Origin of the sequence: Bradyrhizobium sp. CIR48, from assembly GCF_014198315.1 — a bacterium.
In the GTDB taxonomy this organism is placed as follows: domain Bacteria; phylum Pseudomonadota; class Alphaproteobacteria; order Rhizobiales; family Xanthobacteraceae; genus Bradyrhizobium.
This window is the reverse complement of the sequence record NZ_JACIHG010000006.1, coordinates 433,808-491,478: the sequence shown is the minus strand read 5'-3', so window position 1 is coordinate 491,478 and position 57,671 is coordinate 433,808. Positions and strand designations below refer to the sequence as shown.

General features: G+C 64.0%; 45 protein-coding genes and 1 pseudogene (1 of these 46 cut by a window edge). 9 read left to right on the top strand and 37 right to left on the bottom strand.

The window, feature by feature from the left end; genetic code table 11:
* The 3 genes in view from GGD66_RS21275 to lpdA are tightly spaced (at most 4 nt apart) and all read left to right on the top strand, a layout consistent with a single transcriptional unit that may run on beyond the window.
* A protein-coding gene (locus tag GGD66_RS21275) for an alpha-ketoacid dehydrogenase subunit beta (RefSeq protein WP_183258896.1) crosses the window boundary here: on the top strand, window positions 1–847 show its 3' portion. Its footprint begins 167 nt before the window's first position; the window shows 847 of its 1,014 coding nt (coding positions 168–1,014); its start codon lies beyond the left edge, outside the window; the stop codon is at window positions 845–847.
* 1 nt (window position 848) lies between these two features.
* Window positions 849–2,120, top strand: a complete 1,272-nt coding sequence (locus tag GGD66_RS21270; RefSeq protein ID WP_183258895.1) for a dihydrolipoamide acetyltransferase family protein — start codon at window positions 849–851, stop codon at window positions 2,118–2,120.
* Window positions 2,121–2,124: 4 nt separating this feature from the next.
* The gene (lpdA, locus tag GGD66_RS21265) at window positions 2,125–3,522 is read left to right on the top strand and encodes a dihydrolipoyl dehydrogenase (RefSeq protein WP_183258894.1); all 1,398 of its coding nucleotides are present in this window, start codon (window positions 2,125–2,127) and stop codon (window positions 3,520–3,522) included.
* 182 nt (window positions 3,523–3,704) lie between these two features.
* On the opposite strand, the gene GGD66_RS21260 is transcribed toward lpdA, so the two are convergent.
* The 7 genes from GGD66_RS21260 to GGD66_RS21230 form a co-directional block, all read right to left on the bottom strand.
* Complete coding sequence (locus GGD66_RS21260; RefSeq protein WP_409333960.1) at window positions 3,705–4,151, bottom strand: hypothetical protein; 447 nt, start codon at window positions 4,149–4,151, stop codon at window positions 3,705–3,707.
* A 7-nt stretch (window positions 4,152–4,158) separates the two neighbouring features.
* On the bottom strand, window positions 4,159–5,076 hold the full coding sequence (locus tag GGD66_RS21255) for a DUF2950 domain-containing protein (protein WP_183258892.1): 918 nt from the start codon (window positions 5,074–5,076) through the stop codon (window positions 4,159–4,161).
* On the bottom strand, window positions 5,073–6,776 hold the full coding sequence (locus GGD66_RS21250) for a DUF3300 domain-containing protein (protein WP_183258891.1): 1,704 nt from the start codon (window positions 6,774–6,776) through the stop codon (window positions 5,073–5,075). Before GGD66_RS21250 ends, GGD66_RS21255 begins: the two co-directional genes overlap by 4 nt.
* Before the next feature lie 113 nt (window positions 6,777–6,889).
* Window positions 6,890–7,870 (bottom strand): ABC transporter substrate-binding protein, encoded by a 981-nt coding sequence (locus GGD66_RS21245; protein ID WP_183258890.1) that lies wholly within the window; start codon window positions 7,868–7,870, stop codon window positions 6,890–6,892.
* A 108-nt stretch (window positions 7,871–7,978) separates the two neighbouring features.
* Window positions 7,979–9,871, bottom strand: coding sequence for a HAMP domain-containing sensor histidine kinase (locus GGD66_RS21240; protein ID WP_183258889.1), 1,893 nt, complete (start codon window positions 9,869–9,871; stop codon window positions 7,979–7,981).
* Between the two features lie 90 nt (window positions 9,872–9,961).
* A complete protein-coding gene (locus GGD66_RS21235) occupies window positions 9,962–11,194 on the bottom strand; it encodes an HlyD family secretion protein (protein ID WP_183235931.1) in 1,233 nt (410 codons plus the stop codon).
* A complete protein-coding gene (locus GGD66_RS21230) occupies window positions 11,187–11,603 on the bottom strand; it encodes a hypothetical protein (protein WP_049814962.1) in 417 nt (138 codons plus the stop codon). The genes GGD66_RS21235 and GGD66_RS21230 overlap by 8 nt, the downstream gene beginning before the upstream one ends.
* 162 nt (window positions 11,604–11,765) lie before the next feature.
* On the opposite strand from GGD66_RS21230, the gene GGD66_RS21225 reads away from it, so the two are divergent.
* Entirely contained in the window at window positions 11,766–12,218 is a 453-nt protein-coding gene (locus GGD66_RS21225; protein ID WP_018319937.1) for a hypothetical protein, read from the top strand.
* Between the two features lie 40 nt (window positions 12,219–12,258).
* Window positions 12,259–13,059 carry a polyphosphate kinase 2 gene (gene ppk2, locus GGD66_RS21220; RefSeq protein WP_018319936.1) on the top strand — a complete coding sequence of 267 codons (801 nt, stop codon included), beginning with the start codon at window positions 12,259–12,261 and terminating at the stop codon, window positions 13,057–13,059.
* A gap of 54 nt (window positions 13,060–13,113) precedes the next feature.
* Here the strand turns inward: ppk2 and GGD66_RS21215 are convergent, their stop codons facing one another.
* From GGD66_RS21215 to GGD66_RS21195, 5 genes are all read right to left on the bottom strand, one after another.
* Window positions 13,114–13,548, bottom strand: a complete 435-nt coding sequence (locus GGD66_RS21215) for a hypothetical protein (RefSeq protein ID WP_183258888.1) — start codon at window positions 13,546–13,548, stop codon at window positions 13,114–13,116.
* 20 nt (window positions 13,549–13,568) lie between these two features.
* Window positions 13,569–15,269: an aspartate:alanine exchanger family transporter gene (locus tag GGD66_RS21210; RefSeq protein ID WP_183258887.1), complete on the bottom strand. Its 1,701-nt coding sequence runs from the start codon at window positions 15,267–15,269 to the stop codon at window positions 13,569–13,571.
* A gap of 12 nt (window positions 15,270–15,281) precedes the next feature.
* Entirely contained in the window at window positions 15,282–18,035 is a 2,754-nt protein-coding gene (locus GGD66_RS21205) for a decarboxylase (RefSeq protein ID WP_183258886.1), read from the bottom strand.
* A 183-nt stretch (window positions 18,036–18,218) separates the two neighbouring features.
* Window positions 18,219–19,922 (bottom strand): SulP family inorganic anion transporter, encoded by a 1,704-nt coding sequence (locus GGD66_RS21200; protein WP_183258885.1) that lies wholly within the window; start codon window positions 19,920–19,922, stop codon window positions 18,219–18,221.
* The gene (locus GGD66_RS21195) at window positions 19,919–20,599 is read right to left on the bottom strand and encodes a YoaK family protein (protein WP_183258939.1); all 681 of its coding nucleotides are present in this window, start codon (window positions 20,597–20,599) and stop codon (window positions 19,919–19,921) included. The genes GGD66_RS21200 and GGD66_RS21195 overlap by 4 nt, the downstream gene beginning before the upstream one ends.
* 136 nt (window positions 20,600–20,735) lie before the next feature.
* Between GGD66_RS21195 and GGD66_RS21190 the strand changes: the two genes are divergently transcribed.
* From GGD66_RS21190 to GGD66_RS21180, 3 genes are read left to right on the top strand one after another with little or no spacing between them, the layout of a single operon-like run.
* Window positions 20,736–22,424, top strand: coding sequence for an aspartate:alanine exchanger family transporter (locus GGD66_RS21190; RefSeq protein WP_183258884.1), 1,689 nt, complete (start codon window positions 20,736–20,738; stop codon window positions 22,422–22,424).
* Window positions 22,425–22,433: 9 nt separating this feature from the next.
* Entirely contained in the window at window positions 22,434–23,324 is an 891-nt protein-coding gene (locus GGD66_RS21185; RefSeq protein WP_409362379.1) for an alpha/beta hydrolase family protein, read from the top strand.
* A gap of 23 nt (window positions 23,325–23,347) precedes the next feature.
* Window positions 23,348–23,935 (top strand): invasion associated locus B family protein, encoded by a 588-nt coding sequence (locus tag GGD66_RS21180; protein ID WP_183258938.1) that lies wholly within the window; start codon window positions 23,348–23,350, stop codon window positions 23,933–23,935.
* Window positions 23,936–23,950: 15 nt separating this feature from the next.
* Here the strand turns inward: GGD66_RS21180 and GGD66_RS21175 are convergent, their stop codons facing one another.
* Window positions 23,951–24,319 (bottom strand): response regulator, encoded by a 369-nt coding sequence (locus tag GGD66_RS21175; protein WP_283806118.1) that lies wholly within the window; start codon window positions 24,317–24,319, stop codon window positions 23,951–23,953.
* 195 nt (window positions 24,320–24,514) lie between these two features.
* Window positions 24,515–25,138: a response regulator transcription factor gene (locus tag GGD66_RS21170; protein WP_026202278.1), complete on the bottom strand. Its 624-nt coding sequence runs from the start codon at window positions 25,136–25,138 to the stop codon at window positions 24,515–24,517.
* Window positions 25,139–25,447: 309 nt separating this feature from the next.
* On the opposite strand from GGD66_RS21170, the gene GGD66_RS21165 reads away from it, so the two are divergent.
* Window positions 25,448–26,131, top strand: coding sequence for a helix-turn-helix domain-containing protein (locus tag GGD66_RS21165; protein WP_183258883.1), 684 nt, complete (start codon window positions 25,448–25,450; stop codon window positions 26,129–26,131).
* Between the two features lie 30 nt (window positions 26,132–26,161).
* On the opposite strand, the gene GGD66_RS21160 is transcribed toward GGD66_RS21165, so the two are convergent.
* The 23 genes and pseudogenes from GGD66_RS21160 to GGD66_RS41175 form a co-directional block, all read right to left on the bottom strand.
* Complete coding sequence (locus GGD66_RS21160; RefSeq protein ID WP_183258882.1) at window positions 26,162–26,398, bottom strand: hypothetical protein; 237 nt, start codon at window positions 26,396–26,398, stop codon at window positions 26,162–26,164.
* A 23-nt stretch (window positions 26,399–26,421) separates the two neighbouring features.
* Window positions 26,422–26,871: a potassium channel family protein gene (locus GGD66_RS21155; RefSeq protein ID WP_183231536.1), complete on the bottom strand. Its 450-nt coding sequence runs from the start codon at window positions 26,869–26,871 to the stop codon at window positions 26,422–26,424.
* A gap of 379 nt (window positions 26,872–27,250) precedes the next feature.
* On the bottom strand, window positions 27,251–27,676 hold the full coding sequence (locus GGD66_RS41590; RefSeq protein WP_246788939.1) for a hypothetical protein: 426 nt from the start codon (window positions 27,674–27,676) through the stop codon (window positions 27,251–27,253).
* 69 nt (window positions 27,677–27,745) lie between these two features.
* Window positions 27,746–28,444 (bottom strand): transglycosylase SLT domain-containing protein, encoded by a 699-nt coding sequence (locus GGD66_RS21145; RefSeq protein WP_409362378.1) that lies wholly within the window; start codon window positions 28,442–28,444, stop codon window positions 27,746–27,748.
* Between the two features lie 42 nt (window positions 28,445–28,486).
* A complete protein-coding gene (locus GGD66_RS21140; RefSeq protein ID WP_183258881.1) occupies window positions 28,487–28,969 on the bottom strand; it encodes a hypothetical protein in 483 nt (160 codons plus the stop codon).
* 66 nt (window positions 28,970–29,035) lie between these two features.
* A complete protein-coding gene (locus tag GGD66_RS21135) occupies window positions 29,036–29,551 on the bottom strand; it encodes a YbjN domain-containing protein (RefSeq protein ID WP_183258880.1) in 516 nt (171 codons plus the stop codon).
* Window positions 29,552–29,569: 18 nt separating this feature from the next.
* Window positions 29,570–30,616 (bottom strand): peptidylprolyl isomerase, encoded by a 1,047-nt coding sequence (locus tag GGD66_RS21130; RefSeq protein ID WP_210321622.1) that lies wholly within the window; start codon window positions 30,614–30,616, stop codon window positions 29,570–29,572.
* Window positions 30,613–31,212, bottom strand: a complete 600-nt coding sequence (locus tag GGD66_RS21125; RefSeq protein WP_210321621.1) for a hypothetical protein — start codon at window positions 31,210–31,212, stop codon at window positions 30,613–30,615. Before GGD66_RS21125 ends, GGD66_RS21130 begins: the two co-directional genes overlap by 4 nt.
* A gap of 2 nt (window positions 31,213–31,214) precedes the next feature.
* Window positions 31,215–33,053: a putative porin gene (locus GGD66_RS21120; protein ID WP_183258879.1), complete on the bottom strand. Its 1,839-nt coding sequence runs from the start codon at window positions 33,051–33,053 to the stop codon at window positions 31,215–31,217.
* Between the two features lie 53 nt (window positions 33,054–33,106).
* Window positions 33,107–33,826, bottom strand: a complete 720-nt coding sequence (locus GGD66_RS21115) for a TonB C-terminal domain-containing protein (protein ID WP_183258878.1) — start codon at window positions 33,824–33,826, stop codon at window positions 33,107–33,109.
* On the bottom strand, window positions 33,823–34,197 hold the full coding sequence (locus GGD66_RS21110; protein ID WP_183258877.1) for a hypothetical protein: 375 nt from the start codon (window positions 34,195–34,197) through the stop codon (window positions 33,823–33,825). The genes GGD66_RS21115 and GGD66_RS21110 overlap by 4 nt, the downstream gene beginning before the upstream one ends.
* 170 nt (window positions 34,198–34,367) lie before the next feature.
* The gene (locus GGD66_RS21105) at window positions 34,368–34,772 is read right to left on the bottom strand and encodes a biopolymer transporter ExbD (RefSeq protein ID WP_018319914.1); all 405 of its coding nucleotides are present in this window, start codon (window positions 34,770–34,772) and stop codon (window positions 34,368–34,370) included.
* A gap of 5 nt (window positions 34,773–34,777) precedes the next feature.
* Window positions 34,778–36,673, bottom strand: a complete 1,896-nt coding sequence (locus tag GGD66_RS21100) for a DUF2341 domain-containing protein (protein WP_246788938.1) — start codon at window positions 36,671–36,673, stop codon at window positions 34,778–34,780.
* A 92-nt stretch (window positions 36,674–36,765) separates the two neighbouring features.
* Entirely contained in the window at window positions 36,766–38,433 is a 1,668-nt protein-coding gene (locus GGD66_RS21095; protein ID WP_183258875.1) for a ShlB/FhaC/HecB family hemolysin secretion/activation protein, read from the bottom strand.
* A 319-nt stretch (window positions 38,434–38,752) separates the two neighbouring features.
* Entirely contained in the window at window positions 38,753–39,742 is a 990-nt protein-coding gene (locus GGD66_RS21090) for a FecR domain-containing protein (protein WP_183258874.1), read from the bottom strand.
* 419 nt (window positions 39,743–40,161) lie between these two features.
* A complete protein-coding gene (locus GGD66_RS21085; RefSeq protein ID WP_183258873.1) occupies window positions 40,162–40,704 on the bottom strand; it encodes an RNA polymerase sigma factor in 543 nt (180 codons plus the stop codon).
* Between the two features lie 190 nt (window positions 40,705–40,894).
* On the bottom strand, window positions 40,895–41,191 hold the full coding sequence (locus GGD66_RS42060; RefSeq protein WP_312014160.1) for a TonB family protein: 297 nt from the start codon (window positions 41,189–41,191) through the stop codon (window positions 40,895–40,897).
* A 425-nt stretch (window positions 41,192–41,616) separates the two neighbouring features.
* Complete coding sequence (locus GGD66_RS21075) at window positions 41,617–42,420, bottom strand: STN domain-containing protein (RefSeq protein ID WP_092252023.1); 804 nt, start codon at window positions 42,418–42,420, stop codon at window positions 41,617–41,619.
* A gap of 159 nt (window positions 42,421–42,579) precedes the next feature.
* On the bottom strand, window positions 42,580–54,141 hold the full coding sequence (locus GGD66_RS21070; protein ID WP_183258871.1) for a filamentous haemagglutinin family protein: 11,562 nt from the start codon (window positions 54,139–54,141) through the stop codon (window positions 42,580–42,582).
* 195 nt (window positions 54,142–54,336) lie between these two features.
* The gene (locus tag GGD66_RS21065; protein ID WP_246788937.1) at window positions 54,337–55,347 is read right to left on the bottom strand and encodes a DUF4880 domain-containing protein; all 1,011 of its coding nucleotides are present in this window, start codon (window positions 55,345–55,347) and stop codon (window positions 54,337–54,339) included.
* Window positions 55,331–55,933, bottom strand: a complete 603-nt coding sequence (locus tag GGD66_RS21060) for an RNA polymerase sigma factor (RefSeq protein ID WP_183258870.1) — start codon at window positions 55,931–55,933, stop codon at window positions 55,331–55,333. The genes GGD66_RS21065 and GGD66_RS21060 overlap by 17 nt, the downstream gene beginning before the upstream one ends.
* Window positions 55,930–56,532: a secretin and TonB N-terminal domain-containing protein gene (locus tag GGD66_RS21055; RefSeq protein ID WP_183258869.1), complete on the bottom strand. Its 603-nt coding sequence runs from the start codon at window positions 56,530–56,532 to the stop codon at window positions 55,930–55,932. The genes GGD66_RS21060 and GGD66_RS21055 overlap by 4 nt, the downstream gene beginning before the upstream one ends.
* A gap of 357 nt (window positions 56,533–56,889) precedes the next feature.
* A pseudogene (locus tag GGD66_RS41175) lies at window positions 56,890–57,671 on the bottom strand (hypothetical protein); the annotation flags it as partial.

Genomic DNA, 57,671 nt, shown 5'->3' with positions numbered 1-57,671 from the left:
CCCGATCAGCGAGCTCGGTATCGTCGGCATCGCAGTGGGCATGGCGGCTTACGGCCTGAAACCCTGTGTCGAAATACAGTTCGCCGACTACATGTATCCGGCTTACGACCAGATCGTCTCCGAGGCCGCGCGGTTGCGCTATCGCTCCAACGGTCAATTCACCTGCCCGCTCGTGGTGCGCATGCCGACCGGCGGCGGCATTTTTGGCGGCCAGACACACAGCCAGAGCCCGGAAGCTCTGTTCACGCATGTCTGCGGTATCAAGACGGTCGTGCCGTCGAACCCACGGGACGCCAAGGGCTTGCTGATCTCTGCGATCGAGGATCCCGATCCCGTGATCTTCCTCGAACCGAAGCGGCTCTATAATGGTCCATTCGACGGTCATCACGACCGGCCGGTAACGCCGTGGTCGAAGCATGATCTCGGCGAAGTCGACGACGGACATTTTGCAATTCCGCTCGGCAGCGCCGCGATCCGCAGGCCGGGTGAGGCCGTCACCATCCTCGCCTACGGGACGATGGTGCACGTCGCCGAGACCGCCGCGACCGAATCCGGCATAGATGCCGAGATCATCGATCTTCGCTCGCTGCTGCCTCTCGATCTCGACACCATCGAAGCCTCGGTCAAGAAGACCGGACGCTGCGTCATCGTGCACGAGGCGACGCTGACCTCTGGCTTCGGTGCTGAGCTCTGCGCATTGGTCCAGACACGATGCTTCTATCATCTGGAAGCCCCGATCGTGCGTGTCGCCGGATGGGACACGCCCTACCCGCATGCGCAGGAATGGGACTACTTTCCGGGCCCTGCGCGTGTCGGCCGCGCATTGATCGAAACGCTGGAGGCTTGAGATGGCCGAGCGCGTGGTCAGGCTGCCCGACGTCGGCGAAGGCATTGCGGAAGCAGAGCTGGTGGAATGGCACGTGAAGGTCGGCGATATCGTGCGCGAAGACGCCGTGCTCGGTGCCGTCATGACCGACAAGGCGACGGTGGAAATTCCCTCGCCGACGGACGGACGGGTCATCTGGCTCGCCGGCAGTGTGGGCGACGTTCTCGCCATCGGCTCGGACTTTGTTCGGCTGGAGGTAGACGGCAAAAGCGCGCCAGCGGCGGAGGCAGTGAAGTCGGCCTCGTCCACGGCAAGCACTTTGGCCAAAAAGCCTGACGTTGCCGCAAGCGCCCCGCGCATGGCGCGCGAGCCGCCCAACATGCTGAAGTCGCAGCCCTCTGCGGCGCCACCCCACCACGCAGGCGATCGGCCTCTCGCCGCCCCCGCGGTTCGGCTCCGCGCGCGGGAGGCAGGCGTCGACTTGCGTCAGATCCGCGGCACGGGTCCCGCCGGGCGGATCACCCATGATGATCTCGACGCCCATCTCGCGCGCGGCCGCACCGGAACGACGGCGACGCCGTATCCAACGCAAACCGCGGTCACCGACATCAAGATCGTCGGCTTGCGACGCAAGATCGCCGAGAAGATGTCCGTTGCGAGCTCGCGCATTCCGCACATCACTTATGTCGAAGAGGTCGATGTCACCGCGCTCGAGGATTTGCGCGCGAAGCTCAACAGCCAGAAGCAGCCGGGTAGACCCAAACTGACAATGTTGCCGTTCCTGATGCGCGCCATGGTGCGCGCGATCGCCGAGCAACAGCATCTCAATGCCCATTTCGACGACGAGGCCGGGATCGTTCACCAGCACGCAGGCGTTCATATCGGGATCGCCACGCAAACGCCGGCCGGCCTCGTGGTCCCCGTCGTCCGGCATGCGGAAGCGCGCGACCTCTGGAGTTGCGCCGCCGAGGTGGCACGGCTCGCGGAAGCGGCTCGGAACGGCAGCGCCACCCGCGACGAGCTCACCGGCTCGACCATCACCATCACATCGCTCGGCGCGCTGGGCGGGCTCGCGACGACGCCCATCATCAATCATCCGGAGGTCGCGATCATCGGCGTCAACCGTATCGCGATCCGTCCGCATTGGGATGGCGCCGCCTTCGTGCCGCGTCAGATGATGAACCTGTCGTCCAGCTTCGACCACCGGGTCATCGATGGGTTCGATGCAGCCCAGTTCGTGCAGCGGATCAAGACACAGTTGGAGACACCCGCCATGATCTTCATTGACGGGTAGGATGATGACCGAGATCACGTGCAAGCTCCTTGTCATCGGCGCGGGCCCCGGCGGCTACACCTGCGCGATCCGTGCCGGCCAGCTCGGCATCGATACGATCATCGTCGAGGCCGAGAAGGCGGGTGGAACCTGCCTCAATGTCGGCTGCATTCCTTCCAAGGCCTTGATCCATGCGGCCGGTGAGTATGAAACCATTGCGCGCGCCGCGGCGGGCGAGAGCGCACTGGGCATCACCACGGCGAAGCCGTCTCTCGACTTCGCCAAGACCATCGCCTGGAAGGACAATATCATCCGACGTCTGAACGGCGGTGTGGCCGGTCTCTTGAGAAGGGCCGGTGTCAGGCTCGTGGCCGGCTACGCTCGCTTCCGCGACGGCAAGACCGTCGAGGTCGAAACGCAATCCGGCCGGCAGGTGATCCATGCCGAAACGGTGGTGATTGCGACAGGCTCCGAGCCGGTCGCCCTGCCGTTTCTCCCCTTCGGCGGCCGGGTGATCTCTTCGACCGAGGCATTAGCGCTCACCGAAATCCCGAAGAAGCTTGTCGTGGTCGGCGGCGGGTACATCGGTCTCGAGCTCGGTACTGCATTCGCGAAAATCGGCACGGCTGTCACGGTCGTCGAGGCCGCGCCACGCATACTCCCGCAATATGATCGCGATTTGAGTGAGCCCGTCGCAAGACGCTTGACCGCGCTCGGGGTCACGGTTCTGACCGACGCAAGGGTGAAAGCACTCGAAGCCAATGGCACGGCGCTGGCGATCGAGACCGCCAATGGCGAGCAGGCTTCGCTCGCAGCCGACAAGATTCTTGTTACGGTCGGCCGCAGACCCGTGACGAGTGGCTTTGGCCTCGAGCAGCTCGATCTCGATATGGACGGACCATTCATTCGAATTGACGACCGATGTCGCACCTCGATGCACGGCATCTGCGCGATCGGAGACGTCACGGGAGAGCCGATGCTGGCGCATCGCGCCATGGCGCAAGGCGAGATGGTAGCCGAGATCGTTGCCGGCCGCCGTCGCGCCTGGGACCGGGTTTCGATCCCGGCGATCTGCTTCACTGACCCCGAGCTCGTCACGGTCGGCCTGTCACCCAACGAGGCGAGCAGCAGGGGATTCGACGTCAAGACGGACCTCTTCCCGTTCAAGGCCAACGGCCGCGCATTGACGCTGGATCGGGAAGACGGCTTCATCCGGACGGTCGTGCGAGCCGACAACCACCTCCTGTTGGGTATCCAGGGCGTCGGCGCCGGCATCGCCGAGCTTTCGGCAGCCTTCACACTTGCGCTGGAGATGGGCGCGCGGCTGGAGGATATCGCCATGACCATCCATGCGCATCCAACCCAAAGCGAAGCCTTTCACGAAGCTGCGCTGAAGTCGCTAGGGCATGCGATTCATATCTAAGCACAGGCGCCACCTGCGCAGTAGAGCTGCCAACTGGCGCCACAACGTGCGTCCGGTCACTGGTCATCGAGGGAGACCAAGGACGATCAAGCATCAGAGAACATGGTCCCACGTCTCAACAGATTGTGAGCTGCCGCTACCACGATGTTGCTGCAGCAGGACCGGTTTCCTCGATTGTCGTCCTATCGCAGAGAGATCGTGATCTGACTGATATTGGCCGCCAGCTCGAGTCCCGCCTTGGGGCCTTGCAGCACGATCGTCACGCCCTTTTCGTTGCGGAGGTGGGCGCCGCTGACGCCGCCGACCAGAGCAAAGCCACCGCCGACCGAACTGTAGGTGCCGGCAAAGTCGCCGACCTCGCGGATCCCGGAGGCCCAGCCATCGAGCCGGCCGACTGTCGCGCCGACCGTGATGCCGAAACTCAGGCCGCTGATCCTGAACGGATAGGACTTGCCACGATAGGTCAGCACGCCATTTCCGGCGCCGCCGCCGACCAGAAGGCCGGCCTTGACGATCTTGGCTCTGACGTGACCGGACGCCTGCGCCAAGGCTGGCGTCGCCGGCATGGTCAGTCCGAGTGCCAACAGGAGGAGCGCTATCAGGCCGAGCCTGCGCCGGCGCATGGACATGCGCCATTCAGGGTTTTGCGGCATCGACCTTCTTCCAAGTCTCATCGGGATCGAACAGCGTGGTGCGCTCGGCGACAAACGCCGTGCGCTTGCCGAGATCCTTCTGGTAGACGGTGCCGGCGTGATTGACCAGGAAGGTCATGATGCCCGAATTGCCGTACTCCGCGGGCCACGCGATCAGGGCGAAACCACCAATCATCTTGCCCTTGACCACATAGTCGAGCGCGCCGCCGGGCGCATCGCGGCCCTGCCCCTTGAGGATGCGGAAATAGTAGCCGTGATAGGGCGCAGGTCCGACGTCGCCCGCGCGATAGCCCTCCTTCGAGGCCTCGGCCGCCAGCGCGCCAAGCGGGCTCGGGTCGCTGTCGTCGCGCCAGAACAAGCCGTCCTTCTTGCCGGGCGATGAGACGATGCGCTGCGCATAGATGCCGGCGCCCTCACCGCGGTCCTTGTCGGCGTATTCGTTCTGCGCGTCGACAAAGGCGAGCGCGGTCTGGATCGCGTCGAGCTCGTTACGGCCGATGCGACGGCGCAGCACCTCGATGCGTCCCTCGTCGGTGTCGAACTCCCAGCCGGCCTTGGTATTGACCAGCGGAATCGGGAACGGGAAATCGTCCGGCCCCAGCATCAGGGTCGCCGTCTTGTTGCCCTCCGCCTTGATGCCGTGCTTGGCGTCATACATCGACGTGAAGCGCTGGCGGATGTCGTTGTCGGCGATCTCGTCGCCGGACGAGACGATGTCGTCTGCGGCGCGGCCCAGCACTTTCAGGATATCGTCTGGTCCGTTCTTGACCGCGGCTGCAAGCGCTGCCGCTGCATCTTCCGGCGTCTTGAAGGATTGCTGCGCCTGCGATGCTGAGCCAAGCAGCGCCAGCGCCACGAGTCCCGGCAACATCGCGCGACGGAGTGATTTCGAGCCGGTCATGGCGTCACCTCCCCAGGGATCTTCGCGCCGCCGGCGAGCCAGTCGCCATAGCTGCGGAATGTCAGTCCGAGTTTTTCGTAGCGAACCCGCAGATATCCATCGCTGCCGCGGGTCACGGCGGCAGGCATCACCTGCTCGACCTCCTGCGCCATGACGCCGACATAGGCCTTGTCGTTGCCGATGTAGCTGAAGCGATAATAGCCGAGGCCGTTCGAGAGATGGCCGAGCAGGACGATGTCATGCTTCAACGCGATGTCGGAGCGTCGGCCACCGCCGCCGCCACCACGGAAGCCGCCACCGCCGCCTCCGCGGAATCCACCGCCGCCACCGCCCCGCATTGCCATTCCGCCACCGCCGCCGCGGCCGGCCATGCTCGGTCCGCCGCCGCCACCGCGCGGCATGCTTGCCATGCTGGATCGTCCGCGCGCGGACGCCGCCGCGGCCGAGCGGCCGGAGGAGACGTTCATGGCACCGCCGCGATTGCCGCCACCACGGTTGGCTGCCGCACCGCCGCCGGCGCGGTTGGCGGCCTTGGCGCGATCTCCGCCGCCCTTGTTTGCAGCCTTGGCGCGGTCACCACCGCCCTTGGCACGATCCGCGGCTCCAGCGCGATCGCCCCCGCCGGGCCGATCGCCGCGGTTGCCCGCACGATCACCCGCACGATCGCCTGCGCGATCACCGGGACCACCACGATCACCAGCACGGTCACCGGCGCGATCGCCGGCCCGGTCTCCAGCACCTTGGTTGGGACGCAGCACCTGGTTGCCGTCACGGCCGCGGAAATCCATCCGGTCCGACACGCCGGCCTTCAGGTTGTTGTTGCCGAAACGCTGCTGAACGTTGCTATTGTTGTAGCGCACGCCACCGCGATGCGCCGGATTATGCTGCCAGCCGTTACCGATGTTGGTGGTGCGATGATTGACGTAGACATTGCGGTTGCCCCAATTGCAGCCGCCGCCCCAGTAATTGCCCCAGCGCCCGATCGCCCAAGCCGTGCCGAAAGCGAGGCCCGCCGCAACCACGCCGGCGCCGATATAGGACGGGTAGCCCCAATAATACGGCGGATACTCCGCATAGGGCCAGCTGCCATAGACCGTCGCCGGATCGTAATACGGCACGTACATCTCCGCGGGATTGGCCTGCTGGATCACAACGACCTGCTTGCCTTCCTGCGACTGGACACTGACCTTCTGCTGCTTGGTCGTGACCAGCTTCTTGTTGTCATAGGCCTTGTTGCGCAAGCGCTGGATCGCATCCATCACGTCAGGCTGCTGGGCGAGAAAGGCATCGCCGAGCTTCTTGGTCCAGTCGAGCTGATCGCTCATCATGGTCAGGACATCGGCGGTGCTGGCCAGCGCCTTGATGCTGTCGTCCCAGGCCTGCTTCTCGACCTCCGTCTTCAGCGCATCGCCCTTCAGGGTCTTGCGCTCCTTCAGCCAGCGGTCGGCCTGCACCACCTCCAACGGATAGGTTGAGGCGGCAAGCACATTGGCAAGGAGCTCGTCTGGATACAGTGCGATCGGCGCCACCAAGGCCTCGAGCTGCTCCGGCTTCAGAAGCTCGGCCGTCGGCGCAGGCGGAGGAGCCGGCTGCGCTTGCGGAGACGGGGCCGCAGGCGTCGTGTTGGTTTGCGCCGTTGCGGCGAACGATGTCGCCATGACGACCGCAAGCGCCATCAGGGTCTTGCCGCAGCGAAACATTGCATCCTCCCTTGCACTTCCAGGGTGGGACGATCGGGCCGGGACGCAGACGTTTGTTGATCGAGATCAACGAAACGAGGCCCTCGTGGCTGCTGCAGCGCGAGAGCCATGCGTCATTCGATCAGTTCGGCGTCCATCAGAAGCCGGCTCGGCACCGTCAGGCCGAGGGCATGGGCCGTCTTCATGTTGATGACGAGCTCGAACCTGGTGGCGAACTGCACCGGAAGCGACCGAATCTCGGCGCCGCGCAGGATGCGATCGACATAGCCGGCGCCGTCGCGAAATTGCTGGGTGAGATCGGCGCCATACGACATCAGCCCACCGTTCACCGCGTAGAAGCGGACCGCGAAGATCGCGGGCACGCGGCGCTGCGTCAGCAGCGCGATCGTCATCGCGCTCTGGGCCCCGAAGAAGCCTCCATCAGGCAGCACGACGAGGCCGCCGCCGTCGCGTGTCGCGGTCTCGATGGCCGCCGCGATCTCGGCTCCACTCCGGACACTGGCACCGGTAACCTTGAGACCGAGTCGGTTTTCCATCTGGTGCGCCGCCTGAAGATAGAACGGCGCATAGGGCGACGATTCCGGATTGAACAGCAGCGCCGCGTGGCTCATCCCCGGCACCATATCCTTCAGCAGACCGAGCCATTTCCCGCTCATCGAGTGCTCGTAGAGCGAGAAGCCGGTGAGATTGCCGGTCGGCCGCGCCAGATTGGCGACGAGGCCGGTCCCGACGGGATCGGAGAGCCCGACGAAGACGATCGGAATTCGCTGCGTGGCATCGCGCAGCGTCCGGGTCGTGCCCGTGCTGGTCGAAAGCAGTACGTCCGGCCCGGCGGCAATGAGCTCGAGCGCCTCCAATTGCTGGCGTGCCGGACTGGGACCCGGCCAGCGCACCTCCAGGCGATAGTTCTGGTTGGCGATCCAGCCACGATCGGTGAGCCCCTGCTGAAAGGCATCGACACGCATCTGCGCGCCGGGATCGCCGGCGACATTGCCGGTCAGCACGCCGACGAACGGCGCTCTGTCCTGGGCCCGCCCCAAGACCGGGAACGCCGCCGCGGCACCAACCAGCGACATGAACTCACGGCGTCTCATGGCCACCGACACTCCCCACATGCGCACCCATCCCGGTCATCGCGCAATTGCGAGAAGGAAACGGCTTCGCCGATCCCGTGAGCTTGATCAAAATCAAGACACCGGCGATCAGTGAAGGATCGGAAGACGGATCGTGAAGAGCGCGCCGCCCGCGGCCTGGTTTTCGGCAGAGATCGTGCCGTGATGGGCCTCGATGATGGTTTTGGCGATCGCGAGCCCCATGCCCATACCCTGGGGCTTGGTCGTGAAGAACGGATTGAACACGTTCGCAAGGTCGGAAGCGGCAATCCCGGGACCAGTATCGGAGACCCGGATCTCCGCTTCGTTGCCGACGCGCAGGGTCGAGACGCTGACCTGGCGTTTTCCGGGATCTGCGTCGAAGATCGCATCCATCGCATTGATGATCAGGTTGAGAACGACCTGCTGAAGCTGGATCGGATCGCCTCGGACATGCAGGTCGGCCAGGACAGGCGTGTAGATCAATGTGATCCGGCGTCCATCGGCGACGGCCCGCACAAGGCCGATCGCTTCGCGGACCATATCGTTGAGCTCGATGTCCTTGACCTCGAACGGCGTCTTTTTCAGAATACTGCGTAGCCTGCGGATGACTTCGCTGGCCCGCTGATCGTCACGCCGGATGTCGGCGAGGATCTGCCGGATCTCGTCGATGTCGGGCGAAGCGGCCTTCAGCATCAGCTCCGCAGTCTCGGCGTTGGTCAGGATGGAGCCGAGCGGCTGGTTCAGTTCATGGGCGATCGACGTGGTCAACTCGCCAACGGCCGAATAGCGGTTGGCGTGAGCGAGCTCGGCCAGACGCTGGCGTGACTCGACTTCGGCGATCTGGCGCCGACGGCGCTCATGCAGCATCCCGCTGATCAGGCCGGCCTGCACCAGAATGACGGACGCGATCAGCAGCATCTGCCAACGATAGCGCTCCCAGATGCTCTGTTCGCGAAACATGATTTCGCTGCCGGGAGGCAAACGGCTCTCGCTGATGCCCCAATGCTGCAATTGGCGCCAATCATATCTCGGCGCGGCGAATCCGATCGGCTCGTAACTGATGCTCGCTGGTTTCGCGCCGCCGAGAATGCCAATCGCCGCACTGACGGTCCTGGAACTCGTTTCCGCGATCATATGCATCGGTCCCCCGACAGTGCCGTCACCGAAGAACGGCTCCTGGTAGGAGAAGATCGGGGCATTCGCGGCCGCGTACAGGCTGCGCAAGGCGATGTCGCTCTCGTGGACGACCCCAGCCGCATCGACCGACATCAGCCCCCAGAACAGCGCGGTGTGCGGCGGCAGCTTTGAAACGCGCTTCAGGATTTCGTCGAATGACAAGTCCGAGTACCAGACCAGCTCGACCTCCTCGCCCAAGGGTTGCAGTTCCCGCTTGACCTCCTCCACCCAGAACTTCTCGAGCGGCGAGGCACCGATCACGACCACAATCGACTTTGTGTCAGGCAAAATCTGGAGAACGTTGCGGAACGCGGCCATGAAATCGTTGCGGATCGCCACGACGACGTCGTTGTCGCTGAGATCGGCGCGATTGATCAGCCGATGCTCGACCGCGGAGAGAATCAATGGCACATCAGGGAATAATCTTCCGCGGTATTTCTGCGCAAACCGGGCCGCAGGCGCGCCGATGCTCAATACGATGTCGGGCATCGCTCCCTGGTACAGCGATTGCAGATAGTCGACGAAAGGTGCCTCAGGACCGGGATTGTTGAAGCGCGCGGTGAGCAGCGCGTGCTCCTGTATATCGAGTGGCCAGGGCGATTGCCGTTCGAGCTTGGCCTTGATGTCGCGCGCATACTCGCTCCACGGCCGAAAATCACGGCCGAATGAATGCAATACCAGGACGCGCTTCAGCTCGCCGCGGAGACTCCGCTCGACTGCACCAACTCGCCCGGCGGACAGGCACACGGCGAAAAGCAGCGCGAGACAGTATAGCGCCGTCACGGCCCCTGGCCTGACCTTGGAGATGGACGTGCGCCCGCTCATGCTCCATCCTTGCAGCTCCAGCAACTGCTGTCGCGGAAATTCTAGCGGGAATTGCACCGCTGCGACAGGCCCCGGGGGCGGCTTCACAGCTCAATGCCCGCTCAGCACCAGCGTCTGGATCGGCAGCAGCAGCGCCTGGATGCGCAGCAGCAGCGCGTGCACCAGGCCGACACCGTCGACCACGTGCAAGGCGATCTTCCGGCTGGTCGAAGTCCCCTTGGCCGAGATCTCCTCGTGGTTGCTGGTATAGGCATTGACGACGCAGCTGCTGCCCGGCGTCACGCCTTCGAGGCCACCTTTGTAAAGCGGCTCCAGGAACACCAGGATGGTGCCGGGGCGGACGGCGTTCTGCGGATCGACCAATTGCTCCCCGGATCGGAATTGTCCGGCCGCGATGTAGTCCTGGACTGTCGTGATCACCATGGGGATGATCACCCATGGCCTGGAGATGCAGGTCGCTTCCGCCACCATGCCCTCTTTCATCACCTGTGCCTCGATCTGGCCGAACCCGGCCTGCAGCATCTTGCGGCCGGCCCCCTCCGGAATGAGAACGCCTGCGGGCCGCATGAGTTGATTGACGACGTCGCCGGGACGGATCAGGAATTGCTCGACGCGCCCATCGACACCGGCGCGGACCAAGGTCTTGTCGATATCCACCTGGGCCTGGTCGAGCGCGGCCTCCGCGCTGGCCTTCTGCGCCGGCAGCAGGATGGAGACCTGCATTGATACGGATTGCTTCGCGGCGGTCGCGGCATCGATCCCGGACTGACGTTGATCGACCAAAACCTGGAGCTTGTCGATATCACGCTGCGGAACGATGCCGGGATTGCGGCGCTGGAGCTCGGTCTTGACCTCGAGCTCGTCCTTGGCCTGCTGATAGTTCGCCTTCGCCTCCCCGATCTGCGCCTCGGCCTTGACCACGTCAGCCTGCGCCGTCTGCATGGCGGCATCGACCTCCGCAACCTTCCGCCTGGCGGTTTCGAGCGCGGCCTGCTGCTTCGAGGCGTCGAGCGTGAACAGCACGTCGCCCTTCTTCACCGGCTCGCTGAAGCCAACCTTGACCTCGGCAACGCGGCCGGAGCCTTCGGGCAGGATCGGCACGGTGCGAAAATAGAGCGTCGCCGATGACGTCGAAGGATGGAAGTAGAAGATCATGGTGATCAGCGACACCGTCAGCATCAGGCAGCCGGTGATGCCCCAGCGCAGCTCGTACCAGACCGAGAAGAAGGTGATCTCCTTGCCGAAACGCTTGCCCTGGGCGTAGCGGCGATAGAGATAGTCCGGCAGAATCGTCAGCAGCGAGCAGAACATCAGCTCAAACATGGCTGTGCTCCTTCTTTGCGGCTTCCGGCTTCTGTGCGGGAGGCGTCGCGGCCTCCGTCCGGATCTCTTCGCCACCGGCGGCAGGCGCTGCCTCTGCAATCTTCTCGACCGACCCGGCGATGCTACGCAGCGGGGTGCCGAAATCGGGAAGATCGATCAACGCGAGCAGGAGGCCGGCGACCCAGAAAATATGCATGTGCGTGAACAACGAGATCAGGCCGAGCACCGCGACGAGCTCGAACTGCAATTTTTGTGATTTGTGCGCCATCCGCTCGGGCAGGCTGTGCAGCTTCCAATAGAGCGTACCGACCCAGAGCACGGTGCCGATCAGGAACAGCCCCATCACAACCATCAGCGTATCGGTCCCGCTCCCCGGCGCCAGATAAAACGGCAAATGGTGCGGAGCCATCGGATGAAGCTGGTCGCTCAAAGCGTCTCTCCCGATCAAATGCGCATGTGCGATATTGTGTTCGGCAGGCTGCGGTTTGCTTGATTTGAATCAAGGGAACACCCTCCGCCCGACCTAGCCTTTCCTGGATGCTGATTGGATAACCATCAGGAGCCGCAAGCCATGCCCGGCCTCGACGATCTCATCCCCAACGCCGCCCAGATTCGGAAGGAAGCCGCCCTCAAGGAGGCCGAGAAAGCCGAGGAGTATGTCCGCCTCGCCGCCGCGGTCGAAGCCGAGAAGCGCGCGCTGATCGAGCGGCTCAGCAAACCCTCCGGCAAGAGCGAGGAGGAGAAGATCAAACTCGCCTCGACCATCATCCAGCGTGCGGTGCGAAACGGCCTGACGGAGGTGCTGGTCTATCGCTTCCCCAACTCGCTTTGCACCGACAGGGGGCGCGCCATCAACCAGATGGAAAAGGGTTGGGAGACCACTCTGACCGGCATCCCCAAGGAGATCTTCCAGCTCTGGACCGATTATCTGAAGCCGCGCGGCTATCGCATCGCCTACCAGATCATCGAATTCCCGGGCGGCGTGCCCGGCGATATCGGCGTGACCATCTCCTGGGACGATTAGTTCTGGGGCGATTGACAAGCTCAGCAGCGAGAGGACCGGCATGGCCAAGGATGCGCCCGCGGAGCGAATGAAGCGGAAGGACTATGAGAAGGAGCTGGAAAAGCTCCAGGTCGAGCTCTGTCACCTCCAGGACTACGTGCGGGCGAACAAGCTCCGGGTGATCATCGTGTTCGAAGGCCGTGACGCTGCCGGCAAAGGCGGCACGATCAAGGCGATCACCGAGAAGGTCAGCCCGCGCGTGTTCCGCGTCGTGGCGCTGCCGGCGCCGTCGGACCGCGAAAAGACACAGCTCTTCTTCCAGCGCTACATGGAGCAGTTTCCGGCGGGCGGCGAGATCGTGATCTTCGACCGGAGCTGGTACAACCGCGCCGGCGTCGAATATGTCATGGGCTTTGCTACGCCCGCCGAGCACCAGCGCTTCCTCTCCCTCTGCCCGCAGATGGAGAGATACGTCATCGACGGCGGTATCATCCTGATCAAGATCTGGCTCGAGGTCGGAATGGACGAGCAGGAGCGTCGCTTCCACGCCCGGATCGATGATCCCGTGCGGCAATGGAAGCTGAGCCCGATGGACCTGGAGTCCTACCGGCGCTGGTACGACTATTCGCGAGCTCGCGATTTGATGCTCAAGCAGACCAGTACGAAGGAAGCGCCGTGGTACATCATCCGCTCCGATGACAAGCGCAAGGCGCGGCTGAATTGCATCGCACATCTCCTCGGCGCGATTCCCTACAAGCGCATCAAGAAGGACAAAATCAAGCTGCCGAAGCGCTCCGAGAAGGGCCGCTACAACGACCAGGCCGGCCTGAAGGGGATGAACTTCGTCGCCGAGCGGTATTGAGACGCGAAAAGGGCTGCCGGTGAGGCAGCCCGATTGCCCTGATTGCCCTCCGGATCACTTCAGGCGGATCGTGACACCGCCGACGGCAGCCGACACTTCCGCGCCAACCCTCGGACCGCTGAGCTGAAGGATCACGCCATTGGCGTTCTGCAGCTGAACGGCGCCGGCGCCTGCGGCCACGGCTCCGCCCGCTCCTCCCACCGCATAGGAGCCTTCGATGGATGCAGGCCCCTTCAGATTGAGCGCCCGACCGACGAACTTCGTGGTCGAAGCCCCGACGGTGAGGCCGACGCTCATGCCGGAGACGGTGAATGGATATTTCTTGCCCCTGAGGACCAGAACGCCCTCACCGCCCCCGACACCGACGATGAAGCCGCCCTTGGTGAAGACGACGGCGACCTCGCCGGTCTCGGCACGCGACGGCGTGCTGAGACCGGTCAGGGCCGCAATCGAGGCAACCAGGGCGACGCCAACGGCAAGTTTCTTCATGACTTTCTTCCCCCTCTTGATCATTGCGCAAGGATCATTGCGAAGTAGCCGAACACGGTGAGCAGGATGCCCGAGACGGCATAACCGACCGGGAATCCGATCCAGGGCACGGAGCTCTGGATCTCGACCGCAGCCTCGCGGGCGGGGCCGGAGTGCGACCGCGCGCCGGCAACGCCGCCCATCAGCACGGCCGGGTTGATCTTGAAGACGTGGAAACCGATCGCCCAGACGATGAACGGCGGGATCGTGCAGGCAATGAAGCCGACCAGGAATATCTTCAAGGCGACTGCACCCGTGAGCTGCGACAGCAGTCCCGCGCCGGCATTGACGCCAACGATGGCGACGAAGACCACGAGGCCGAGATCCTCCAGCACGTTGCGCGCCGCGTTCGGCGTATTGCCGAAGAATCGCAGACGCGACACGATCGACGATACGATCACGCCCGACAGCAGCAGACCGCCGGCGTTGCCGAGGCCGACCTTGGCGCCGAATGCCGGGAATTCGATCTTGCCGATCAGGAAGCCGATGATCATGCCGACAGCCAGCGTCAGCAGATCGGTCGAGGTGTTGGACCTCGCGATCCGACCCCACATCTCGCCGAGCTCGTTGACGGCAGACTTCAAGCCGACCACGGAAACGATGTCCATCCGCTCCAGCTTGGTCTTGAGACCGGCCGGAATCTGCACACCGCCGCGCTCGACCTTGGTGACCTGCAGCTGGCCGGCGATCGCGGTGTCGCGGAAGGACTCGAAGGTGCGCCCCACCATCTCCTTGTTGGTGATGAGGATGTCCGCCTGGTCCATGGGAATGCCGAGCGTCTTGGCATCCGAGACCTCCGGACCGATCAGGCCCATCTTCTCGGTGAGATGCTCGGTCGAGCCGCCGAGGGCGACGATGTCGCCCTTCTGCAGCACGAGGTCGGCATCCGCGCCTTGCGGCTCGCCGTTCCGCCCGACATTGACGATCCGGTATTCCGGATTTATCGCGCGGAACTTCGCGATGCTCATACCGACCGTCGCCGGGTTCTCCAGCCGGTAGGCCCGCAGACCGAACTGACGATAGCCGGTCAGGCCGCCGCCTTCGAGATCCTTGACGCCGAATTCCCGCTCGTACTGCTTCGCGGCGGCCCTGGCGTCGACGCCCCACCAGCGCGGCAGGTATTTGCAGATCAGGATGATGCCGACGGTGCCCCAGATGTAGGTGATACCGTAGGACAGCGCGATCATGCCTGAGGCATCCTCAGGCTTCATTCCCTCGGGCAGCTTGACGACGCCCGACGTGACGGCCTGCTCGGCCGAGCCGATCGCCGCCGACATGGTCTGCGATCCCGCCAACATGCCGCCGGCTGCGCCCGGCGGGAGAGAGAACATCTTGGCGCCGATCACCACCAGCGCCAGTCCGATCACGCTCGATATCACCGCCAGGATGCAGAACTTCAGGCCGTCGCCCTTCAGGCTGTTGATGAAGGACGGCCCGACACGCAACCCGACGCCATACATGAAGAGATAGTAGAACAGGCTCTTGGCGAAATTGTTCAGCTCGAGCTTCACGCCGTAGGTCGACGACCACACCGAGACGCCGGCGCCGACCACGATGGCGCCGGCAACCATGCCGAGGCCATACCCCTTGATGCTGGCCCGGCCGATATAGACGGCGAGGCCGACGACGAAGAACAGCAGCAGGTACGGATTCTGCTGCAGGAACGTGAAAAAGCCCTGCATGTTCGATCCCCTCTAAGATGCCGCTTTCAACTTCGGCGTCGCGGCGGGCCTGGGCTTGCCGATCTTCGCCAAGGCTTCGGAGCGCACGAGCTTCAGCCCTTCCTTGGCGTCGTAGCCGTGGATCTCCTTCACATCGAGCTTGCGCATGAAGTCGATGGTCTCCTGCGTGATGACCTGACCGGGCACCATGATCGGGAAGCCCGGCGGATACGGGATCACGAAATTGGCCGAGACGAGCTCTGGTCCCGACTTGAGCCGGCGATCGATCTCGGGATCGTTGAGGCGGATGTGCTCGCAACCCGCCACGTCGTAGGCCGCGTAAAAGCCGCTGCGAATGTCGCCTTCATTGGTCTTGCTGCCGGCATCGCCGCGGAAGCTCGGGTGGAAATGCGAGAAGTTGGGCAGATCAGGTACGTCGGTCATCAGGCTCTTGACCCGTGCCTCGAACGTCTTCTTCGCATTGACGCCGCCCTGCGCCAGCCCGCGATCGACCTCGCCCGCGATCTCGGCGAGGACGCGGATGAGATGCGCGACGTCGCTGCGGGTGTTGTTGATGTTGGACTGGACCAGGACCGAGTTGCGCGAGGTCTTGTTGACCTGGATGTTGTACTCATTGGCGAGGATACCCTTGAACTGGGTGCCGTCATAACCGGCCATGCCGCACACCAATGTCATACGGGTCGGATCGAGGCAGAACTCGTCCTCGTCCAGGCTCTTGAGGGTGTTGACCCAATTCACGCCCGCGGCGAGATAATCGGTAAAGCCGCTCTGGCGATATTGGGCAGGCACCATGGCGTCGGCGCCGAGGATGCGGAAATACTTCGAGATCAGCGGGTTGTTGTTGACCGCCTGGCGAATGGCAAGCGCGATCTCCATCGCATTGGCCACGAGGCCGTAACCTTCCAGCTCCATCTGCCGCCTGGATATATCGAGGCTGGCGATGAGTTGCTGGTTCGGGCTGGTGGAAGCGTGGGTGAACACGGCCTCCTTGAACTGCTGCTCGACCGTGTGGAATTCGACGTCCTTGACCGAGAGCATGGAGCCTTGCCGGATCGCCGACATCGACTTGTGGGTCGAGTTGGTCTGGTAGACGCGCAGGCGGATCTGCCTGGGATCGGGAATCAGCCGGGTCTTGAGCAGCATCTCGTCCGACGGGTTCTTGCCGAGCTCGGCCTGCTGCTTCTCATAGGCCGCGACCGACTTCGGGTCGTGCATCCACGCCTCGATCTCGTTGGCCGCCCCCATGGCGGTGCGGCGGCGCAGGAACGGCGAGAAACGCGCGAAGCCGAACCAGGCCTCGTCCCAGAGGAAGATCAGGTCCGGCTTGATAGCGAGACATTCCTCCATCACCCGGCGGGTGTTGTAGATGTGGCCGTCGAAGGTGCAGTTGGTGAGGTCGATCATCTTGACGCGGTCGAGCCGGCCGTCGGCCCTGGCGCCGAGCAGCGCCTGCTTGATCGTCTTCAGCGGTACCGCGCCGTACATCGAGTATTCCGTCATCGGGAAGGCTTCGACATAAAGCGGCTGCGCACCCGCCAGAACCATTCCATAGTGGTGCGACTTGTGGCAGTTGCGATCGACGATCGCGATGTCGCCCGGCGCGAGCAGCGCCTGCACCGCCATCTTGTTCGATGTCGACGTGCCGTTGGTGACGAAGAAGACGCGGTCAGCGCCGAGCGCCCTCGCCGCTTTCTCCTGCGCCTTCTTGATGTTGCCGGTCGGCTCCAGCATGCTGTCGAGGCCGCCCGTGGTGGCGCTGCTCTCGGCCAGGAACAGGTTCGGCCCGTAGAATTCGCCCATGTCGCGAATCCAGTCGGACTTGAAGATCGACTTTCCACGGGCGATCGGCAAAGCATGGAACGTGCCGATCGGACGCTGCGCATATTTCTTCAGATTGTCGAAGAACGGGGTGTCGTAGCGATCCTGAATGCCTTCGAGGATGGACAGATGCAGCTCGAGAAGCTCCTCGACGGAGTAGAAGATGCGGCGAACGACGTTGGCTTCAGGGTTTCCAGCCAACTCCTCGACGTCGCGGTTCGAGATCATGTAGAGGTCGAGCTCGGGACGGACGCGCTTGATGATCTGGGCGAGCCGGAGCGCAGAGGCGTCGGACTCGTCGTTGAGGCCGGCCGAAGCCGTGATCGAGCGCAGCACGGGTGCATTGTGGCGCGAGCGCAGCCCGAAGCCTTCGTTGATGATGACGGCCGCGATATTGGGATTGAGCATGGTCGCGCAGAATGCATCTTCCAGGCTGCCGACGATGACAGGCTCATAGATGAAGCCATCGACTGGGCGCCGCAACTTGCGCCATTCGGCGGCGAGCGCCGGCCACTGACTTGATGATACGCCAGTCACGATCAGGGTTTCGAAATAGGGCCGGCGTGCCGTATGCGCACCGAACGTCGGTGGCACCAGCTCGGGCGCGTCGCCATTACCATCATCCTTCGCGCTCCAGTCGCCGGCATGCTGGCGGAAGGATCGTGTCGTCAGGGCTTGGGTAATCCGCGTCGCAAGGGCGAGCGTCGTTGCCCCATCGCCTGCGGAGGCCGCTTCCCGCAGTGCCGCCATCAGCTGCAGCCCGGGATAGCCGTAGAACTCCTCCGTCACCGAGAGCTCGGCCAGTGCCGCATCGTAGACCGCCCGATTGCCGACGCGAGCCCACGCCTTCGCGGCCTCCACGAGGTCGCGCCAGTCATCAGCCCGCGCGCCGGGCCCGGAAAAGAACTGATCGATCCGCTTTTGCGCCGGCTTGGTGTCCTTGGACATGTGTCTCTCCCGATCCTCGGCGGTGCCTTGATGGTCACTCGATGGTCATTTGATGCCAGTTGGGGCGAAGCTGAGCGTGATCGTGAGTTCGGCGCCGCTGGCTCCATTGATCCAAGTCAACGGTCGGACGCATTCTGGCGAGACCGTCGGCCGCAGCGGTCATTCGCATTGCAACACGCCCGCTCAGGCCGTCCGCTGCGCCGTCACGGCCTGCTCGTCGCCGAGAACGCTGTCGAGCGATCGCAGCCACTGGCTGCTATTCGTCCTCTCCGCCAGCCCTTCCGCCCGCAAGAGGTCGCGGAGCTGCGCGTGCGCGCCGACGATAGAGAAAATGACCTTTCGCGCGGCGAGCTCGTCGTAGAGGTCGTGCAGCATGCCCGCGCCGGCGAGGTCGATATAGGGCGAGGCCGAGAGGTCGCAGACCACCAGCCGGATCTCGGGCGAGCGCCGAAGCGCGATCAGGACGGTTTCGAGGATCGTCTCGGCGTTGATGTAGAGCAGCGAGGCTTCGGGCCGGAACGCGATGACGCCGATCAAGGGCTCGACGTCCGCGTGCCTTGAACTGTCCGAATAACGGCCGCTGCCGGGCAAGCGGCCGAGGAACGCGACGTTTGGCCGCGAGGCCCGGGCCAGCAGCAAAAGGATCGAAGCGATCGACGCCAGCAGCACGCCTTGCAGGATTCCGAGCAATAGCACGGAGACCAGCGCAATTGTTGCGGCGTAGAAGTCGATCCGGCTGACCTGCCACATCCGCACCAGCGCGCGAACGTCGACGAGCTTGTAGACGGCGGCAAAGACGATGGCTGCAAGCACGGCCTTGGGCAGGTTGGTCAAGAGTCCCGTGAAGAACAGAAGGCACAGCCCGAGCGTCACCGAGCAGATCACCAAAGCGAGCGGCGTCCGTGCGCCGGCGCTGTCATTGACGGCCGATTGCGACAGCCCGCCGGCAACCGGATAGCCATGGCCGAAGGCGACGACGAGGTTCGCGGCGCCCAGCCCCAGGAACTCCTGCCGGACATCGAGGGGATAGCCGTGCTTGGCGGCGAAGCTGCGGGCGGCCGAAACGCCCTCGATATAGGCCAGCAGGATACACCCTGCGGCGAGCGGGAAGAGATCGTCGAAGTCCAGCAGGCCGAGCGTCGGAATGCCCAGGGCCGGCAAACCTTCCGGTATCTTCCCGGTGACGGGCACGCCGAGCGCCGGCAGGCCGAGCAGCGTCGCCGTCCCGATCGCGAGCGCGACGATGGTGATGCCGACCGGCTTTCCCGGAAGGAGCCGCTCGCCAAACAGGAGCAGCAAGAGCGCGACAGCGCCAACCGCGAGCACGAGCAGGTTGACGGTCCCGAGCTGCCCGACCAGCTTGATGGCCCGATCGAAGAAATTGTGGCCGCCGCCGGCAACGCCGAGCAGGCTCGGCAGCTGGCTCATGATGATCGTGAGCCCGGCACCGGCCTTGAAGCCGACCAGGATGCTGTCGCTGACGAGGCGGACCAGCACGCTCAGCTTGAACAACCACGCGATGAAGCACAGCACCGCCACTGCAAAGGCCGCAAGGCTCGCGATCTGCGCATAGCGGATCGCATCGCCTCCGGCCAGCGCGCCGACCGTGCCCGCGATCATCAGGGAGATCGCCGAAGTCGGCCCGATCGCAAGTTGCCGCGACGCCCCCAACAGCGCGTAGCCGAGGCCGCCGAGCATATAGCCGTAAACGCCGATCTGAGGCGGCAGGCCGGCCAGCGCGGCATAGGCGAGCGAAACCGGGATGGCGTAAGCAGCCAGGGTGACGCCGGCGACGGCGTCGGAGGAAAACCACTCTCGCCGGTAGGCGCCAAGCCAGCCGGCCGGCGGGAAGAACCGTATCCATCGAGGTTCGGACGGCGCACTCATTGGACCGCCCTCTGATGCGACGCTTCGCAGCGCAGCAAGACGACCAACAGCGCGACCACGGGAAGGCCGAGCGCGAGGTCCGGAATAGCCTTGGTGGCGAAGGCGCCCAGCGCGGCGCCCAAGCCGAACACGGCGCACAAGGCGAAGAAGATGCCCGACCGACGCAGCGTCCCCAGCGGCGCGCCTCCGGCGGCGGCCAAAAAGACAGCCTCGATCGCCTGGCGCATGTTGCCCGTGATCATCACCGTGCTGCAAACAACGCCCTCGACCCTGGTGAAGATCGCGGTCTGCATCGCGGCGACGAACGAGATGCCGAGCGTTCCAGCCAGATCCGGTAGCCTGTTGTGCAGGATGCTGATCGCGATCAGCAGCAATATCTCGAGCAGGGTGCTGATTGCGCTGGCCCGCTCGCCCGCAGCGCGGCGCAGCCATGCGGCAATCACGATACCGGCGGCAAAGGCGAGAAGCGGCGGCACGAAGTGAAACGCCTTCGTCCAGTCGCCGGCCGTCGCATAAACCCAGAGGAAGATAAGGTTAGCCGTCTGGGCATTCGCCATGACGCCGTGGACGATCCAGGTATAGGCGTCGATATAGCCGCCGACGAAGGCGAGCAGCAGGACGATCTCCACGGTTTCGTCGCGGCGGATGGCGCCGGCCGCGAGGTCGAGAGCGCTCATGTTGATGATGCCGGCTGTCGCGAATTCCGCATCATCCGATAGGCGGTGCCTTGCCGCTCGCAGGGCTTGATCTGGATCAAGCAATGCCCGCGATTTCCCGACTGAGATCTCGGCAAAGCGCCGGGGGAAATGCGACATGGATACCGTCAGGTGGATCATCTCCACCGCTCCCGAAATCTTTCTGCTGCTGGCCGTCGCCATCGGCACGATCCTCGGCCGAGTCCGGATCCGCGGCTTTGCCGTCGGGACCACAGCCTGCATCCTGATCGTTTCCGTGCTGCTCGGACAGCTCGGCAGTTTTGCGTTCCCGCCGCTGCTCCGCGTCATCCTGTTCAGCCTGTTCGTGTTCACCATCGGCTACCGGTCCGGGCCCGAGTTCTTCGCCTCCTTGAGCGTCCGCACGCTCGCGCAGGTCGCCATGGCGCTGGTGCTGGGCGGCACCGGACTGGTCGTCGTCCTGTTGTTTGCTCACGGCTTCCGGCTCGATCCCGGCACCGCCTCCGGGATCGCGGCCGGAGCCTTGACGCAATCGTCGGTCATCGGGACCGCCTCAGGCGCATTGGCCCAGCTCGGCCTGCCCAAGGATGTGCTGAGCCAGCAGGAGGCGAACATCGCGGCGGGCTACGCCGTGACCTACGTGCTCGGTTATATCCTGACGCTGCTGTTCGTCCCCTTCGTCGCGCCGAAATTGATGCGGATCGACCTGAAGGCTGAGGCGAAGAAGCTCGAGGCAGAGCTTGCCGGCGGCGAACCGCCCAAAACCGAAAATCTCTCTTATCGCAAGTTCCAGGCCCGCGCCTATCGCGTGACCGCGGGCGCCGGGCGCACCGTCAAGTCGATCGAGGAGGAAATCGGCAGCCGCACGGTCGTCGAGCGCATCGTCCGCCAAGGCGCGGACATCGAGCCACATTTGGAGACCATGCTCGAGGCCGGTGACGACATCGTCATCGCCGGCCGGACTGCGGTCATCGTCGCCGCCAAGCCGATCATCGGCACCGAGATCGACGCCGACGAAATCTTGAAGGCCGTCCCGGGCAACGTGCTGGAGGTGCTCGTGGACAATCGCCATCTCCATGGCCGCTCGATCCAGGAGATCGCGGCGCGCGTCGGCACTGACGCCCGGGGCGTTTTTCTACGCGCCCTCACCCGCATGGGCCGCGAGGTTCCCTTGAGCGCGGACACACGGATCTATGTCGGCGACGTCATGACGCTGGTCGGCAGCACGCGCAATATCGAACGTGCGGCAAAGGCCATCGGCCAGATCCTGCGGTCGGGTGATCGCGCCGACATCGCCTTTCTCGCCGCCGGCATTGCGGCCGGCCTGCTCGCGGGGCTCGTCAGCTTCAGGATCGGCGGCGTCGCGCTCACGCTTGGCGGTGGCGGCGGCGCGCTGATCGCGGGCCTCGTCTGCGGCTGGCTGCGGTCACGCAAGCCGACCATGGGCGCATTGCCGCCGGCGGCGCAACAGACCCTGAGCGATCTCGGACTCGGCGGCTTCATCGCGGCGATCGGGCTCGGCAACGGCGCCGCAGCCTGGGCCGCGATCCAGGCCCACGGGCTGCTTCTGGTCGGCATGGGTCTCGTCATCACGCTCGTGCCGCTGATCGTCGCGACGCTGTTTGCCTTCTATGTGCTGCGCATGAACCCGGTCGTGACCTGCGGCGCACTGGCCGGCGCCATGACCGTCGATGCCGCGGTGACCGGCGCGTGCGAGGTGGCCGAGAGCCAGACCCCGGTCCTCGGCGTCGCCGTGCCCTATGCGGTCGGAAACGTGGTGCTCACCGTGCTCGGGCCGATCATCGTAGCGGCAACCTACAGCGGATGACGGAGACCCATGATGCGGCGACCGGCCAGATCGGTGCTGGGATGTTTTGCGGCCATATTGTTCGCTTGGGCCGCTTTCGCCGCGGCCGCGCGCGCGGCGGATGACGTCCGCATCCAGGAAGAGATCTGGGCGCTGCCACTACCGCTTCCGATGTTCGCCTATCTGGTGCGTCCCGTCGGCGACGGTCCCTTCCCGCTCGTGATCATGAATCACGGCGTCTCGCTCAACCCGACCGACCGCAGCTTCTTTCCGTTGGTCGAATTCCGCGACGCCGCCCAATGGTTCGCAAGGCGCGGCTACCTCGTGGTGGCGCCGGTCGGCTCCGGCTATGGCGCAGCCGCCATCGACATTCCTGAGCGCGCGGTCTACGGACCGTTCTTCTCCAAGATCGGCAAGTGCAGCAATCCCAATTTCCGCGACGCCGGGCTCGCGGTCGCCAAGGTCGACCTCGATATCATCGACTATCTGGCCGCCGAGAAGCGCATCATCCCCAAGGACGTGATCGTGATCGGGCAGTCCGCCGGTGGCTGGGCCTCGATCGCCTTGTCGAGCATGAACCCGCCGCAGGTGAAAGCCATCATCACCTTCGCTGCGGGTCGTGGTGGACGCGTCGGCGGCAAGCCGAACAACAACTGCGGCCCCGACAGGCTGGTTGAGGCCACCGCGGATTTCGGCCGCACATCGCGTGTGCCGATGCTGTGGATCTATATCGAGAACGACACTTTCTTCGGCCCCGAACTGTCGAAGCGCATGCATACGGCTTTCACCGCCGCCGGCGGCCGGGCCGAGTATCACCTGATGCCGCCGTTCGGCAATGAGGGCCATTTCTTCATCGGCTCGAGGGATGCCATCCCGCTGTGGTCGCCACTGGTAACGACGTTTCTCGACGCGCTGAAATAGATGCCGGATCCGTAGGTGAAATCATGCCCGATGCCCGCGACTGCCTTGCCATTCTTCTGCTTATCACCATCGCCGGCGCCACGGCAGCGCCCGGCCATGCCGCACCGAAGGGCGCCCAGGGCGAGAAGCCGGCGGCCGAAGTCGCCACACGTGGTCAGCGTGAAGCAAAGGACATCAGCTACGGCGGTTGGCAGAAGCTCTGCTTCAAGGCCGGCGGCGCGCCCACGCTGTGCCGGACCTCGATCACCGGCCAATTCGCGAGCGGACAGACGGCCGTGCGCGTCGATCTGATCGAACGCGAAGACGCCGCCACGGCCCGGCTGCAACTGTTCGTGCCTGTCGGCATGTACCTGCAACACTCACCGAAGTTGAGCGTCGACCAGGGCGCGCCCTTCCGCCTGCCCTATACCTGGTGTCTCACCAATCTGTGCATCGCTGCCGATGTGGCGGCGCCGAAGATCATCAGGGAAATGGAATCCGGCAAGACCCTGACGCTCGAACTCGTCGATTCGAACCTCCTGGCCCTGACGACTTCGATTCCGCTGGCGCAATTCGCCTCAGTCCACAAGGGAACGCCAGCCAGGACGCTCGAGCAGCAGATCGACGAATAACGGCCGGAGTCGATCTTACGAGGTGCCGGCGCGTTCGACGGACTCGATCAGTGACTTGCCCGTAAAGGGCTTGATCAGATAGGCGATGCAGCCGGACCCAAGCGCCGCAGCGCGGTTCGCGGGGCTGTCGTTGCCGGTGATGTAGATAACCGGCGCGGTGACGCCCTGCTCAGCCAGTCTTCGCCGGACGTCGATGCCGGATTTTCCACCAAGATCGATGTCGAGGACGATGCAGATCGCGGTGTAGAATTTGCCGTGCTGGAGCAAGGCCCTAGCGGAGTCGAACAGCGTGGCGTCGAAACCGTGCCCACGCAGCAACCTGCTCAGGCTGGTCCGCATGGACTGATCGTCATCGACGACAAAAACGGACGGGCATAGCGGCAAGGCGATCTGCCTTTCGGGAGATGAACGAACTGCGAGGGCTGTGACGGCGGTGGGATACTGCACACGCTTGCTTTGCGTTGCCGACCCGGCGCCTGTGCATCATTGCGCACGCCTCGCCGTGCACTGTCAACACGCCTCGATATTGTCCTTTGGGGCAATCACACCGTGGGAACCGAGCTTGCGGTGACGAAGCAGCTAATGCTCGTTCGTACCGAGCATTCCGAGCCGTTCCGCGATCGAAACGAGTTCCGCAAGCGAATGAACCTGCATCTTCTCCATCACCTGATGGCGGTGAGCTTTCACGGTGCGTTCGGTCGTCCCGAGTTCATGCGCAATCTGCTTGTTGATCCGGCCGCGCACGATGAGATTGAACACTTGTCCCTCGCGTTGCGTCAGCGTGGCCAGATGAGTCCGAAACGTCTCCAGCTTGCTGCGCTGGGCGCGCGCCGTCCGCTGACCCGCCAGAGCGCGCTCGATCGCATCGATCAACTGCTCGGAAGATATCGGCTTGGTCAGGAAGTCTTCCGCACCTGCCTTGATCGCCCGCACGGTAGTCGGCGTGTCTGCATGCCCCGTCAGGAAGATGATCGGCAGCGTCGAGCCGGACGCGATCAATCGCGCCTGCAAATCGGGGCCGCTCAATCCTGGTATGCGCACGTCGAGCAGAATGCATCCGGCCTGCTCGGGATCCAGCGCAGACTCCTCCAACTCCAGCGCCGACGCATAGGTCGCGACCTCATAGCCCGCGAGCTTCAGACGCCGTGCGATCGCAGTCCGAAAGGACTCGTCGTCATCAACCACGTGAACGAGACCCGGCACCTTCAACCTCTCGCCCAGTTCCAGCGAGGACCCATTGACGTCCTCTCGCTCGACAAAGTCAGCTTCAACAGTTTGAGAACCGAAATATCTGCTTGCAATGAGCCAAATCCCCGCAGCGGCAGCGCTTTCTCATTCTGCGCACCAAGCGCCAGAAGCTGTCCCTTGGTACAATGAACCTAGGGACAATGGATTGAAATACTGCCTTGGGCGTAAATCAACCCGGCGGGAGCGGGACAGCGCGGCGCATTCCCAGCAGCGAAAATACTCGTCGAACGGACCAAATTCGGCGATGAGCTGAGGACTTGGCCTATGTTTGTTCGCATCACAACCGATTCCGCACTGCGTCCCAATTCCCTCCGTGACCTCGGCATGACCAGCGATTCAAATGCGCTCGTCAGTTTAAGCGAATTTTCGTACAGAAAAGGCACCGAGATTTACGGTGAGAAAGAGCCCGCCGAATATGTCTATCAGGTCAAGGCGGGCGCGGTGCGAAGCTACAAGCTGTTGTCCGATGGTCGCCGGCAGATCGGCGCATTCCACCTCATCGGCGACATCTTTGGGCTCGAGAACGGTGGGGAGCATCGATTCACGACGGAAGCGGTCGTCGACACCACGGTGCGTCTGATCAAGCGGCAAAGTCTTGAAACGGTGGCCGAAAGCGATGCCATGGTAGCCAGAAACCTGCTCAGCATGACCACGAACAACCTCCAGCATGCGGAAGACCACATGCTGTTGCTCGGCCGCAAGACCTCGCTGGAGCGGGTCGCGGCGTTCCTGCTCGAAATGGACAAGCGGCTGACGGCGGCGGGCGTCATCGCGCTCCCGATGTCGCGACGCGATATTGCCGACTATCTCGGCCTGACGCTGGAGACCGTCTCACGCGCTCTGTCGCGCCTGCACGAGCTCGGCATCCTCGGCTTCATCGGCAACACCCAACGGCAGATCGTGTTGCTCGACCGGAACCAGCTCGCCGGTCTCGATCTGCAGCCTTGATCTTGGTTCGACTTGCACCCGGATCAGCGTCTACTGGACGGCACGTGACGCGTCGTCGATAGAGATCGCGCGACCTCCAAAACGCCTGGTGACGATGATTTGAACGCCCATGCAAAGCAGCAGGAATGCTGACAGTTTCGTCACCGGTGCTTCCTCGCCGAACAGCCGCGCCATGAAAGCGAGCCCGTACGGGTTGATGATCACGAACAGATCGCCCAAGCCGAACAGGAAATCGGCGATGAGTCCCGATCCCGTCACATCATCCACGCCGCTCCGTTGCGGCGCTCGGATTACCCCCGAACCGGTCCAGATGCCTTGACGGCTTCGAGATGGTCGAGCGTCTTGCGCAGGACCTCGAACAGCACGGCCGCCGACCATCCAAACAGCAGCACCCCGTTCATAGCTGTCAGTGGGCCAATGAGCCGCCACTCGCGAACGGGCGTGACATCACCGTAGCCGAGAGTTGTATAATTGACGAAGGCAAAATAGAGCAGTCCGTTTTCGACACTTGCCGCGCCGACAATGCCGTAAGTCGCAGCCCACACGAGGACTTCGAGTGTGTGCGCGACCATCAGCACCACGGCGGTGGCCATCATCACGCCCATCAAGTGCGATCCCGGCCGCGTCGTGTGACGCAAACCTGCGCTGCGGGCTATACCGACCGCGACGACGGTCACCAGTGCGTGCAGCCCGATACCGACCAGGCTAACAAGCGTGCCGACGAGAAACTGAAGCAACATAGCGCCCACCGCATTGCAACTGGCTGGTCCTGGTCTTCGATCACCGAGTTCCGAAACGACTGCGTCGCCACAGCTGCATCAGGTCAGCTGCTCGGCCATGCGTAGCTGGGCGCCGCCGGCAAGCGTCGCGATTGATCCACGTCAATGGTGGATCGCATCATGGGGGCCACGGAAAAGCGGTGAGATAACATGCGGACCCTATAGTCGTTCAAGTCCACCCCGGGAATAGCAGATTTCATGACTGCGCCGGGCCCCGGTGACAGCTTCGCGAAGCATCCAAAGCAGCTCCGCCGTGGGAATCTGATTGCTTCGTCAGCAAACCGTCGCGAGAGCTGAGACGCTCTCGGAGCACGATGCCGCTAACAGGCCTTGGATCCCTTCATCGATGCCCGATCGGCGAGGAGAACACCGGCGGCGGCGGCCGGTAGGGAGTGACGGAAACTCCGAAGTTCCGGCCATATTGCTGCTGAACACCGGGGATGTTGACGACCCCGAGCTTGGGGTCAGGCGATCTGGCATCGATGGGCGGCAGATTGATGCTCGGATTGACTCGATCGACCTCCCTCCCGAGCTTCAGGTTGAGACAGTCCATCGATCGGCTGGAACCGATTTCCACCTCTACGCATCTGTCGGGCAAGGCCGGCGCGCGGCTGCCATTGGGCGGGGCCGACATGCGGCCATCAGGGGCGATCCTGGGTGCGCTGCTTCCGATTACGATCGGCGGAAGAATGTTGACCTGCTCTTCGGCCACGGCTTGTGACAGGAGACAGGCTGTCAGAACGAACGAAGGCGCTACCAGCCGCATCGCGATCTCCTCTTCCAAAGAGTGGGCGCGAACTGGCTCACCCGGACAATCCGTTCGTGCGCACGGCCCCTATCGCCCTGCCCGCACCTGCGCAACGAGCGCGCTGAGCTGGGTGTTGAGCGCAACAATATTCACCGTGCCCGTTCGCGACAGGCCCAGACATTTCCGCCCGCAGCCGCGGCCCGATGGAGCCGGCTCGCCAAACGTCGGCACCGGAACACTGCCGGTCACGCGAAAGCCGCGAGCGGTGAGCTTGGAACGCACCGCCATGCAGTAGTTCACCGAAAGGAATGAGAAGCGCGTTTCGCCATGGCCGGCGCGATATTTCATCGCGGCGGTACAGAGGTCGCCGCCGGCGAGGCGCCAAGCCTTCGCAAGATAGACGACACCGTAATGGATGTTGATCTCGGGCACGGCCAGATCGGCCAGCGTGCCGGAGAAACCGAGCATGCGTGCCGTCGAGGGCAGGATTTGCATCAAGCCGACTTCGCCGACCCCGCCGACGGCCCGAGGATCATATCCGCTCTCCACAGCCATCACCGCCTCGGCGATCTCGGGCGCGAGACCGGCCTGCGCGGCCTCCTTTTCAATCAGGGCGCGATAACGCGAACCCGCATCGGGGGCTCGCGGTGGCAGCACTTCGACCGCAGCGTGACGAGCGTCGACCGTTTTCGGTGCCGAGGTCGTCTCGGCGCGAGCGCCTGCCGGCAACAATTGGGCGAGCAGAAGCAATCCCGGGACCAAAGCAGTCGACGGCAACGACATCATTGACCGCGCCAAGCCAGCGCTCCCGTTGCGGGCCGACATTCTCTATTTCTCCTGCAATCGATCCGTCGCCCGCGGCGAGAACCGCAAGTGCAGCGGTTGCAGCATCTCGGGCGGTGGCACACCAACATCTCCTCCGGTCAGCAAGGCCCGAAGCTCGACGGAAGCCTTGGGGTCATCGAGTCCGTCAAACTCGACGCGATGCAGCCGACCGTCCGACGATACCCAAGCTCGCAGAACGAATGTCACAGGCGGCGCATCGCCGCCGGTGACGCGGCGGTCCAGGTACTCCTGGAAATGTCGTGCCCTTACGTCGTCGGACGCCAGTCGCTGCTCGATCTTCTCCTTCAATTGCCCTGCGAAGGCCTGCCAAGCCGGCGGAGCTGCATCGGCCGCACGGTAGTCGCTCCTGTCCGCGGCAACGGGCGATGCGTCGACGCCAGCTGCGGCGACAAGCAAACCGGCCGCCGCAGCCAGCGAACCCGCGATTCTATTCCACCACGTTGCGCGGGATTCACGGTCGGCCATCGTCAACATGTCTCGCTGGACTTGCGAGCGAACTCTTTCCGAACGCCTCGGGGACATCGCAACGCGCTACTGAAGAGCGGCCGCCGGGCCGCCGACGTCGGCGTTCTCGTATCCGGCTGCCTGTTCGACCGGCGCCGTCGTTCCCTTCCTGGCCGACAGCTCGCGAAGTTCATCGCGCAAATAAACGATCAGCTCCTGGACCAGGCGATCCCAGATGTCGATCTGCGCGCGCAGATGGTCCGCGGTCACGCCGCCCGCGACCGAGACATCCAGGGAAAGCACGAGGAACTGCTGGCTGAGTTGAAGACGCGCAAACCGGCGCGTCGCGTTCCAGCGATTGACCAGATCGAGCGGAAGCTCGCCCTGAACCTGGAGCACCGCAGTAAGGGCTGCATCGACGAAACTCTCCGCGTCCGCGAGCCAATTCCCCGGACGAATGTCGAAGGTCAGACCGCCAGTTGCCGAGCGGAGATAGGTCAGATTGACCACGGGATCGGTGAGTTCCTCCACGCGGTAGCCGACCTGTTGCAGTGCTGAACGCAGATCATTGAGCGTGAGCTTGACGATAATTGTATTGGACATTGCTAACTCCACTGCGACTCATTTCCGGGAATTGTCGAGCAAACCCGAAAGGGCAAGCTCGTTGAGAATGGGCGGGTTCTGCTTGAGCAATTCAGCGAGATAGGCCCGCCGCAGCGCGGTGGCCCGCTCGCTGCGCATCTGCTGCACCAGCTGATCGCGCACTTCGGGCAAGGTCCGGGTGTACGCCGCCTTCGTGTCGATCAGCTTGATGATGTGCCAGCCATCGTCGAGCCGGACGGGCTCCGAGATCGTATTCCTGGCCAGTCCCTGCACCTGTGCCTTGATCTCCGGCCGGATCTGGTTGTCGGCCACCCAGCCGAGATCGCCGCCGCCTTTTGAATCGCTCTCCGCCTGTGCAATCGCGCCGAAATCGGCGCCTGGCGCCTTCAGCTTCGCCTGGATTGCCTCGATCGCCTTCTTCGCTTTGTCGTCAGCCGCTTTGTCGCCCTCGGTCGCTGCGACGAAAATCTGCGCGAGGTGGAACTGACGAGGCACCAGCAAGGCGCCGCGGTTGGCGTCGTAGACCTTTTGGACCTCGTCCTCGCTCGGGAAATTCTCTGGAGGCGTCGACACCGATTGCAGATAGATCTCGACCACGGCGTTCTCGCGCACGCGATCGAGCTGCGCCGCGACTTTGGGCTGCTGATCCCACTTCTTGGTGATCACCTCCTGCAAGACCAGCCGGTTGGCGAGCAGCATGCGAACCGCCTGGCTCAGCAGCGCCGGGTCCTTCGCGAGCGCCGCTTGCTCGCGCGCTCCCAGCGCGCCGACATAAGCGCGGAGCTCCTCCGCCGAAATATTGGCATCGCCGACCCGGGCGATGACATCGTCGCCGCCGGTCGTCTTGGCGGAAGCAAGCCCCTGGGTCGACGGTGCGGGGGGCGCCGGCGTCGGCGCTGTCGCGGCGGGAGCCGCCGGCTTCGGCTTCACCGCGGGTTGAGCCGGACGTTGAGGCGCCGGCGCGGTCTGGGCAAATGCCGTCTCCACCGACAGGCTCAAGATCGCCACGGCAGCTCCGACAACAAGGGTCGATCTCGACGATCGGATGACGTTGGGACGGTTCATGGTGTTGCCTTCTGGTCAAGCAGCTTGTCGACACTTTCCTGGACGAAATTCTGCGCGCCGACGCGGCCTAGACCCGTCAGCGGCTCGCTTGCGACTGCGGCGTCGCCCAGTGTCAGGCTGCGATATCGATTGAGAATGTCGCGGCCGACATTGACGAGTTGCACGTTCTTGGCCTGGCAGCTCTTGGTGCTGGCCTTGAAGGCCGCCGCCTCGCCTTCGAACTTGGCACGCTCTGCGTCCTTGGTGCGGGCGACGGTGGCGGCCTCCTCGTAAGCGACCTTCCACTTCTCCAGCGTCTGGTTGCGCTCCTCCAGACGCTGATTGAATTCATCGACTGCTTCGCGATGCTGCCTCTGAAGCTGCTTCGCTTCCGCCTTGGCCGCATCGATCTGCGCCTTCAGGGCCGCCTTCTCGCGGTCAGCGTCCGCGATCTTCGCCTGCAGCGCCGTGCGCTGGTCCTCCATCTGCCGCGCCTGTGCGATGGCGCTGCGCAGCGCCTCGCGCAAGCGGTCGGTCTCGCTTTCGGCATGAACCTCGCCACAGAACATCGCGGTCGCGATTGCGGCCGCCACGAGACCGGGAATCCGGGAAAGCATGATCAGAACCTCGCGTTCAGATCGACTTGCAGGACATCGACGGCGTAAGGCACGCCCGCGATGTTGTTCGCGCTCAGCCAGCGGACGCTGGCCCACACGTCATCGCTGAGTCCGACATTGCCACCGACGAAGTAGCCCTTGAGATTGGTGCCGCCGAGCCCGAAATCGGAATCGACGAACGCGTCGATGGTGGCGTCGGATTGCAGATATTTGTAACCCGCATGCACGTTCCAATCCCAGAGATGCTTGATCTGCCTATGGCCGACGGTGACGCGGCCGAGCCATCCCTGATTTCCGCCGTTGAAGGCACCTGGCACACCGGCCGCGACATCGGGCCCGCGGTTGTTGACGGCATATCGATTCATCAGATTGCGGTCGAACGCGCTGTTCCAGACGTACTCGCCGTCGAGCACGATATGCACCGGGTGGAAATGGCCGAGATCGAACTGCACGCTGCCGACGACAGGCCGATACTGCCCGACCAGACCAAAATATTGAAAGAGCGGCGGCACGGCCACCGCCGGGTCGGAGACGATATTGCGCAGCGTCGTATAGGTGTTGCCCTTCTGGGCGAACGACGGTCGTGTCACATCGCTGTCGCACAGATCCGACGATGACTGCACCAGACAGGGGCTGGAGAAGCGTCCCTGGACATTGGAGAAATCGTAATAGGCGGCGGCGACGCGCATCGACGTTTCGGAGCTGAGGCGCGCCGCCACGCCCGCCTGGCCGCCGAACAGCCATTTGTCGTGGCTGGCGAACTTCGTGACCCCGCCGGTGTTCGCATCGAAATTGGTACCGAGGTTGAAGTCGGTATTGTAGATCGGGAACGCACCGGCTACCGCGAACGGCGTGACGTCCTTGGCGATCTCATACTTTCCTTGCACGGCGAGGCCGTCGAAGCCGAGATCCTTGTGCCAGACGAGATCGGTCGGCGACCAGAACGGATTGTCGAAGCGGCCGACGGACACCGACAGGTTTCCATCCCAGGATTGATGCTTGAGATAGCCCCGATCGAGCCACAGCGCGTATTTCGAGAAGTTGCCGCCGTTCGCGCCAAGCGACTGATTGGTGGAGACGGGCGAACTGTTCTCTCCCGTCGCGATGCGTATGCCCGCGGTAAACCCATTGAAGATGTCGGCCTCCATGCCCAGGCGGGCGCGAAGCCGGGCCTGGTGCCGGTCCTGCGTGGCGTTGTAGGTCGGCGCGAAGCTGTTGCTATTGAGATCGTACGGGGAGCCCGTGTTGATCGCGTTGAAATTATAAGCGTGAAGCTGATCGTTGCCTTCCGGAAAGAAGCTGCCTTGATAGCGCGAGCGTATATCGCCCGTGAATCGGATCCGCTGCGCCCACTCCGGATAGGCGCCGGGCGAAGCCCAGTTTTCCTTTTGCGCCTTGGCCATCACTTCCTTCTTGATCTCCTCGCGCAGCTGCCGTTTGACCACCTCCGGCACGTACGTGACGTGCCGGGTGCCGGGCGGCGAGGCAGCCGCAGTTGCTGCGGTCGCGGCCTTTGCCGCTTCATCGGCCTTGGCGGCGGCGTCCTTTGTGGCCTGGCGCGACACATAGGCTTCGTCGTCGGCCTGCTTGATCAGCGCCTGGGCCTGCTCCTCCTTGATCACGCCTTGCTTCACCAGCAAGTTGACCAGGTTGATCGTCGTGTTCGACGACAGCGGCTTTGCGTCGGACACGGCGGGACGCTTGGCTTCGGACTTCTTCGCCGCCATCGGGCTCTGATCCGGTGCGGCCTGGCCAAAAGCGGGCGCCGCGACGGCAAGCGCACACAGCGATATGGCGGTCGACGACGTCAGGCGGCGTACGTCGCGTTTCTTCTTGAACATAAGTCCCCAGTCCTCTGCTAGTCACTCGACTCGAACGAATTGGTTGCGGCGGATCAGCTTGGCCGGCGTGCCGTGACGCGCGTCACCATCGGCATCGGCATGTCCCTGGGTGGCGGCTCCCGCAACACGAGACTGCCAAGCACGTCGTTGCGGATAGCGGCGTCGAGCTCGGCGTCGCCGGTCGACGAGACCAGCTGAATGCGACTGACGCGGCCGGTCGCATCGGCCCACAGCCGGATTTGCACCTGCATCGTCGCGTTGCGCGTCTTGCCGTTGGCGCGGAGCGCCGCCTCGATCTGCGACTGCACGATGGAGGCATACCAGCCCCAACGACTGCCGCCGCCTCCTCCGCCGCCATAGGGGCTGCCGCCCACCTTGCTGCCGAGATTGAACAGGTCGCCGGGCCCGACGGCCTTGGCATCGAGCGCCAGCGGCCCCGGCGGCTCTTCGTTTTTGGCGTCCTTGATCGGCTCGTCCTTAGGCTTCTCGACCGGCTTGTCTTCCTTGAATTCCGGCTCCGCCATCTTCGGCTGCTCGACCATCTTCTGCTCGGGCGGCGGTGGAGGTGGCGGCGGAGGCGGCGGCGGCGTGATCGTGACGACGGTCAGCTCGCGCACCTGGCGCGGCGGCGGCATGTCGTCGTGGCCGACGAGCAGGAATATCATGACGCCAAGGACGCCAATGATGGCCAGGGCAGCACCGTAACGCAGCCATGATTTCGCTCGCGGCAAGGTTGGCGGCCGCGGACCGCCCTGCTCATTCGGTGTCGTCATGACACCGCCTCGAGCGCTACCGGTTCGGAATTCCTGCCGGTGACGTACTGCACGACGAACTTCACGACCGTATCGAAGTCGGTCGTATCCAGCGTGATCGTGGCATCGGGAGCCGCCTCGATGACGACGTGATAGGTGGCCTGATCGGGCAGGAAGTCGACATAGGCAACGCGATCGATCGACAGGCGCGAGCCTGGGCAGCGCGACATCGCCAGAAGCAACGGATCGCGCTCGGGCGCGCGGCTCGCGACTTGCTTGCGCAGCAGGTCCGCAAGCTTGACCAGCAGGGCTTCACCGCGGATCGGGAAATGAAGCACCGTGCCGATATCCGGCGCGTTTCGTCCGACGCCGGCTTGCTCGACCTCTCGCATTCCAGCAGTCGATGCCCGCGGCTCGAGCGAATGCGCGCTTACGAGGATCGATGGCACCTCGACGGCGGCCCGGTCCGCACCGGACGATATCCCGCGAAGCCATGCCCACAAGGCCCTGGCTCCCCTTCGCGGATCGGCGCGCATAACCATGGAGGTGCCCATTCGTTCCGTCACTTCACAAGCGGCTTGGTCGCGAGCCCGACCTGCGTCAGGCCGACACGGCCAAGCAGGTCGAGCACGTCCATCACGCTCTGATATTGGGCTTGCGCATCGCCGCGTAGCACCACGGGGAATTCCGGCGTCAACGCCTTCTGCTGCACCAGGCGCTGCTCGAGCTCCGGCAGCGTCACCGGGATCGTATCGAGGAAGATCTTGCCGTCGTTGGCGACCGTGATCGCCTTGGTGGTCTGGGTAGCGAGGCTCGGCGCAGCTGACGCTTTCGGCAGATTGACCTTCTGGCCCTGCACAGTCGCCGTCGTCATGATGATGAAAATCACCAGCAGAACGTAGGCGAGATCCAGCATCGGCGTGATGTTGATGTCGTCATACGGCTTGGAGTCGTTCTGGACCTGCATCGTCGTTACTCCGCGGCGATGCTGCGTTCGATCTGGTCGGCGGAGTAGAACTCCGCCATTTTCGTCACGAACTCGTCGACGAAGACCTGGATGTCGGTGGTCAGATCCTTGATGCGGGAGATCAGGTAGTTGTAGCCGAACAGCGCCGGGATCGCGACGCCCAAGCCGGCGACCGTCGCGACCAACGCGGCGGCGATGCCCGGGGCGATCGCATTGACGTTGACGTCTCCGCTGGCTGCGATGGCGGCGAAGGTGATCATGACGCCAACGACGGTGCCGAGCAGGCCGAGGAACGGTCCGCCCGAGATCGCGATGGTCAGCACCACCATGAGCCGGTTGAGCCGTTGCGTCTCCTTCACCGAGCCGCCGTCCAGCGCGGCGCGGATGGCGGCAATCGACGCGGCCGAGAGCACCGGGATACGCTCGCCCTTTCCGGCGAAGCGATGGCGGATCTCCGATGCCCCGATATGGTAGATGCGATAGAGCGACGACGCCTGCATCATCTTGGCATCGACTTCGTCGATCCGGCCACCCAGGGTCCAGATCTCGTCGGCGTCGCCGCGATCGAGCATGGTGAGATCGGCCGCGAGCTCGCGGAAGCTCTTCATGAAGCGCGCGTTGGCCTTGGCTTGCTTGTTCAGGTAGGAAGCCCTGTCGTACATCACGACCCAGCTGACGACCGCGAGGATCAACAGGATGCCGATCACGATCCAGCCGTCGAGCGTCACCGATTTCAGGATCACTGCGAAGTAACCCGACAGCCAGCTCGCGGTCTCCTCGTCGACGCTGAAACTCACGAGCTTGGCCTGGTTCGGTCCCTGCCCGGTGGCGACGAACTTGATGAAGCCCGGCGACCGCGCAACCTTTGCGAACTGCAGTTCGTCGATGTCGCCGACGAAGCCGGCCATGGCCGCGGCGACAACAGTTGCGGCCTCCGGTGCCGGGGCTGACGCATCCGGAGCTGCCGCACCGTCCGCTGCAGACGATGGCTGTGCCGCCGCGGCACTGGCCACGGGTGATGCAGGCGCTGCATCGCCCCCGACCGTGGCATTCGTGCTAAGCGCCGGCAGCGTTGCCGCGAGCGACGCATAGGGTGCACCATCAAGATAGAGCACGACCTGGCCGCCGTTCGCGACGACGGCGACATGATGCCAGCCATTCGGCGCCAGCGGCGCAGCGGCGCCGCTGCGTTGCGCGGACCCCGCGTTCGTGACCTCCACGAACGGCACGCCATTATCCAGCCCGATAACGAGACCGTTGGCGCCGTCGCGGCGGCTATACAGGGCTGCGTTGGGCTGCATCGCTCCTGGCTTGATCCAGGCAGACCATGTGAATGCAGCGTTGTCGCTCAAGGCGAGCGACGATGCAGCCGGCAGAGTCAGCACGCCGCGACCGTCGAGGCGCAAGCCGGTGCCGATCAGCGAGCCGTCTGCGGGCTGGCCGACGCTTTGCGCATTGTTGGCCCAGACCGACGCGTCCAGCGCCGGCGTGCCCCGTTCGTTGAAGTGATAGACCAGTAGCGTATCCGGATCGTAAGTCCCCTTCGGATCGCTGGTCGCGACCGCCTTCTTGTTGCCCGAATAGAGCCAGATGTCGGTCTTGGCGCCGGGCTGAAGGTTGGGCACGGCCACCCAGAGCAGCGCCTCGCCGAGCAGCGAGTCGTACTTCTCGATGTGGTGCTTCAGCGGTGTCTTGTCGTCGCCGGCCACGAAGCGCAGGTCGCTGCCGTCATCCTTGGCGGATGCAAAGCGGAAATTTCCGACATGCAGCCGAACCAGGACGGGCGCAGTCCCGATCGGATCGGTAATGCCGGCACCCGATGCGCTGGCGTCGATCGTGATCTTCTTGCGGAGCTGCCACTCGTCGTTCCACCACGCCCTGGCAGGCGACGGACACAACATTGCGGCCGCAACCAACGCCGGCACCAGTCCTGTCAGAGCTCGCCGAAGCGCCGATCGGCACACGCCAGCCATATGATCCCATCCCGCAGTCATCAGAATTCACCCCAGATTCGGAAATTGACGCGCGGACTCCTCGCGCTCGAGTAGGTCTGACTGACCATCGGCACCGAATAAACCAGCGTGCCGTTCAGGTAGTCGAACATCTTGAATCGGCTGCCGACGCCGTAGCTCCACAGATTGAACTGCGATTGCTGGTCGGGAAGTGCGTTCAGCATGGTCGCCATGCCGGCGTCCGCAAATGCGAACGCCCGCCATTCGTTGAAGATCGTGAAGCGCGCCTTGCCCTGCCCGGTCTCGTCCTTCATCCGGCTTTGCAGCATCTCGCCCACATTGGGGCTGCGCAGCTCGAGATTGCCGACAACGCCGTTGTCGCCGAGCGTCTCCGACTCGAGATAGCCGCGCACGGTGTCGAGGCCGCCGACGCTGAACTGCTCGCTCGAGACCAGCGGTCCGTCCGCGACCTGTCCCTGCACCTTGCCGTAGAGCTGGAAGCCTTCCGGCAATTCCTGGGTATGCGCGACATCGACGTTGAAATGGGTGAAACTGGGGGAAGCCGCGTAGCGCTTGTTGTCGAACGGCACCACGCCATCGCCCAGCGGCCGCAGGTTGTAGGTGACGGCGGCATTGAACTGGGTCGTGAACCCCTCGTCCTGGAATGTCGCGCCATAACTTGCGACAAACGGATAATAGGTGACCGGAGACGAGAAGCCGACACCGCCGAGCTTCACGGTCTGATCGAAATGCTTGTAGTCGACCCCGGCCGAAAGCGTATGGAACAGGTTTTCCCGCGTCGGCAGCGTCATCACCGCGCGACTGCCGATGATCTCTCCGGGCCCGATCACGTTCGTGCCGCCCACGGTCGCGACATCGCTGCTCGATTTCACGCCGTAGAACAGGACGCTCAGCCAATCGACGTTCTGCACCCGCGCCAGATAGGAGCCGGAAAACACTTCCGCGTCGCCCGGACGTTCCGGCGCGACCTGATAGCTGAAATTGACGGAGTGGCCGAGCTGCCAGAGATTGTCGTAGTGCACCGTGCTGCTGACACGCAGCGCCGTCGTATTGGGGGACTTGCGGTTATTCACTTCGACGTTGGCATGTATCGGGACCTTGTCCTCGACATTCAGGTCGACGTCGACCGTGCCCGGCGTCACACCGGCGCGCAGGGCGGGAGTTACGCGTCGATCGGGCCACTGGTTGAGCGCGACGATATCCTTGGTAACTTCGTTGAAGTTCGGGACCGTCCCCTCCTTGAGAGAGCCCGCCCCCTCGGCGATCTTGTCGAGCCGGAAATAGCGCGCGTTCTTGACCCGCAGACGGCCGACCTTCAGCTCCGTCACCTTGAGGGTGATCATCCTGGCCTGCGCATTCTGCTGCGGAACGGAGACGCTGACGGTCTGATAACCCCTGTCGTGGTATGCCTTCTCGAGTGCCGCCCGCGCCTTTTCGACGTCGTCGGCACTCTTGTTCGGCCCGAGATATGGATACACCGCCTCTTCGATGTCGATCTGCGGGAGCGTCTCGGCGCCCTGGATCGCGAAATCGTCGATGTCGAACCGCTGCACGGCGGCGGCCGGCTTTTGCGCGGCAGCAGCTTCACTTGCCGGGGGAGCGGACGGGTTGTTAGTCTTCGGCGCTCCGGCTGCGGAGACCTTGGCCGCATGGGCCGGAAGCGCGGCAACGAGGCCGCCGGCCAACATGCCCGCCGTCAGACAAAGCAACGCCGTGCCCGCCGACGCATGCCGGCGGTGCTCGCAATCAATTCCACTTTTCACAGATGCCCCGCCCGACTCCCGAACCAGCTAAACGAGGTCACGGCCGGACACCGTGATCACGTCCCCTCGCTCTAAAGACGATTGGGCCGCGCCCAACCCGCAAAACTTTTTTGCGAGATCGGGAAACGTTAGCGATTATTTTAGGAGCAGCATCTGGCGTGATGTGCCGGCATCGATTCGCGCGCAGTAACGAGAATGGGCGCGGCAACGAGTCTGCGCATATTCGAACCCGGCCGGATGAGGCTCAACCGAGCAGCACAACTCCGCCCGGCAGCGACCGCGCCTGGGCTCCGAACAGCTGCTGAACCTGGGGCACGAAATCCCCGAGCTTGTCGATCTGAAACGTGCCGTTGACCACGCGGCTTTTGAGATCCGCATTGGTGATGATGATCTTGCCGGAACGATAACGATTGACCTCTTCCACGACGTCCGCAAGCGGCCGATCGCGGAAGATCAGGAGCCCCGATTGCCAGGCTGTCACCTGCCCCGGGTCGACCTGCACCGAGGCTTCGATGCCGCCCGGCGAGTAGGACACCTGCTGTGCCCTGCCAAGTCGCACCGTTCTCTCGCCTTGCGCAACATCAACGCTGCCGCTCAGGCAGGTCACCGACACGGCGCCATCGAGGCAACGCGCGTTGAAATCCGCTTCCACCGCGGAGATCTGACCATTCGCCGCCAGCAGCACAAAGGGGGTGGCGGCGGACGTCGCCGCTACAGAGGCTTCGCCCGATATCAGTTCAATCCGGGTTTCGTTTGACGCCGAACGCAGCGCGATGCTGGTCTGCGTATTCAGCTCCAGAGACACGTTCGGCGCGACCGCGATTTTGCGCAACTCGCCCTTTCCGGTCCGGTAATCGGCGGAGAGTTCTCCGAGCGACGGCCAAAGGCCAAGCGGCGGACGAACGATTGCGTACCCCACCGCGGCCGCTGCCGCGGCGCCCGCACCTCCCAGAAAGGCGCGCCGTCCAATGGGCCGGGACACCGGTCTTCGTGTCAGCCGTGCGACGTCTCCTGTCACCGGCCGATCCGCCAACTCCTGCGCAGCGACGCCCGCATGACGAAAGACCCGAGCCGCGTTCCTGAAGGCGGCTTCGTGCGCGCCGCTTTGCTGACGCCACGCTTGCAGCGCCTCGACGTCTGCCCTGGTCGGTTCACCCGTCTTGAGGCGAACGACGAAGTCCAGGGCTTCGTGCAGAAGCGCATCCGGCTCAGTTGTTTCGTTGGTCGCGGTCAAGATCCCTAGCCCATCTATCGCACTCGCCAGACCGGTACCCACACCGGGCCAAAGACGGTCAGAGGCGATATGTTATCGATTCCCCTCAATTTCGAACAGCGCCTTCCGGACCGGGACAGCGGCCGCAACGCCCCGGCAATCAACGGCAAGACACATCCTCGTTCGGGGAAGCGAGCGGCCGCGACTGCCGGCTTAGCCCACCTTGCAATCGCTGTCACTGCCGTCACCTGCGTCATTCCCCCCGGAAGTCCTCTGTTTAGCTCGCGGCCTGAGACGCCGGCCGGTGCATCTATTCGATAGACGAATGGCGCCCGGCTATCCCGAAGAAAAACCGTGCAAGGATAGCCTATCGATCAAACCTTCTGCCTGCGCCAGGCGAAAAAAGCCCTCCGATGCGCTGGGTTGCAATATCGACGCGCTCAGGATCGCGGACGCGGGCCGCCGAGACGGCGTCGCAATGTATGTTCGAGGCTGTCGGCACAATGGCCAAGCGCCCGCTTCAGATCGCTCTCGACGGTCCGGATGCTGACATTGAGACGCGCGGCGACCTGGTGCGCTGGTTGCCCCTCGATCGAAATGCTCCGAAGAACCTCGCGGGGCCGTGGCGGCAACTCGGCAAGCGCGCGCTTGAAAGCCTCGATTTCCGAACGCGCCTCGACCACTCTGGCCGGATCGGGTTCGTCATCACATATATCGAGAAGCGCATCTATCTCCGACGCGCTGACACGATAGTTCTGCGCTTTCTGGCGATCCTTCGCGATGTTGATGGCGGTACGAAAGATGTAATCGGCAGGACTGCGTACGGGCTCGGCATCCGTGACTCGGTCGAGACGCAGAAACGTTTCGTGCAAGGCTTCGTGGGCGAAATCGGCCGATCCCAACCGGCGCGTAAGCTTCCGGATCAGGCCTTCATAGTTCTCGACCAACTGCCCCCGCAGCCGTATTCGATTGCTATCAGCCACGTTTCACGTGCCCAACATACTCTGGTATTTCCGGCGCAAACATTGCCTACGCAACTACTGCAAAAGGTTCGGAAGGTCGTAGCGTTGCGGGGCTACACATTTATGACACAAGGCGCGAGCGACGAGATCGCGTCCGGCCCGCCACTGCACGAATGCCTGTCCATCGCCCAAGCACGGACTTCATGACGGGTCAAAACTCGAGCTCCAGATGAATATTGAGCCGATCCGGCAGCTCGGGCGGGATCGGCGGCAGCGGCTGGGCTCGCCGGACGGTCTCGATCGCCGCCTTGTCGAGCAGCAATTGACCCGAGCTCGTCCGAACCCAGACGCCGAGTAGCGTACCATCCCTGGCCATGGCGAACTGCGTGACGACCGTTCCTTCAAGGTGCATCGCGCGCGCCGCGTTGGGATAGCGCTGATAGCGCGAAACGTGCCGAAGCAGCGACTGCTGAAATTTGATGGCGGCACTGCTGGCAGGTCCGCTCACGGCGGACGGCGCCGACATGACATTTGAGGGCGGAGCGTCTCCGGGCGTGAAGCTTCTCGCTTTCGGGACCGGAACGGGATCGTCGGATGGCGTCGGATTTGGATCCTTCAATGGCGTATCGGCGCGGCTGGCGACATTTGCCGTTTCCGGTTGAGAATCCGAAGCGACTGCTATCGGAACGGCATCGGGCCGCGGAAGCAGCTGAACCTGCACGATCGCAGCCGACTGTTGTCCCGGAGAGCCGGCTGGCACTTGCATCCTGATCCAGTAAACGCCACCAACGAAAAGAACGGCCGCCAGGGCGGGAATACCCAGCAGGCGATAGAACTCTCCCGATGGCGAGGCGGCATCCAGGTCGTCGTCTCGATAGGATCCAAAGACCGCCGCTCGTCCCTTCTCGTTTCCGGGGCGGACATCGCTGTCGCTCATTGCAGGGACTTCACCATGATGACGACGCGGACCGGCTGTGGCGTATTCGCTGGCGCCGGCTTGCTGATCGTCAAGCCCCGAAGCGCCGCCGACACCGCAAGATCCCGTTCATGGTCCCCGGTCGAGCGGAATAACTCGGTGCGTTCGATCGTGCGCGCGGGATCGATCCAGATATCCAGCACCGCGCGATAATTGCCATCGCGCGTCCTTGCATTCTTTCGAAGTGCATTCTGAATGTCCATCTGCACTCTTTGGCTATAATCCTGCAATCTGGCGGCGTCGTCGGCATCGCCGGTCTGACGCACGCGCAATCTTCCCAGGAACAGGTCCGATGTTGCGAGCGGAGCCGCCGGAGGTGCATAGCCGACACCTTCTGCGCTGGGAAGAGCAAGCGTGATGGCGTCGGGACGAATGTAGCGCACCTTCAGCTCCGTGCCCGCGAGCAGCAGGTTCAGCGCTTCATCGGCGGCATACGTTCCTTCAACCGCGACCGACGTTCGGCCGACCGCGGAGTTGCTTTCATAGAGCACTTGAATGCCGGTGATCTGTCCATAGGCTTGCAGCGCACCAGCCAGGGACTGTGCCGGAATGCGGAATGCGATCGGCCTTTCCGCACGCGCCACCCGGTCTTCTTCCGCGGCATTGGCGCCGAGGATGACCGTCATCAGCCAGGCGGGCAATAGCACCAGCAAGCGGAACGCGGCGCGGCGACCGCCTCGAGGACCGTCGGCATCCGACGCCGCGACGCCATGCAATGTAACTGCTTTCATCGTGCTGCTCTTGTCGACCAGAAACCGCACTTCGGCTGTCTGGACTTGAAGCGCGGGCGATGCCTCATCTATATCGTTTGCATGACAGTGATCTAACCGGTGCAATCGGCCGGGTGGGGCCCCACCCGGCCGATCGATACGAACCGGCACGACCGGACGTCGGACCCGGATGCCTGCCCGGGCCCTGCCTTAGAGCGACGCCTTGCGCCCCAGCCGCTGCAACAGCACGGCTCGCTCGTCCTCCGTCAGGTTCTTCAACTGCTCGGCCGTGAACTCGCCATTGCCGAGCACGCGGAACATGCCGTTCGGATCGTAGCTCTGCTTGTCGGGCGCCCGCCGCCTCTCATCGTCGCCGGCATCAGGCTGAGGAGACTGACCGCCGCCGCCACCACCGTACCCGAGAACTTCGACGATGATCACCGACGGCCGATCCGAAGATCCCTGCTTGGTCACGTCCTTCACGGCGTCATTTGCAGCCTTGTCCTTGGTATCGATCGCGAGCGGCGCAGTTTTGACCTCCGCCTTCGGCACTCCTTTGCTCTGGCCCGACACCTGGATGTTGTCCACGTTGACGACGAAGCGCGCCGCAATGAGGATGTCGCCGCTGACGCGGATGCCGGCGTCGCCGGCATTCACGGTACCCTGGGGAGCGATCAGGTTGACGTCACCTTCCGTCACCCCGGTGAAGCCGATGATCGTTCCGATGCCGCTTCCGGAAATATCGGCCTTCTCGATCACGCGCGTGACGGCATCGATATCGGTCAGGATCTCCGGCGCCGAGGGCACGCGCGCGGTCTTGGCGCCGCGGCCGGCGTCGATGTCGCCCTGCGTCGACCAGATGATCTCGTTGCCGCCGGCAAAGGTCAGGATACGCGAGCGGTTCACGGTGACGCTGTCGCGCGCAAAGAGGTTGATGTCGCCCGGTCCCAGTGTGACGAGGCCGAACTCCACCGGCGCCGGCTTGCCGAGCGCAGCAACTTGCAGGCCGCCACCGGGGGTCAAGACCTCGATGCTGCCGCCCGACATGGTGCGGAACTTGGCATTTCCGGTCCTGACGTCGCCCGCCCAGTCGCTGCCCGGGAACAGCGTCTCGATCGCGGCATAACCGCGATTATAACCGCCATTGCGTGGCTTACCGCTCGTGTCGGGTGTGTTCTGGTCATCGCCTGCGGCCCGTAGCTCCTGCATGTAGACCTGCCGAACGAAGCGTTCGCGCACCAGCATCGGCAGGGTCTGGAATTTGGTCCAGGCATCAAGCGGAGACAGCTTCTCGCCGGTCACGTCCTCCACGAAGGAGACGATGCCGGTGCGGGTCCTGTGCGGCCCGGAGGAACGTTGCTCGAATGCGTCGGTGAGATAGAGCGGTACCACCGTGCCGTCCGCCAACGTGGTCTTGAGATAATCGGGCATCTTCCCGATGTTTGCCGGATCGAGATAGACCGCCAGGAACGCATCATAGGATGGTTGCTTGCCCTTGAGGCCCGCCATCACGGTGATCGCCGCGCTCTGCTGAGGCAGGCCGAGGATCTGCGTGAAATCCTTTGGCCGGTTGTTGGAATCATATTCCTGATTGCCTGTGCTGAAGATCGCCAATTCCGGCGCGTATACGTCACGGCCCGCGCTCACCTGCATTGCGCCCGGTCCCTGGACAAAGATCGAGCCTCGCACCGGGCCGCCGATGATGTCGTTGCCGGCCTCGAGTAACGACACGTCGGTGGGATGAACGTTGCGCAGTGAGTAGTTGATGTTGCGGATATCCGTGCCGGCACGGAACCAGGTCTGCTCGTTGGCCATGACACCGGCCGTGAGGATTGAGCCGCTCTGGGTTATTAGCGTGCCGACGATCGATCCGTTCAAGGCATAGACACGGCTCGGCTCGTAGTCTGCCTCGTTCGGCAGATGGTCGGGATTGCGAAGGTTGTACAGATGCAGCGTGTGGCCGGCGATATTGCTGGCCGGCGCGGAGAAGGGATTGACCAAGACGTTGTGGAGCCCGCTCAGGGTGTCCGGCGAGGAACCGCCGAGGTTGACCGGAGAGGAAACGGTGCCTCCCACAGGCTCGAACGGTGACGGAATCATCTCGAGCGCAGCGCGGGACATGACGATCTCGCCGACGAGGACGTCGTTTGCGGCGAGAAGCCGCAGCTCCGGATTTCTGCTCGGCATCGTGTACAGCGTGCTGTTCAGCACGGAGCCGTTCAGCGCCGTGACGCGCGTTTTCGACGGATAGATATTTGCGGCCAACGAGTTCACATTCGCAAGCACCTGCAAGGCCGGCGTCGTTATGTCCTTGGACAGATATGTCGCCTGCCCGACCAGGATCACGTCTCCGCCCGTCGATGTCAGGTTGAGCGCGGTGCGCTCGCTTTGACTGCTCATGAACGTCAGTTCGTGGGACATCCCCTTGCCGACCAGAAGCGGATCGAGGACCGTTTGCAGCCGCAGGTCGCCTGCGGTTCGCACGTCCAGGGTTGCGTCACCGAGCGACAGGATCGGGGCGATCGGATAGGTGACGATTTGCGTCCCTACCAGCGCCTTGACATCGCGCCCGACCGCAAATTCACCAGCGGTAATCGTTCCGGCTCCGCGCCCGATGTAGTAATAGCCGGCGCGAACGGCGCCGCCCGCCTCAACGGTCATCGCGCCGCCGTTGCGCAGTTCCAGGAACTTTGCCTCCGTCGTGGAGCGCCCGCCCCGCACACGGCCATTGGTCGGCAGCGCGACCGTCAGATTGTTGAGATCGCCATCGGCGCGGACCTCGACATTGCCGCCGCCGAGCGCGCCGACCCCGCGCAGGAAGTTAGCGTAGTCAATCCACCAGGAGCTTTGTTGAGCCGGCATCTGGCCGTAGGCGGAATGAGCCCAGGGACCGAAGACGTAGGCGTTATCCGTCGCTCCCTGCCGGTTTAGCCACTCCGAATAGTGCTGCATCTGCGAGCGGTCTGCCGGCAGGGCCACGTCGATATTGCCGCCGACCGCAACGGCGAGATGGCCGCCGCCCACTCCGTAGGTCGCGTTCGCCGGCGCGGTGGTGAAATCGTTGAACGTGGCGAGATCGCGCCGGCCAGCGGTATAGATCGAGGCGCCGCCCTTGAGCTGCAGATCACCACGCGCCGCGATGCTGACGTCGCCGGTGCCGGTGCGAACCATGGTGATCGGATTGACGGTGGTCGTGGTCGGCCCGGGCTTGGTCGTCGCATAGAGCGAAGTGATGGTCGCAAGATTGGGGACGATCTTCGTCAGGTAGAAGTCCTTGAAGGTCGAGTACCTCGTGATGACGTTGAGGCGGCTACCGCCGCTGGCGGCCGTGCTGGTCCATCTGAAGTCGGCCTGCGGTTGCGCCGGATTGGTGTTCAGGCCCTTCGCGGCGGCATAGTTATTCCAGAGGTCGAGCACGTAGCCGTAGGCTGGATCCGTCGGCAGACCGAAAGAAATCTGCGCGCTGGAATTGCTGTTGAGACGGGTGCCAGAGGTGGACTCCAGGCTCGCAGGCCAATCGGCGGGATTCATGGTCGTCGAACCAGGCGCACTGCCCGCGCCAAAGCTGGCAACCGAGTCGACAAGAGCGGTCGCGGCGACGGAATTCAGGCCGCTGACATAGGTGTAACCCGCCTGCTCGCTGAGCGTGATCTTGCCCGTCGCGCCGCTGGCGAGGCGCGTCGGGTCGGCGCTTTCGCCCATCGGCGTGGCGCCCGCGACGAGCCCCAAGCTCCAGGACGGCACCGCCACCCTCGAGCCGTCCGGCTCGGTGATGGAGGGGAACAGGACCGAATAAGCGAGCGCATTCGGCGCACTTGCGCCCGGCGAGTTGGCCTCTGCGCTATAGGGAACACCGACCAGCGTGGGCGGCGCCGTCACGGTTTCGGTTTTCCTCGTGCCGACCGTCGCAAAGGTGATACCGGCATAGACTGAAGGGTTGGTTGTGCTCGCGCTGTCGTAGGGCGAGAGATTGGACGTGGTACTGGTGCGGCCGACGTTGAACACCATGCTCAGGTTCGTCGAAATGGTGCCTTTGGCGGCGACGTATGTCGAATCCAGCGGGTTGGCGAACTGGAAGAAGCCGTCCGTCACGCTGCCCTTCAGATCGATATTGCCCCCGGCGCGCATAGTCAGGACGCCCGGCTCTCCGAGAATGCTGCCGCCGGTGCGATAAACCATGGTCGTATGGTCACGGAGCAAAGCGCTTTCCTTGCCGGCAACCACATAGGCCTTGCCCAGTACCGGCTCGATCGCCATCACGCCAGCCACGAGCGCCGAGGCCTGATTGACCACGCCTGCGCCGAGATTCCAGTTACTCTTGAGCACGATGTCGCCGGAAAAATTGAGCTCCATGCCCGCGCGCGCGTGGAAGTTCGACTGGCTCGTCAGTGAGCCAAGATCCGCATTGCCGGCACTGACGTCGAAGTCGCGCACGAATTCGACCAGCGTGCCGGCGCCGTAATCTGCCAGCACGTTGAGCTTGCCCGCCGCGGCCTTCGTGAGATCGAGTTCGGCCTGGCCGCCGCTATTGACGGTGACGCCGACGAAGCGCGGATCGGATGCAAGCGTCGCAAGGTCGAAGCGTTTGTAGCCCTCCAGCACGATCTCGCGCGCGCCGTTGATCGTGCCGGCAAAGCTGACATTCACCTTGTCGGCCCCTGGCTGCTCGATGACGGGCGCACGCAGGGTGACCTTGCCGCCTTCGCCGCCCGCCACGTCGATCACGCCGCCCAATACCCGCAGCACGCCGTTCGAGATTCCGAGTGTGACCCGGCCGGAGCCGAGCCCATTCACCGTGTCGGTCGCACCCGCCCGCAGCAGCGCCGCATTCGTCACGGTGAGACCCTGGCCGCCATAGATCGAGATCGAGCCGCCATAGGTCGCACGCGCGTCGATCGAGCCTGCGACGGTCACCGTACCCTGATCGGCAGCCAGCGCGAATTCCTCGGCCGTGGTCGCACCGTCGAGCGTGACGTCGCCGGAACGAATCCGGAAGCTGCGCGATTTGGTGAAGCCGGCGCCATTCAGGCGCTGGTTGAGCCCGCCGAAATCCGACAACGCGGCGATGTCGAGCGAGAAGGAGCCGCCGCGTTTGCCCGCCGCGGCCCTGGCATTGATCGTGCCTTCCAGCGTGACCTGGCTGCTGTCCTGTTCGATCGCGAGCGTGCCCGCACCGCCACCGATGGGACGTCCTTCGGAGTCGCGGGCCGAGCCGAGATCGAGGGTCGCGCCGGACGCGAGCAGCACCGAGCCGCCGCGGGCCCCCAGCGAGATGGTTCCGGCATCGGCATATTCGGACACGTCGAAGAACTTCTTCTCGAAGCCCCCGACGTCGATCCGCGAACCCGCCGCGAGATTGACGTTGCCATTGGTGGCGTTCAGCTTGACCGTTCCGCCAAGCGCGTCAATGCGTCCGGCGAAATCGACGGCGCGGCCGGTGAGCGTCCAGCGGGAGCCGAGGCTGTCCTGGTCGCGCGCAGGGCTAGCCGTCCCGTGAGCGGCAACCGTGAGGATTCCGGTCGTGGTGACCGACTGCTGGCTGCCGCCCCGGCCGGTCATGACCGGCGCTGACAGAGTCACCGCCGCGCCGGCGACATCGAGCGAGCCCTTGCCTTCGCCGGTAATGCGTGTCGTTCCCGTCAGCACGATGGTGTCGAAACCACGCAGTGCCTTGGCGCCCTCACCCAGGGTCAGCTCGGTTGCCGTGAGCTTCAAACTGCCATGACCGGCGCCAACCGGCTCGCTGAACGTGCTCGCCGTATTTTCCAGCACAACCCGATTGCCGTTCACCGCGATCTCGCTGTTGCCGCGGCCCACCAGCCCTGCGGCATCGAGCGTCACGGCCTTGAGGCCCGACAGGTCCACCGCGCTGTGGAAATCGATGGTTGAATAGCTGCGCAAGGTCAGGTGCTGGGTGTTGTTGAGCGCGGCCAGTGCCGCGGCATCGAGCACCAGCCCGCTGCCGCCGCCGAAGCCAATCCGGCCCGAAGCCAGGGACAGCGCTGCGCCCGTCAGGCTCGCCTGGGTGACGAGCGCGTTCCCCGTCGCGTCGATCAGAAGACTCTTGCCGCCGTCGAGGGTGGCACCAGCACCGATCGTCACCCGGCCGCCAACAGTCGTATCGACGTTCTTGCGGCGGACCCGCACCGCGTCGCCGTTGGACAGGCGGATCAAAGCACCCCAGTCGCGATCGGACGCCTGCGGGGCCATCACGAGATCGCCGGCGCCGGTCGGCGCCTCGCCGCGCGCGACGATGACGCTGCCTGCGGAGACATCGATCGTGTCGCTTGCGGCCAGGATGATCTCCGGTCCCGTCAACGCCGAATTTGCACCGTTGCGCACGACAATGTCGTGAGCCTGCACATCAACACGCAGACCGCCGACGTCGCCGCTGCGGAAACCACCGACCAGCAGGCTGCCGGCGCCGAAGCCGGACAGAGCAGCGGCATCGATGACCAGATAACCATCGGCCCGCAAAGTGCCGGCGCTCTGGTCGGCACCCAGGATTGCGATCTTGTTGGCGGCGATATCGACCAGGCCGCCGCGGGCACCCGCCGCGGCCTGAGAATGCAACTCGCCCTTCAAGATCAGGTCCTGCGTCGCCTTGAACACAACCGAGCCGCCGTCGACCGGCAGACGCGGCGTGACGATCTGCTGACCCGTGAGCCGATACTGCGTCAGCTTGAACGCATCGGAGGCGAAGAAGGTGTTGGCGAAGGCTTCATTGTACTCGCTGTATTGCCTTAGCACAGAGCCCGACATCACGCGCCACGCGGACGACTGCTGGTCGCGGCTGCCGTCGAGCGCATTGGCGCGATAGCCGGACACGACCGCCGTGCCGTCGGCCATTACCGCGGACGTCGTCGCCCGGCCTGTCGAACCGGCGACTGCCTGGATCGCATAAGCGCCCGGAAGCATCGCGTAGGAGGCGGGCAGCAGCGTGTACCAGCCTGCCGGCAATCCGCTGCCAGCGTCGAGCCAGATGCGATCTCCGCTGCGGATCGAGGCCGAGCTGGGTGTAGTCGCACCCCCGAAAGCCGGCATGACCGCAAACAGGCCCGGAAGCGCCAGCATGTCGTGCGAGCCGCCCGGTCCCGGCACGTGCTCCCATGCCATCAAGTCGCCGCCCCCCTTGATGTTCACCACCGATCCGGGAGCGAGCTCGACCGTCGGCGCCTCGAGCGTCACGCGCTTTTCCGGCAAGCTGGCAATGGTTGTCGGCAACGGCCCGGTCGTCACCGTCCAATTTTCGTTGTTGCTGAGAGCACCGTAAGGCAGCACGAGGCCGTCGCCGGTCACCGAGGTGACGCTGCCGGCGCCGAGGGTGAGGCGCTGGCTGGCCTTGAGCGTGATCTGGCCGAACGGCGCGCGCAGGGTGCCGTTCTGCTCGATCGTCGGCGCTTCGAGCGTCAGAGTCCCGCCGGCCGACAGTGCCAGACCGGGAGTTCCGTTCTGCTGCACGATGAGTTTGTCGCTGGCCCTGATCGTCGCGTTGATCTGCGAGGTGGGATAGATCTGACCGGCCTTTACGATCAGCGTGCCGTCGACGTCCAGGAACGCGGACTGGCTGACATTACTGTGCGTCAGCCGGATGTCACTCGCCTCGAGCACCGTTCGTTCGAAGCCGCGGATGTTTGCCTGCACGATGTCGATCACGGACCCGGCCAGCGTCAGCGTGCCTGCGCGCACCGGATTGCTCGGCGCCAGGCTGAACAGCGAGATGTAAGGCGCAAAGAACCGCGAGCTGGCGCCGTTGCCGTTGATCAGGGATCCCGTGATCGAAATCGAGCCGCTGAAGGCGAGGTCGACACCATCCAGCCGTGTCGTCGACGGGAGAACGAGATCGGCGAAGCCGGCCCCCTGCAGGCTCGAGCTGCGCACGACCAGACCGGACTGGGAAGCCGCCGTTTCGGACAGGATTACGGTCGACAGCGCAGACGCCAACGTCACCTTGCCGCCACGTGCGCCACTGCCCCCGCTCTGGCCGCGCCAGGCTCCCTGCACCAAGCCCTGCTGGGCTTTGACACTGATCGAACCGCCATTGCTGGCGAGGGTGACTGGCGCGAACTGGTGGTCATTCGACTCGATGTCGAATTCGCCACTGACACCCGCGACGTCGACCAGCGAGCCGGCTTCGAGTGCGACCGTGGCCGCCTCAAACGCAACCGAGCCGCCATTGCGTACGACGCCGCTGCGGTGTCCCTTGACGTCGATTTCGCCGACTGCCGTACCGCGCGCGACGATCGCGCCAGTATTTGCCACAACGATCGATCCCGTGCTTGCAGCAAGATTGATCGTGCCAGCCAGGGCCTCCACCCTGCCGGCAACAGACAGTGTACCGGTCGAAGAACCGAGCAGGGACAGCGCGATCGTGCCGCCGGTGTCCGTCCGCACCGTCGCTCCCGCGCCGACCGTCACGGACCTGCCGCTGAGCGAGAGCGACGTCGGCTTGAGCGCCAGGCGCTGCGACGGCGACAACACGGCGAGCGGGCCCATCTCGCTGATCGACGTGCCCGTGCTGAAGCCCGAGACGTCGACGCCCCTGAGATCAACGTTGTATGGGAGCTGCGTGACGCTTGCTCCTTCGGCGATCGTGATATCGCCGCCCGTGGAGATCTGGAGCGAACGGAAACCGCGCTCCGAGAACAGGGTTTCCGACAGGCGAACGGTGTTGGGGGACGTCGGCGTACCGCCTCCGATCTGCAGCGACTCCGTAGTCAGATTCATGGCCAGACTGCCGCCGGAGCCAGCCGCATAGGCCCGCATATCGGCGTTCGCCAATTCCGCCACTTCGGTCGTGTTCAGCGTAATCTTGCCGGCATCGCCGAATTTCACTTGCGGCTTGCCGCCGCGCAGCCTGTACCAGCCACCGCCGGATACATCGAGCACGACGCCCGGCTGATAGTGGGCCTGATCGAGCGTGATGCTGCCGCCATTGACGACCGGCGGCAGCGCGGAGGCAGCGCCGCCTTTCACCTGGTTGACCCATTGGCCGCTGACGTCGATGGCCGCACCGGCTCCGAATGATACGTTCTCCGCGCCCAAGAGGTTGACGTTGCCGCCGGGTGCGTGAATCACCCCGTCGATCTTGAAATCCTGGCTATATGCAACGGTGGAATTGGCCTTGATCGAAAACGTGCTGCCCGGCGTCAGCTCGAGCGTCGTGCCCTTCTCGATCGTGACGTTATTGGAGACGTAGAGCTCGATCTTCCCCAGTCCGGCATCTGCAAGCGCATCCGAGTCGAGATAGGTCGTTCGCAACCGGAACGAATCCTGGTTGCCGGGAGCGCCCGAATACCAGGTGGACGGAAGCTGCGACGTGGCCGTGAAATTCGTCGGCAGCTGTGTGGGATCCTTGGAGATCACGAGCTTGCCGAGCAGCCAGAGCCGATCTTCGTCGCCGTCGCCGCCGAACGTCAGCGAGCCGGCCTTGGCGGTCTTGCCGCTTACGGCTTGACGCTCGCCGACGATCACGCCGCCCCAGTAGCCGCCCTCCAGCGCAACACCTTCGGTGGCATAGAACTGGATGGCGCCGGCGTCGCGTCCCTCGGTGAAGCCACGTTCGAAGTGGCTCGTCGACCACGGCGTGCTCCAGGACTCCGATTTACCCCAATTGTTGTGCGTGCGATTGAACCCGCCGGCGAAACCGACATAGATCCTGTCCGGCGTCGCCGAGGCGATGTCGTAGATTTTTCCATCGGCGCCGAGCAGCTTCGTCGAGTTGACCATTCCGTCCTGATAGCGAAACGACCCGCCCGAGACATCGAGCAACGAACCCTGACGGGTGATGATCGAGCCGGCCGATTTGAGCGTGATGTTGCCGCCAATGGTCGACAGCTCGGCGAGATTCGTCTTGCTGTTGCCGATCCAGGCCGAGACGTCGCCCAGCGGCGTCCCGATCCATTCGCCCGCGGCCCCTCCCCAGTTCACGCCGGCCATAGCGCCATCGGCGAAGACGCCGCTGGCGCTGCGATCGACCGTGATCTTCTGGCCCCGCAGCCACGAATTCCGCAGCAGCGGTGAATCACGCAGCTCGTTGATGCGCAATTCGGCCTGCACAAATCTCCGCGACATCGGGATCAGGACGTCCTGCACGCCGGCGGCGCTGACATAGGCATCCTCGCCGATATAGATCCGGCTACCGTCGCGGACCGGCGTCTCGCCGTTGATGGGCTCCTCGGTGGGCGCGGGCACGGTGCTGGCCACGATGCTGATGGTGCCGGCGGGAACCAGAATGTTCGCCTGCGCCCCGATATCGATCAGGTTACCGCGTAATTCGACGCGCCCCGGCTTGTAGCGCGTGGCCTTCGCCGTCTCCTCGATCTCACTCGTGTCGGTGGCATCAGGCAGAACGGCGGTGACGCTGCCCGGCGAAAGATGCAGGTCACCCGTCTTCCAATACACGAGCTGGGCGTCGAGGCTGCCGCTCGAGGCCATCATGCCGTTGCTGTAGGCATCCAGTCGGATCGATCCTTCGCGGTTGTTGAGCGCGGTTGCCGCCAGCATCACGCCGCCCTGGAAGATCTCGCGCCCCATCACGGTGATGTTGCCGCGATCGGATTGCACGACGCCGGTGTTCACGACCTTGTAGCCGACCGACGCCGCGCGTGCGTACATCTCGGGCAGCAGGATGTCGCGAACGCTTTCGCCCCAGGGTTTCTCCGTGAAGAGATCCCAGCCGGCGATCGCACCCATCAAATGGTTGTAGTTGAACAGCCAGGGCATCGGGGCCGTCACGGCGACGTCCACGCCGCGTACGTCGTTCGGATTGGTTCTCAGATAGACCTGTTCGCCGGCAGCCATGATGATCTGGCCGTCGGGGACGCTGATTTGGCCGGCATTGGAAACGATCGGCGCGAACAGCATTGCCTTGCCGCCGGTCTTCGCGCTGATTTGAGCTCCAGCCTGGATGGTGACGTCACCCGGCACGCCATCCGGCGTGAAGCGCGCAGGCTGGCTCGGATCGGTGGCCGGCTTTTGCGAATTGGCCAGCCGCGGATTGTATTCGCCGAAGGTCGGCAGGTGTATGTCGTTGGTGAGCACTATGGAGGTGTTGATCCCAGCCAGGAACTGCGCGTTCGACAAGGCGAGAGATGTGGCCACGAGGGTGCCGACATCCACCTGGCTGGAGCCACCGAAGATGATCCCGTTCTTGTTGATGATATAAACCTGCCCCTCGCTCCTGATGGTGCCGAGAATCTGGCTGGGAACGAGGCTCGGGTCGAGGACACGGTTGAGCGCGATCCAGTTGGCGGCGCCACCGCCTCCGGCGGACTGGTTGAAGTACAAGTCGGTCTCGCGTCCGACATTGAACTTGTTCCAGGTCAGGATCGCCTTCTGCTGGTTCTGCATGACCTCGACCTGGATCCGCCCATTCGAGCCTGTCGATTGGGTCGGCTGAGCGGCGCCGGTCCAGGCCGGTTGGCCGTCGATCACCGCGGTGGGATTGCTGGTCGGATTGAGACCTCCGGGAGCCAAACCATTCGGCACATTCGGAAGCAGATTTCCGGGATGATTTTTGTTCAGGCCGAGATTATTCGGACCGATCAACGCGCCGGCTCTCGCCGCCGCCTGCACGTCGCGCATCGCACGGAGCGACGCGTTGATCCGGCTCATCGCCTGCGCTGATGCGATCGATGCCGCCTGCCCCGCCGTGTTGGTCGTCACGGCGACGTTTGCCACCGGGCTCGCGCTGCCGCTGCCGAGGTTGCGCGCATCGGCCGCAGCCGACCCCGCCAGCAATGCAGCCACACTGGCACCGCTGAGAAACATCGCGTGTCTGACGGACCGGGACGAGCGAAAACGGACGGTGCGGTGGGACAAGACGGCATTCCTTCTGGCAGCACGGCTAAACCCGATGAAGGGTCGTGACCTCGTCATTCCGAGCGATGACGATCTAGCTCTAAGACGGAAGCCTGTAGGCGAACGCGCACGGTTTCTGTGTGAAAGTTTCTTGTCAGCGGGGCGTCAGCCCAACAGAACCAGGCCGCCCGGCAGCTTTCGGGCCTTGACATCGAAGGCCTGTTCGAGGCGCACGAGGATTTCATCCATCTGATCGATGCGGAAACGGCCACTGACCGGCCTCTGCGCGAGGCCTGAATTGACAAGGAGAATTCGGCCGGCGCGATAACGATTGACCTCGTCCACCACATCCGCGAGCGGGGCAGCTCGGAACAGGACGATTCCGCGCTGCCAGGCGGATTCCGCCTCTGCGTCAATCGCGGCAACCCGACCGAGCCCGCTGGCGTCGTAACGCAAGCTCTGCGCCGGGCCGATGACGGCAGAACTGCCGTTGCGCTCGATGCGCACCTGTCCGTCGAAGCAGGCGACGCTCACCACCGTGCCGGCCGGACCGCTCATGCAACGCACGTCAAAGCGTGCATGGCGGCCGATCGAACGCCCATCCGCCGCCAACACGACGAGCGGACGTACGCTCTCGACCGACTCGAAGAGCGCCTGCCCTGCAAGCAGTTCCAGGCGATCGCCCTCCCCGCCAGCGGGGTGGACCGCAATGCTGGTCTGCGTATTCAACCGGACCGCGACGTTCTCCGCCGGCCGGACTTGCCGCTGCTCGCCAACGGCCGTTCTGTAGTCGGCATTCAGTTCACGGAGGGACGGCCACAGGCCCAGCGGCGGGTTGGTAACAGCGACATAGGCGGCTGCGGCGGCAGCCAGCCCGCCACCGAGAAGGAGCCGGCGATCGAGCACCGGACGTGGCGTCTGGTGGACCGGCAACGCCTCGATTTGGTTGCGCGGAATGCTCGCGCCGGCCCGGCGGATGTCGCGCCATACACCGCTCGCCGCAGCGAAGGCAGCCGCATGCTCCGGGCTCGCGGCACACCATCGTTGCAAGGTCTCGGCATCAGCAGACGTCGCATGGCCGGAATCGATGCGCTGGACCCACGCGATCGCCTCGCGTTGCAGCAGGTCGAGCCTTTGCGTCTGTCCCTGAATCATGGCGTCATTCAGCCTGGTCATGGTCGCGATCACCGCGCGGCGGCGACAGGTCTCGGTTCAATGACGAATTTCGCGGGTCCGGTGCGCAATCCGCGTCACCCATTTGCCTTTGCCGCGCCAGACAATACTCATGGGCGAGTTGCAGCTCCTTTGAGACAAGGCGCAAGGATACGCCAAGCCGATCCGCGATCTCCTGCCGCGCCATGTTGTCCACCCTGGCCGCGAGCAGGATGGTGCGACGGCGCGGCGGCAGCTCAGCGAGTATGGCGGCCATCGCATCCAGATCCGACCGTGCCTCCGCGACTTCGGCGGGACCAGGCGTCTCGTCGGCGACCTCGAGCAGATGCTCGATGTCGATCTTCGTCAAACGGCGCTTTTCAGCGCGACGATGGTCATGTGCGACGTTGAAGAGTATGCGCAGCAGATAGCTGACCGGATTGTGCAAGGTGCCAATCGTCGTATCCGTGCGGGCAAGGCGCAGCCAAGTGTCGTGCAGGACGTCACCCGCCATCTCGGACGAGCCCAGGCGGCGGGTCAAGCTGCGCTTGAGATCGTCATATCGGTCGAGCAGCAGCCGGCGCAGCATCGCCACGGAGGCTTCGGTCACCGCACGCCTCCGGCCGCCTGCGGCAACACCGTCGCACCACAACTCATTGTGACGCCCGAGGCCTGCGGCAGGACCACGATCAACACCGGCTGTGCAAAGCCGGGGGGCACCGGGGCATCCACACTGAACTGTCGAAGCGCGCTGTCGATGCCGCGGTCCAACTCGGCCGTGCCGGCCGATCCAAGTCGTTCGAACCTGGCTACGGCCCCTGACGGCGCGATCCAGACCAGGGCCGCGACGCGATAGCTTCCCGGCCGCGCCCCGTTGGTCCGGCACAGAGCATCGCGCAGCCGCGCCTGAACGACACCATAGTATTGGCGCGCGAGAGCAACAGCACTGCCTTCCGGCGGTCCGGCGGCTTCGGGCGCCGGGGCTAGAACGAACGAGCCGTCTTTCAGGAAGCGGGCGGCAAGGCCGGTGCCCGCAAGCAGCAGCTGTAGCGCCGTCTCCGGTTCAAAGCTGCCCTTGACGGCTCCTGAGGTGCGGCCCTGCGCAAGCGCCGGACTGTAGAGGACTTCGCGACCGGTCGCATCGCCGTATCGCTCGAGTGCGGAGGCAAGCTGCTGGGCCGGAATGTCGAACGACATAGGCGCGGACATTTCCGAGCTCGCGCGCGGCGACCCGATTGCTGCACCGTTTGGCTCCGCTTCGGCTGCAACGGCCGCAAACATCAAACAGACAGCCAGATACGGCACGCGACGTGACACCGATCAATTGCTCCGGCAAGCCATCAGCACCGCGAGAGGCGAATGACGATCGTCCCGAACCCTTGCCTGGATGCCACAAGAAGTTCTCAATATACGAACGTTTCTTGACAAGGATATGTCACTGATCACGTTCCGAGCCGGAAGGACGCAATCGGCGCGGCGCCCGCTCTCGAGCACTGGTCTGAGCTTTCAAAGAAGGTCGGTTGCGTGAATCACGAAGATTGCATCGATCAATAACGATGGAGCGCTTCAAATCAGGAAGTCATGAGGCGCGGCGTGATGCGGAGCGTTATGAACGGGGGCGACCGCGTGTTCGTCCATTGCATTAGGAATCGATTTGCCGATGACGTGGAGGTCCTCTTCCTGACCGGGCGAAACGTGCGGACCGAGGGGGCTACCAAGCTCGACTACCGCGCCGAATGTGGGAAGAGTCGCATAGCTATCGAAGCGAAACGCCAATTCCGCGCCGCCAATCTCGGAGGCAACTTTAGCCGGCTGTACGGGCTCCAACGCGGTTGCAGCAGGTTGCGCAGCCTGCGGCCAGTTTCCGGCGTTACTGCCATTTGCGACGCTTGGTTCGATCATCTCGGCTGCTCCAGGTGCGTCTGAAAAATTTGAGTGCCTTGAATTGCCGCGTTCCACGCCATCTGCTTCAGCCGTCTTCGCTGAACCTGGCGAAGCTTCCGAAGCCGAGAAATGACGCTCGTTGTCGTTGCCGAAATTGTGCCCTGGCATAGAACCAGCTTCGGCTAACTCCGTGACTGCCGCCTTTGCAGACCCTGGCTCCGAATTGTGCTGTGAGTTACCGCGGCCCTGGCTACCGGGGCCTGGCTCACCGGGGTCGGCTGCTTCCGGCGCGTTTGCAGAGGCTGAGTGCCCCGAATTGCCGTGCTCCACACCATCTGCTTCTGCCGTCTTCGCTGACCCTCGCGAAGCGTCCGAAGCGGGGGGATGATGCTCGTTGTCATTGCCGACGCCATTTCCCCGTATGAAGCCAGCTTCAGTCAGCTCCGCTGGCTCCGAAGCGTACT

Coding starts and splice junctions, on each gene's coding strand:
- GGD66_RS21270 (WP_183258895.1), top strand. CDS start 849: ATGGCCGAGCGCGTGGTCAGGCTGCCCGACGTCGGCGAAGGCATTGCG.
- lpdA (WP_183258894.1), top strand. CDS start 2,125: ATGACCGAGATCACGTGCAAGCTCCTTGTCATCGGCGCGGGCCCCGGC.
- GGD66_RS21260 (WP_409333960.1), bottom strand. CDS start 4,151: ATGTCCATGCGCCGGCGCAGGCTCGGCCTGATAGCGCTCCTCCTGTTG.
- GGD66_RS21255 (WP_183258892.1), bottom strand. CDS start 5,076: ATGACCGGCTCGAAATCACTCCGTCGCGCGATGTTGCCGGGACTCGTG.
- GGD66_RS21250 (WP_183258891.1), bottom strand. CDS start 6,776: ATGTTTCGCTGCGGCAAGACCCTGATGGCGCTTGCGGTCGTCATGGCG.
- GGD66_RS21245 (WP_183258890.1), bottom strand. CDS start 7,870: ATGAGACGCCGTGAGTTCATGTCGCTGGTTGGTGCCGCGGCGGCGTTC.
- GGD66_RS21240 (WP_183258889.1), bottom strand. CDS start 9,871: ATGAGCGGGCGCACGTCCATCTCCAAGGTCAGGCCAGGGGCCGTGACG.
- GGD66_RS21235 (WP_183235931.1), bottom strand. CDS start 11,194: ATGTTTGAGCTGATGTTCTGCTCGCTGCTGACGATTCTGCCGGACTAT.
- GGD66_RS21230 (WP_049814962.1), bottom strand. CDS start 11,603: ATGGCTCCGCACCATTTGCCGTTTTATCTGGCGCCGGGGAGCGGGACC.
- GGD66_RS21225 (WP_018319937.1), top strand. CDS start 11,766: ATGCCCGGCCTCGACGATCTCATCCCCAACGCCGCCCAGATTCGGAAG.
- ppk2 (WP_018319936.1), top strand. CDS start 12,259: ATGGCCAAGGATGCGCCCGCGGAGCGAATGAAGCGGAAGGACTATGAG.
- GGD66_RS21215 (WP_183258888.1), bottom strand. CDS start 13,548: ATGAAGAAACTTGCCGTTGGCGTCGCCCTGGTTGCCTCGATTGCGGCC.
- GGD66_RS21210 (WP_183258887.1), bottom strand. CDS start 15,269: ATGCAGGGCTTTTTCACGTTCCTGCAGCAGAATCCGTACCTGCTGCTG.
- GGD66_RS21205 (WP_183258886.1), bottom strand. CDS start 18,035: ATGTCCAAGGACACCAAGCCGGCGCAAAAGCGGATCGATCAGTTCTTT.
- GGD66_RS21200 (WP_183258885.1), bottom strand. CDS start 19,922: ATGAGTGCGCCGTCCGAACCTCGATGGATACGGTTCTTCCCGCCGGCC.
- GGD66_RS21195 (WP_183258939.1), bottom strand. CDS start 20,599: ATGAGCGCTCTCGACCTCGCGGCCGGCGCCATCCGCCGCGACGAAACC.
- GGD66_RS21190 (WP_183258884.1), top strand. CDS start 20,736: ATGGATACCGTCAGGTGGATCATCTCCACCGCTCCCGAAATCTTTCTG.
- GGD66_RS21185 (WP_409362379.1), top strand. CDS start 22,434: ATGATGCGGCGACCGGCCAGATCGGTGCTGGGATGTTTTGCGGCCATA.
- GGD66_RS21180 (WP_183258938.1), top strand. CDS start 23,348: ATGCCCGATGCCCGCGACTGCCTTGCCATTCTTCTGCTTATCACCATC.
- GGD66_RS21165 (WP_183258883.1), top strand. CDS start 25,448: ATGTTTGTTCGCATCACAACCGATTCCGCACTGCGTCCCAATTCCCTC.
- GGD66_RS21155 (WP_183231536.1), bottom strand. CDS start 26,871: ATGTTGCTTCAGTTTCTCGTCGGCACGCTTGTTAGCCTGGTCGGTATC.
- GGD66_RS41590 (WP_246788939.1), bottom strand. CDS start 27,676: ATGCGGCTGGTAGCGCCTTCGTTCGTTCTGACAGCCTGTCTCCTGTCA.
- GGD66_RS21145 (WP_409362378.1), bottom strand. CDS start 28,444: ATGATGTCGTTGCCGTCGACTGCTTTGGTCCCGGGATTGCTTCTGCTC.
- GGD66_RS21140 (WP_183258881.1), bottom strand. CDS start 28,969: ATGGCCGACCGTGAATCCCGCGCAACGTGGTGGAATAGAATCGCGGGT.
- GGD66_RS21135 (WP_183258880.1), bottom strand. CDS start 29,551: ATGTCCAATACAATTATCGTCAAGCTCACGCTCAATGATCTGCGTTCA.
- GGD66_RS21130 (WP_210321622.1), bottom strand. CDS start 30,616: ATGAACCGTCCCAACGTCATCCGATCGTCGAGATCGACCCTTGTTGTC.
- GGD66_RS21125 (WP_210321621.1), bottom strand. CDS start 31,212: ATGCTTTCCCGGATTCCCGGTCTCGTGGCGGCCGCAATCGCGACCGCG.
- GGD66_RS21120 (WP_183258879.1), bottom strand. CDS start 33,053: ATGTTCAAGAAGAAACGCGACGTACGCCGCCTGACGTCGTCGACCGCC.
- GGD66_RS21115 (WP_183258878.1), bottom strand. CDS start 33,826: ATGACGACACCGAATGAGCAGGGCGGTCCGCGGCCGCCAACCTTGCCG.
- GGD66_RS21110 (WP_183258877.1), bottom strand. CDS start 34,197: ATGCGAGAGGTCGAGCAAGCCGGCGTCGGACGAAACGCGCCGGATATC.
- GGD66_RS21105 (WP_018319914.1), bottom strand. CDS start 34,772: ATGCAGGTCCAGAACGACTCCAAGCCGTATGACGACATCAACATCACG.
- GGD66_RS21100 (WP_246788938.1), bottom strand. CDS start 36,673: ATGTTGTGTCCGTCGCCTGCCAGGGCGTGGTGGAACGACGAGTGGCAG.
- GGD66_RS21095 (WP_183258875.1), bottom strand. CDS start 38,433: ATGTTGGCCGGCGGCCTCGTTGCCGCGCTTCCGGCCCATGCGGCCAAG.
- GGD66_RS21070 (WP_183258871.1), bottom strand. CDS start 54,141: ATGTTTCTCAGCGGTGCCAGTGTGGCTGCATTGCTGGCGGGGTCGGCT.
- GGD66_RS21065 (WP_246788937.1), bottom strand. CDS start 55,347: ATGACCAGGCTGAATGACGCCATGATTCAGGGACAGACGCAAAGGCTC.
- GGD66_RS21055 (WP_183258869.1), bottom strand. CDS start 56,532: ATGTCCGCGCCTATGTCGTTCGACATTCCGGCCCAGCAGCTTGCCTCC.